The sequence below is a fragment of the Qipengyuania polymorpha genome, from assembly GCF_019711435.1.
GTDB lineage: Bacteria > Pseudomonadota > Alphaproteobacteria > Sphingomonadales > Sphingomonadaceae > Qipengyuania > Qipengyuania polymorpha.
The window spans coordinates 220,933-277,829 of record NZ_JAIGNK010000002.1; the positions used below are offsets into that span (position 1 = coordinate 220,933).

Sequence of the window (56,897 nt, forward strand, 5' to 3'; positions counted from 1 at the left end):
GACAGCGCCGAAGGCCCGATGCCGCAGACCAAGTTCGTCACCGGCAAGGCGCTGGGCCTCGGCCTGCGCCCCATCGTGGTCGTCAACAAGATCGACCGCGGCGACGCGCGTCCGCAGGAAGTGCTCGACGAAGTCTTCGACCTCTTCGCTTCGCTCGATGCAAACGACGACCAGCTGGACTTTCCTTCGCTGTGGGCCTCGGGCCGCGACGGCTATGCCAGCGATGACGAAACCGCGCGTGACGGCAACCTCGAGCCGCTGTTCAAGCTGATCGTCGACCATGTCCCCGCTCCGGGTCTCGACACCGAAGCGCCGTTCAGCTTCCTCGCCACCCTGCTCGACCGCGACAATTTCATGGGTCGCGTGCTCACGGGCCGCGTCCAGTCGGGCAAGATCAACCTCAATGATCCGATCCACGCGCTCGATGCCGAGGGCAGTGTCATCGAAGTAGGCCGTGCGACAAAGCTGCTGTCGTTCGACGGCCTCGACCGCGTGCCGGTCGACAGCGCACAGGCAGGCGACATCATCGCGCTCGCCGGCCTTGAAAAGGCAACCGTGTCGAACACCATCGCCGATCCGAGCGTGAAGACGCCGATCGAAGCGCAGCCGATCGATCCGCCGACGCTCGCCATGCAGTTCTCCGTCAACGACAGCCCGCTGGCCGGCCGCGAAGGCAGCAAGGTCACGAGCCGCATGATCCGCGACCGTCTCTACCGCGAAGCCGAGACCAACGTCGCCATCCGCATCACCGAAAGCGCCGACAAGGACAGCTTCGAGGTCGCAGGCCGCGGCGAACTGCAGCTCGGCGTGCTCATCGAAACGATGCGCCGCGAAGGCTTCGAGCTCGGCATCAGCCGCCCGCGCGTGCTGTTCCGGGAAGAAAACGGCCAGCGCATGGAGCCGTTCGAGACCGTCGTCATCGATGTCGACGACGAGCATTCGGGCACGGTCGTCGAGAAGATGCAGCGCCGCAAGGCAGAGCTGACCGAAATGCGCCCCTCGGGCCAGGGCAAGACCCGTATCACCTTCTCCGCCCCTAGCCGCGGCCTTATCGGTTACCACGGCGAATTCCTGTCCGACACGCGCGGCACGGGCATCATGAATCGCCTGTTCGAGAAGTACGACACCTATCGCGGCCCCATCGAAGGCCGCCAGAACGGCGTCCTCATCTCGATGGTCCCGGGTGAAGCCGTTCCTTATGCGCTCAACGCGCTCGAAGACCGCGGCGAGCTTTTCATCGGCGGCGGCGCGAAGATCTACGAAGGCATGATCATCGGCGAAAACGCCAAGCCCGACGATCTCGAAGTGAACCCGATGAAGTCGAAGCAGCTGACGAACTTCCGTTCGACCGGCAAGGACGACGCCATCCGCCTCACCCCGCCGCGTGTGATGACGCTGGAACAGGCCATCGCTTATATCGACGACGATGAAATGGTCGAAGTGACACCGGAGAACATCCGCCTGCGCAAGGCCATCCTCGACCCGCACGAGCGCAAGCGCGCCAAGCGCGCCGCACAGGGCTAAGACGGCTGCAACCCGCTATGCTGCGGCGAGATACGTCTCGCCCAGCACCAGCGCGGCATAAAGCAAGGCACCCCCGAGGAATGGCAGGAAGAAGCTCTTGCGATCCTCGGGCAGCTCCTCCTTCAGAACCAGCAGGACGATGCCTCCGCCGACAAAGGCAAACAGGCAACCGATCGCCAGCTCTGGCAGTTCGACCAGCAGGCCGAGCGCCCAGCCGCCCAGTGTCGCTGCGGCCAGCACCCAGCGACCGCGGGCATCGTAGATTTCGGGATGGTCGGCCCTGGTGCCGAAGTCCGCGGTCACGAAATGCAGCACCATCGCCGCGAAATAGAGCGCCAGCCCCGCAGCGCTGGGATCTTCGCGGTGGTTGAGGAGGTAGGCGATCAGCGCCACCAGCAGCGCGCTCGCGGCGATATGCAGCCAGAACACCGGGTGATGCGGGCGATCCCTGCCCTCGCGCGCCATGCGTTCGCCGCGCGATAGGGCAAGCGCACGCTCGAGCCCGTAGAACAGCGCAAGACCGACCAGGGACAGCGTGTAGACGAGACCCTCCGCCAGCGGTGCATCGAGACCGGTGGCATCCTCGAAAGTGCTGGCGTGGGCGCCCAGTTCGGGCAGGATGTGCAGGAAGACATAGCCGACGGCGACCCCGCCCGCGAAGGATAACCAGCGACTTCGGGGCGTGCGATCAAGCCAGCGCAACCGGCCCACGAACAGGTGCACCGCACAAAATGCGAGCGCCATGCCGAAAGTGATGATCGGTAATCGCACCCGCATCTAGTGGGCCATCGGGACGCGCCCCGCAAGTTTGGCCCCGTCCTGAAACATTTTTGAAATGAAAAAGGGAACCGGACTCCAATCGGAAAGTTAACCAGCGACAGGAGGGCGTTGCATGCAGAGTATCATGATTGTCGATGACGAGGCGCTGGTCCTCTTCGACATGGTCATGACCGTCGAAGACCTTGGTTACGAGGTTTTCTGCGACAGCATCAGCGTGCCCGACGCTCTCGACTGCCTCGGGGATGGTTGCCCCGATGCAGCCCTGCTCGACATCGACGTCGGGGGCACCCTCGTCTGGCCGCTTGCCCGCGTGCTGGCCGAACGCGGTTGCCCGATCATCTTCGTGAGCGCCAACCGCGCGCATGAGGAACTGCAGAATGAATTCGCAGAATGCGGTTTCATCGACAAGCCGGCCTCGACCAGTCAGATCCAGCGTGCGCTTGCCAAGGCGGTGAGCTCTGATCCAGAACAGCCCAGAATGGTCGCCGGCGGCTAATCCAGGTCGAACACGAGCTTGCGGCGATAACCTTCATCGCTCGGGCCGCCCTCGATCTCGCCTTTCAGCTGGCGCGCAGCAGTATTCACCAGCCTGGTACCGAAACCCACCTTTTTGCCCGCATCCGAAGAGCCCTGACCGCCAAACTCGCGCCATTCGATTACAAGCTTCCGGCCAGCAACAGTCCACTCGACTTCCAGACATCCGTCGTCGAGCGATAGCGCGCCATATTTGGCGGCATTGGTGGCCCATTCATGAAGGATGAGCGCAACCGAGGTAATCTGGCTGTTGGGCACTTCGACATCCTCGCCCTCCAGATTGACATCCTGCCCGGCCCGGCTGGGATCGACCACGGTGTTGACCAGGCTGCGCAGGGCGACAGCGCCGGCTCCGCCCACGGCAGGCTCGTTGGTCAGGGCATGCGAACGGCCAAGTGCATGGATGCGGTCGCGCAGTTCGCCGGCAAAATCCTCGACCTCGTCGGCCTCGCGCGCCGCGATCGAAACCATCGCGCTGATGATCGAGAACAGGTTTTTCACCCTGTGGTTCATCTCGCGGATCATCAGCTCGCGCTGTTCGAGCAGGCTGCGTTCGGCGGTGATGTCGATGGTCACGCCGATGAACTTGTTGGTCCGGCCATTGTCGATGCGCCGGCCGAGGCCATGGAGCCAGCGGTACCGGCCATCGACGAGGGGGATGCGGAAGCGTTCGTCGAAAGGTCTCGTGCCGTCCATCGCCTGCCGCAGCGACTGGTTGACGCGGTCTCGGTCTTCTTCGGGCAGGCTGTCGAGGATAGGCTGCATCTGGTCACCGGCATCATCGTCCTCGATGCCGAGCAATTGCCGCTCGGTCTCGTCGAGGATCGTCTTGTCGGTGGATGGTTCGTATTCCCACACCCCGATGCGCGCCACCTGCAGCGCAAGCCGCAACCGCTCGCGCTCTTCGCGCAGGTCGCGTTCGAGCGACAGCGCTTCGGTGACGTCGGTAAAGACCAGCGTGGCCCCGTCGAGCTCGCCATCGAGACGGCGATAGGGGAAGGCCCGGATGATATATTGGGCTTCCAGCTTGTCGGAATGCATGCGGGCTTCTTGAGGCTCCCCGCCTCTCGAAGCCTTGCGCGCGAGATCGACATATTCCTCGCTGCGGAAATTGCTGGGCAGCAAGGCAAGCTGGGTTCCGATCTGCTTCTTGTCGACGGGGAAGAGCGCTTCGGCCGCATCGGTATAGCTGCGCAGCTGCAAGTCGCTGTCCACCACCAGCACGGGCAATTGCGTGCTGTCGAAGAAGTTCTTCAAATCGGAGTTGGCGACAGTGAGCTGGTCGACCTTGTTCTTCAGCTCGTCATTGACCGTGGTCAGCTCCTCGTTGGTGGACTGGAGCTCCTCGTTCATCGACATCATTTCTTCGTTGGAGCTCTTCAGCTCCTCGTTCGTCGTCTCCAGTTCCTCTACCGTCGAGCGCAGCCGGTGCCGCGTCGCCTGCAGTTCTTCCTCGAGGAATTGCTGCTGGCCGTGCTCGGTGTCGAACTCGACCAGTTCTTCCTCGTCCACCGGTTCGAGCGCGCCCGTTTCCTCGATCACGAAAAGGAAGGAGGTTTCGTCCACCTTCTCGCAGATGATGCGCGTCTCGACCTTGCCGAATTCGGTGCGGACTTCGACGTTCCTCGCCCCGACACGGCGGCCGCGTGCCTCGTCCATGACCTGCCGGATCATCGGCCCGATCAGCTCGCGCAAGCCCGGACGCGCGAGCGAGGAGACCACGACGTTGCGCTCGAGCCGGTCGGGGAAGTCGAGGTAGCGGCCCGCCGCGCCCCAGCTTTCGAGCAACATGCCTTCGCCATCCACCAGCAGGCAGACGGGTGCGTAACGGCGAGCGATGGTCTTGAGCGCAGCCACCTCGCTTCCGTCGGTCCGCTGCGGGTCCTGCGAGAATTCCGGATTGCGCCGGCGCCGCGGGCTGATCGGGCCCTCGTTGCCGATCTGGAGGGTGTATTTCCCCTTCACCTCGCGGCGGCGGAAGATGCGCGCGTTCTGGTCGACCACCTCGAAGAGGTCGTCATAGCGGCCGATGGTCTCCGACGAACCGAGGAACAGGTGCCCCCTCGACGCCAGGGCGAAATGAAACAGCGGAATGACCGAACGCTGCAGGCTTTCATCGAAATAGATGAGAAGGTTGCGACACGAAATCATGTCGATTTTCGAGAATGGCGGATCGCGCACGACATTGTGCAGGCTGAACCGCACCATGTCGCGAATCTGCGCACCGACATGGAACTTGTCCGAGCCGCCGATGGTGTAGCGTTCCTGGAAATCGACCGGAATGTCGGACAGGGCGGAGAGCGGATAGGCGCCGCCCCGCGCGATATCGAGCATGCCGTCGTCGATGTCGGTGGCGAATATCTGGATATAGGGGCGCTTGCCGTAGCGCCGCGCGGCTTCGGCAAACAGCATGGCTATCGAATAGGCTTCTTCGCCGCTCGAGCAGCCGGGCACCCAGACGCGCAGTTCCTCGTCATCGCGCGCGTCCTTGACCAGCGGGTCGATGACCAGCGCGGTCATGCTTTCGAACAGCTGCGGATCGCGGAAGAAACGGGTCACGTTGATCAGCAGGTCGCGGAACAGCGCGTTGCACTCGTCCTCGTCGCCCTTGAGCCGGTCGAGATAATCGCCCGCCTCATCGATGCCCAGCAACTGCATGCGGCGGGCGATACGCCTCGTCAGGGTGGAGCGTTTGTAGCGCGAGAAGTCATGTCCGACGACATTGCGCAGCACTTCGCACAAATCGTCGATGTGGTCGGTGACCTCGCTTGCCTCATCGACCATCGATTCGGCACCGCCCGAACGGTCGAAGAAGTTGTTCAGCGCTTCGATGATTTCCCGCGGCGGCGCGACGATGTCGACGAGGCCGGTCGCGATCGCCGAAGACGGCATGCCGTCATAGCTCGCGCTGCCCGGCTCCTGCGCCACGCAAAGCCCGCCATGTTCCTTGATGGCGCGCAGCCCCCGGCTTCCGTCTGCACCGGTGCCCGAGAGGATGACGCAGGCGGACAGGGTCTCGCGATCCTGCGCGAGGCTTTCGAAGAAATCGTCGATCGGACGGCGCATGCCGCGCGGATCCTTGAATTCGGTCAACTCGAGCACGCCGTCATTCAGGGCAAGGCCGTGACCCGGGGGTATGACGTAGATATGGTCGGGTTCGACTTCTTCGCCGCCCGAGGCCTGCGATACCACCATGTCGGTATAGCGCTCGATCAGCTGTGCCATCAGCGACTCATGCGTGGGGTCGAGATGCTGGACAACCACGAAGGCCATCCCCGTTTTCTCGCTGGCCCCGCCGAACAGCGCGCGCAGGGCCTCCAGCCCGCCCGCCGATGCTCCGATACCGATTACCGGGAAATCCCCGTCCGCCAACCTGCGTCCCCTATTCGTATTGTATGCGTGCGATAATCGAATGACTCGACGCGAGCGCATCGAGGCTGCCCAGAACAACCCAATTGTTTTCGCTAGTCAACAGATTGAGTTGGCGCAAATCTTCGTGGAGCGCGCGGTCGTAAAGGTCGCTCTCGTTCTCGATCTGCCTGCCGACGCGAAACTGCGACCCCAGCACCAGCCTCGTCTCGCCGTGACGCTGCAACTTGGCCATGTAGACGAGGTTGAGGAAAGGCTCGCCGCCTTTCGTCACATTGGGAATGAGGAACTTGCCGTCGAGCGCATCGGGTTGCTTGAGGAAACGCCGCATGCGCGCCCGCACGGGCCCCGCGCCCCCTTCGGGCTGGAGGAAGCGGCAGTTGTGGCCGATGACCTCGTCCGCGCCATAGCCCGACATCTCGAAGAAAGCTGCGTTCGCCCCGACCAGCGGGCAGTCCGGCCGAGTGAAATCGGCAATCGTGAGCGAGACATTGCTCCGTTCGAACAGTCCGGTCAGGCCTTGCGGCAGGCTGGCGGAGGGGTCGAAGGCCGAACGCATGTATGGGGCCTAGGCTTATCGCGCACGACTTCAAGCAATTCCTGCGCTCAACGGGCCTGCAGGGACGAAGGTGGCCAAGACTGGTTTCGTTTGTTACCTGCCCGCGCCATGGAAACCGGAACACTGATTTCACTCGCCCTGTATTTCATCGCCATGATCGGCATCGGCCTGTGGGCGTGGAAACGCTCGACCGATACGTCGGAAGGTTATCTCCTCGCCGGACGCAACCTGCATCCCGCCGTCGCCGCGCTTTCTGCAGGAGCATCGGACATGAGCGGCTGGTTGCTGCTCGGCCTGCCGGGTGCGCTCTACGCCGCCGGTCTCGTCGAGGCGTGGATCGGCATCGGCCTGTTCATCGGCGCGCTGGTCAACTGGGTTGTCGTCGCCCCGCGCCTGCGCAAGCAGACCGAGGATTATGGCAATGCGCTGACCATCCCCGAATTCCTCGCCAACCGCTTCCCTGACAAGGCCGTGGCGCTGCGCGTCATCTCCGCACTTATCGTGGTGGTGTTCTTCGCGGTTTACACCGCAGCGGGGCTCGTCGGTGGCGGCAAGCTGTTCGAGACCAGCTTTGCCGGCCTGCTGCCCGATGTGGGGATGAGCGACTACATGCTCGGCATCTGGATCACCTGCCTCGTCGTGCTCGCCTACACCATGGTCGGCGGCTTCCTCGCGGTCAGCCTGACCGACTTCGTGCAGGGCTGCATCATGGTCGTGGCATTGGTGCTGATGCCGCTGGTGGTCATGTTCGGCGCTGGCGGCGAAGGCGGGGGGTCGCTGACCGACGTACCCGTGGACGGCTTCCTCAGCCTGACGCAGGGCCTGACCCTGCTCGGCTTCATCAGCGCGGTCACATGGGGCCTCGGCTATTTCGGCCAGCCGCACATCATTGTGCGCTTCATGGCGATCGACACGGTCGAGAAGGTCAAGACCGCACGCAATATCGGCATGAGCTGGATGGGCGTGGCGCTGCTGGGTTCGATCGGCATCGGCATCGCGGGCCGCGCCTATGTCGAGCGCAACGGGCTGGTGGTCGAAGACCCCGAAACCATCTTCATCGTGCTGGCGAACCTGCTGTTCCACCCGCTCATCACCGGCTTCCTGCTGGCAGCGCTCCTGGCCGCCATCATGTCGACGATCTCCTCGCAGTTGCTGGTGGCGTCTTCGTCGCTCACCGAAGACTTCTACAAATTGTTCTTCCGCAAGCAGGCGAGCGAGCGCGAAAGCGTGAATGTTGGCCGTGTCTGCGTGGCGCTGGTGGCTCTGGCGGCCATCTGGATTTCGAGCGACCCCGAAAGCAAGGTTCTCGGCCTCGTTTCCAACGCCTGGGCCGGCTTCGGCGCGGCCTTCGGCCCGCTCGTCATCCTGTCGCTGACGTGGAAGAAGATGACCGGCGCGGGCGCAGTTGCAGGCCTCGTGACGGGCGCTGGAACGGTCGCAGCATGGATTGCGCTGGGCTGGAACAGCGCGCTTCCGGGAATGGACGCAGGCCTCTACGAAATCGTCCCCGGCTTCATCGCCGCGTGGCTGGCCATCGTTCTGGTGAGCAAGGCGACAGCGAAAGCGCCGGCCCCGCAAACGGCCTAATCAATCGCCGAAATCGACCGTGGTGACATGGCCGGGCCGGCGCGCATCCTCGGGCGGGGGTTCGCGCCAGTCGGCGTTGTAATGCAGTTCGAAGAACCGCTCGGCATTGGCCGGGACATGGCCTTCGAGCGTGCCGAGCCTTGCTGGGCGCGGCGGCAAGAGGTCGGTCTTGGCCAGCGTGGTTTTGCGCCATTTGCTCACGCCAAGCATCGGGAAGCTGTCGATGACCCCGCTCCCGCTGCCCTCGCCCCAGCGGCTGACCTTTTCGCGCATCCGAATGGCGAGAGGTGCGAACCCCGCCCGACGCAGCGCGAGACCGATACGGCGGGCCAGCCCCCGCGACTGCCCTCGCGCAGCCAGCTTGGCATCCACGGCAGGGGGCATGATGACGAGGTTCGCGAGACCGAGCAGGAAGCGCTGGAGGCTGCGGATGGCCTCCGAACGTGGCAGCTCGTCATAGATGAAAAGGTCGATAAAAATGCCCTCGTGCATTCCCGTGCCTTCGAAATCGGGCTCGTCTATGCGCGTGCCCTCCAGCCTGAGCCGACCGAAGGCATGGTGATAGGCCGGGTCGCTATCCCAGTCCTGCAGGACCAGCCCCTCGATGCCATGCTCGCGAAAGGCGGCGGCGAAGCACCGGTAGTCTTCGCGCATCAGGGCGAGGTCGATGTCGTCGTCCCACGGAATGAAAGCCCCATCGCGCACCGCGCCGAGAGCCGTGCCGCCGATGAAGACAATCGGGATGTCGTGCGTCCGGCAGAAGGCCAGCACTCGCTCCGCCATGCCGGACAAGGTCGTTTGCAGGCGCAAAAGGTCGGCACTCGCCTTGCCGTCGAGATATTCGATCATGCGTCGGGCAGTTCGGTGCTGCGGGGGACGAGCTGGCCCTTGATGGTGGTGGTGCTCACGCCCTCGGTGCGCGGCAGGTAGACCACTTCGCACAGGTGCGAGAGGTGGTCGAATTTGCCCTGCCAGTCGTCGCCCATCGCCAGCACGTGGGCACCCACGGCTCGCACGTCACGCTCCTTCTGGTCCCAGCTTTTCTCAGGAATGACTTCGTCGACGCAAGCGAGCGCGCCGACGATGGCCGCGCGGTCCTCATACGGGATGAGCGAGGACTTGCCCTTCTCGGCGTTGAAAGCGTCGGTCGATACCGCGACCACCAGCCTGTCACCCATGGCTGCCAGCCGTTCGAGCAGGCGCAGGTGCCCGACGTGGAACAGGTCGAATGTGCCATAGGTGAGGATGGTGCGCGCCGAAGTCATCTCTGCCCTCAATACAGGCTTTTGCGCCGAGGGAAATCCTGTGGCACGCTCGCGCCAATCAAGGGAGAGTGGCGAGATGGCGAAAATCACCGGACTGGGCGGCGTTTTCTACGTGGTGAACGACCCCGAGGCGACGCGGGCCTGGTATCGCGACACACTAGGTATCGACGGACCTTACGGGCCGCAGCTCGACTGGGCGGAGGAGACCGGCGACAAGCCCTACTCGCTCATCAGCCATTTCAAGGACGCCGAATACATCAAGCCGGGCCAAGGCGGCTTCATGATCAACCTGCGCGTCGACGACCTCGACACCTTCGTGGCACAACTGAAGGACAAGGGTGTCGATGTGCTCGATAGCGTCGATGAAGGCTATGGCAAGTTCGCTTGGCTGCTCGACCCAGACGGGGTGAAAATCGAGCTATGGGAGCAGGTGCTCGCACCCGAATAGTCTGGGCTCAGGCTTTGCCCGCCTTGCCGCTCTGCCACAGCCACCAGCTATAGCCGAAGGGTATCAGCGCTGCGCTGAATACCGACACAAGCACAATGATGCCGATGGTCTGTGGACTGAGCGGCAGGACGCTGGCGATGATTATCGCGAGGCCTGCGAGCATCATCAGCTTGCCGCCAAGGCGATGGGTGGCAATCCAGTTGTCGGCGTCGAGGATGGCCCATGGCGTGCGGATGCCGACGAAAAAACCCGGGCGGCTCTTGGGCAGCGCATTGCCCAGCATCACCAGCATCAGCCCGACGCCAATCATGATGGCATTCACCGGCACCTCGATACCGTAGGCGGGCAGGCCGATGGTGCCCTGGATGATGAGAAACAGCAGCATGATGCCAATCCAGCTGGCCCGCAACAAAGGGGCCGACCCTTCGAGCTTTTCCTGCAGCGGCTCGATGCGCGGGATGAGCGCAAAGCCGAGTGAAGTCCCCGCCGCAAGCATGGCGGGGAAGAGCAGCGCCCAGAGCGCCGGGCTGAAGGCATCAGGCTCACCTCGCGCGTTCCAATGGGTCGGCAGCACCGCATCGGCGGGCAGGCGCGCAGCCGTCACGAAGGCGAAAATGACCATGGCAGCAGCCACGGCGAGGCTGGCAAAAAGCGGACGCTTCACATTCACGGGGTCTCTCCTTTGCTACTGCCGCGGGCTTCTTCACGCGAGATGTCCATGCGTGCCATGAAGCCGTGCAACGCTTCTTCCAGCGTCGACATGTTGAGCGTGTAGACAATGTTGCCCGCCCGGTTTTCGCCGAGGATTAGGCCGGCGGCCTTCAGCTTGGCGAAATGGCCCGACATGGTGGGCTTGGAGACCGGGAAATGGTCCGCCAGCTCGCCGGCCGTTCGACCGCCGTGTTTCAGCAGCTCCAGCACCTCGCGCCGGATGGGATGGGACAGGGCATCGAACACGCTCGTCATAGCTATTTAGCTAATAGGCTAAATAGCACAAGTCAATGTCGTGGAATTGCTGCATACCGTTAGGTCGGTGTTAACCATACCCGGCCTAGGGAGATATTCATGCGCCGCATCCTTGCCATAGCGTTCCTTCCTCTTGCGCTGGCCGGATGCGGCGTCTCTCCAGAGACACGCGAACCGGTTTCCCGCGCGCCCACCTCGGGCGTTGGCTCGGTGAACTGGGAAAAGCCCGCAGCACGGCAATGCGTGCGCGAGCTGAGCGCGAGCGGCGCGCAATTCGCCCCCCTTTCCGACCGTTATTATGGCGCAGGATGCCAGGCGCTCGACAGCGTCCAGCTCGACCGCGTCGGCGGCGACCTCGGCCCGCTTGTCGTAACCAATCTCGGCCCTCTCGCCTGCCCGATGGCCAATACTTTCGCCGCATGGGCGCGTTACGGCGTCGATCGCGCAGCGCGGCAAATCCTCGGCAGCCCGCTTGCGCGTATCGAGACCATGGGCAGCTATTCCTGTCGCAATGTCGCAGGCACCTCGCGTCGCTCAGCCCATTCGCGCGCGGAGGCGGTCGACATCGGCGCATTCGTCCTCGAGGACGGCAGGCGCATCAGCGTGAAATCGGGCTGGAACTCGGGCGAGAAGGAGCGCGAGTTCCTGCGCACTGTCCATCGCAGCGCCTGCAAGCGGTTCGGCACCGTGCTCGGCCCCGATTACAACGCAGCCCACGCCGACCATCTCCATCTGGAGCATGGCAACGGCAGCTTCTGCCGCTGATCTCTATCCCGACGACCTGAGAATTGGTGCGAACCGAAGGGCGGGCAGGTCTTCAGCCTGCCTGCATTCTCTGTCCGCCGTCGAGATGGGCCTCTATCCGCAACCGAACCGCTTCAGCCGCATGGTGGGCGCCAAGCTTGTTCATCATGTTGGCGCGGTGGATTTCCACCGTGCGCGGGCTGATGTGGAGTTCGCGGGCAATCATCTTGTTGCTGCGGCCCTCGGCCAGCCAGTCGAGCACTTCGCGTTCACGCGGGGACAGGCTGGCGATGCGGTTGCGTGCCTCGATCATCTTGCGCCGCGCCTCGCCATAGGCGACCGCCTCGCGCTCTATGCGATTGACCGCTTCCTGCAGCCGCTCGGGCCGCAGGGGCAGGCGTAGATAGTCGAGCGCTCCCGCCTTGATGGCGGCAACCACCTGTCCGGGCCGCGGGTCTTGCGAGGTCGCCACCACCGGCACCCACACCCCGGCGCGAGAGAGGTGGCTGAGCACCTCGTCCACGCGCCCCCCGCCCTCGTCATCGCGAGCAAGGATGATGCCGCGGTCCGGAGGACTGAGCATGAGCTCCGCCAGATCCGAATAAATTTCACAGTGATAGCCATTTTCGAACCCGAGCCGGGCCTGTTCGGCGCGGGAGCGGCAGGAGCCATCGACGATGTGGAGAGTGCTTCGCTGGGTCATGCGAAAGACGCTACGGCACTGCGTAGTTCTGCGCATTCCGTATCATTACGCATATGGTTGTAAACATGGCGGTATATCCCAGTTCGCCATGATTTACGGATGGGGCAATTACCTCCGCTCCGGACCAATTAGCTTTTGATGTATCCGGTCGGGCAATCCGTCAGTCGTCGCCGCGATAGAAACTGTAGTCGGGCAGCGAGTGGAAAGCGTTTTTCAGGGCATCGCCCCAGCCAGCCGAAATGGCGGAAAAGTAGCTGTCGTCATGGCTGATGCGGTGCTCGTGGCTGGCCTCGTATTCGTCGCGGCCGATGACCTGCACATCGATCGGCAGGCCCACCGACAGATTGGCCTTCAGCGTGGAATCGAAGCTGACCATCAGCAGCTTTACCCCATCCTCGAGGCTCATCTGCTTGTCATAGCCGCGAATGATGATGGGGCGGCCATACTTGGTCTCGCCTATCTGGAAGAAGGGCGTGTCGAGGCTGGCCTCGATGAAATTGCCTTCCGGGTAGACCATGAACAGGCGCGGCTCCATGCCCTTGATCTGCCCTGCCACGATAATGGAAGCTGTAAAGCGCCCCCTGCCCTTCACGCCGTTGGCCTCCTGTCGCTCGCCGATGATGTTGCGCATGAGATTGCCGATTTCGGTGGCGACCTGGAACATGGTCGGTGTCTTCAGCAGGATATTGTCGCGCTCGTCGGGTTCCTTGGTGCGCTCTTCGAGCTGGCTGATAACCGCCTGCGTGGTGGCAAGGTTGCCCGCCGTCATCAGCGTGATGATGCGCTCGCCCGGAACCTGCCAGGTGAACATCTTGCGGAAGACCGAGATGTTGTCGACGCCCGAATTGGTGCGCGTGTCGCTCATCAGCACGAGGCCCTTGTCGAGCTTCATTCCCACGCAATAGGTCATTCTTTTTCTTCCGTTACTGCTGCTGTACTTGCTGCTGCTCGACCTCGACATCGACCTCGAGCATCTGGCTGGTGTTGCCGAAACTGATGCCGGTGACGGGCGAAGCATCGCGATAATCGCGGCCCGTGGCGACGCGAACATAGCGTTCGTCGGGGCTGATGCCGTTGGAAATATCGAAGCCGACCCAGCCGAGCCCCTCGACATAGGCTTCCGCCCAGGCGTGGGTCGCCTCCTGCTCGATGCGATCGTTCATCATGAGGTAGCCCGAGACATAACGCGCCGGCACGTCGAGCGCGCGGGCCGCGCCGATGAAGATATGTGCATGGTCCTGGCATACGCCGTTCTTGGCGGCGTAGGCCTCTTCGGCGGTGGTCTTCCAGTTAGTCTTGCCGACCTGGTAATCGACGCGGTCGAGCGTGCTGCGCGACAATTCATGCAGCATGTCGAGCCGTTCGCCTTCGTGTTTCTCGAGGTCGGCGATGAGCTTTTTCATGCCCGGACCGGGACGGGTCAGTCGCGTCTGCGACAGGAAACTCCACAAGGGCAGATGTCCGGCATGGCGGCCGATGACACCTGCTTGGTCGCTGGTGTCGACCTTGCCGCGGCAGGTGATGGTGACTTCGGTCGTCTCCGGCTCCACGCCAACCAGCGTGGTCGTGTTGTGGTGCTGGTCCTCGTAGGTCAGCTCCTCATGCGCGTTCTCGTATTCCATTTCCCATTCGAGGATTTCTTGCCCCTGCGTCTCTTTGGGCGTCAGGCGCAGGCGCTGGAGCGCGTGCACGACCGGATTGTCGAAACGATAGCGGGTGGTGTGGCGGATCGAGAGGCGCATCAGCTGAGGAACCTGTAGTCTGCGGCAATCGCGTCGCCGATGGCGGCGTTGCAGGAGGTGAAGTCGACGAGAAATTCGTGCAGGCCCTGGTCGAAAATCTCGTCGATGCTGAGATTTGTCAGCCGCGTGTCGGCGTCGCGCATCAAGGTATTGCTCTCGCCCTCGGCCCCGTGAATGCGGGCCAGCGCGGCGAGGTTGGCGCGCAATTCCGAATGGCAGAATGCAAGGCTCCGCGGAAAGCGGTCGTCGAGGATGAGGAACTCGCAAATGCTGCGCGCGTCGACCTGCGCCGCATTGAGCCAGCGATAGGCACGGTCGCCCGAGACCGAGCGCAGAACCGTGTCCCACTGCCCTGTATCGAGGCTTGACCCGACATAGGACAACGAAGGCAGCAACAGGTAATATTTGATGTCGAGGATACGCGCGATGGCATCGGCGCGCTCGATGAACATGCCCGAAAGCGCGAAGTGGTAGCCTTCCTCGCGCAGCATCGATCCTTGCAGCGCGCCGCGCGCCATCGTGCCCGCGCGCCGGATGGTCTTGACCGTATCGAGTACGCGATTCTCGCCGACCGGCTTTGCCAATTGCTCGTCGATGATGAGCCAGTTCTCGTTTACGGCTTCCCACAACTCGCCGCTGATGGCGTTTCGTGCCAGCCGCGCGTTCTGGCGCACGAGGCCGAACATCGAGTGGATGCTCGCGGGGTTGCTTTTCTCGCGCAGCAGGAAGTTCCAGGCCTGCATGCCGGTGTAGCTGCCGTGCTTGGCCTCGTAGGCCTCGCGCTGGCCCGAGGTGGCGATGACCGAGCGCCATTCCTCCTCCGCCGTCACGAGGTCGCGAGTGAGCGCCATGCGCAAGCCAGCATCGAGCAAGCGCGCAGTATTCTCGGCCCGCTCGAGATAGCGGAACATCCAGAAGAGGCCGTTTGCGGTTCTGCCCAGCATCAGTCTTTAAGCACCCATGTATCTTTCGTGCCGCCGCCCTGGCTCGAATTCACCACCAGCGACCCTTCCTTCAGCGCCACGCGGGTGAGGCCGCCGGGCGTAATGTCGATCTTGTCGGGGGAGACGAGTACGTAGGGCCGCAAATCTACGTGACGCGGCGCGAGGCCCTTCTTGGTGAAGATGGGGCAGGTCGAGAGCGAAAGCGTCGGCTGGGCGATGTAATTGTCGGGCTTGGCGACAATCTTGGCGCGGAATTCCTCCACCTCCTTCTTCGACGCGGCGGGTCCGACGAGCATGCCGTAGCCGCCCGAACCATGGACTTCCTTGACCACCAGTTCCTCAAGATTGTCGAGCACGTATTTGAGGCTCTCGTCATCCGCGCAGCGCCATGTCTCGACATTGGGCAGCAGCGGCTTCTCGCCGGTGTAGAACTCGACGATTTCGGGCATGAAGGAGTAGATGGCCTTGTCGTCGCACACCCCTGTTCCGGGCGCATTCGCGATGGTCACGCCGCCCGCGCGATAGACATCCATGATGCCCGGCACACCGAGCACGCTGTCGGGATTGAACGTAAGCGGGTCGAGGAATTCGTCGTCCACGCGCCGATAGATGACGTCGACCGCCTTGTAGCCGCTGGTGGTGCGCATCGCGACGCGGCCATCGACCACGCGCAAATCGCTGCCTTCGACCAATTCCGCGCCCATCTGGTCGGCAAGGAAGGCGTGCTCGAAATAGGCTGAATTGTAGATGCCCGGGGTAAGTACCGCGACTACAGGCCGCTCTCCGGCGCATTCGGGCGCACACGCCGCGAGGCTCTTGGCGAGGCGGCGGGGATAGTCGGAAACCTGCTCGACAGGGCAGCGCAGGAACAACTCGGGGAACATCGCCATCATCGTTTCGCGGTTCTCGAGCATGTAGCTGACACCCGAAGGCGTGCGGGCATTGTCTTCGAGCACGAAGAACTCGTCCGGTCCCGTGCGCACCAAGTCGATGCCCACGATATGCGTGTAGACCCCGCCCGGTGGGGTGAAGCCGACCATGTTGGCCAGCCACGCCTCGTTGTGGCGCAGAAGCCGCTCGGGCAGGCGACCGGCGCGCACGATTTCCTGCCGGTGATAGAGGTCGTGCATGAAGGCGTTGAGCGCGGACACGCGCTGCTCGATGCCGCGGCTCAACCGCCGCCATTCGGCCGCATCGATGATGCGTGGGACCATGTCGAAGGGGATGAGGCGCTCTTCGGCCTCGTCCTCGCCGTAGACGTTGAAGGTGATGCCGGTCTTGCGGAAATTCGTTTCCGCCTCGTCATGCTTGCGGCGCAGCAGCTTGGGGTCCTGCCCGTCGTACCACTTGCAATAATCGGCATAGGCGGAGCGCACACTGCCATCGGGCTCGCGCATCTCGTTGAAGAATTCGGCAGAGCCGCTCATGTGTCCCCTGGAAAATCGGTCCCGCACGGCAGGACGCCGCGCTCTCTTACCCAATTAAAGGGTTCAGCCGCGGTCCAGTTCCGAAAGAAGCGCCGACATGGACTCGTTCGAGAGGACGAAGCCCATATGCGTGCAGCGCAATGCCACGGCGCGGTCGCGCTCGCCCGGCTTTCCGCAAGCACATTTGGGCGCAACGATACCGTCGCGCGGGCTCCAGAAAGCCACGGTTTCGACGGGCGGCTTTTCAGCAACCACAGTGTCGATTTCCGGCTCGTCCACGCGGTGGCCTGCAATCGCCTGATAGGCACGCCAGCCATTGTTTGCGCGCGGACTGCCCGAGAAGGGCGAGCCCATGGTCACGACTTTCTCGACCTTGTCGGGATGCTTCTTGGCAAGTTCGCGCGCCATCGTCCCGCCGAGGCTCCAGCCGACGAGCACGATAGGCTCGCCCTTGGCCTCAAAGAGCGTGAGCAGGCGCTTTTCAACCTTGGCAAAGCGGTCGGCCGTGGCGCCGAGATTGTATCCCAGCCCCCACTTCTTCGCCGTGTGCCCTGCCTTTTCGAGCACTCGCGCCATCCAGCGCATCCGGATGGGATGCGCGCCGAAGCCGGGCAGCAGCATGATGTTCTTGGGGTTGCGCGCAGGCGCAATTTCGAGCGTCGTGAAACGGCGTTTGAGCGGCTCCAGCGGCCAGAGGAATTCGCCGAGCAGCAGCAGCGCCCTCGGACCGCGCGCATCGTCGGGACAGGGCTCTGCGGCAAGCGCCAGCCGGCGGCCCCATTCGGCACGTGCTTCGGTGAAAGGTAAACTCGCCATCGTCCCGCAATAATGCGCGGGCGCGATGGCGGGTTCCTGAACGGGCTCAGGCGTCGGGGTTGCAGTCGCCCGTGCGGGTCATGGTGACCTTCATCGCCACGGTCTTGTCGCCGCCGCTGCCATTGGGCTCGACCACGCGCATGGTCATTTCCGATTCAGTGCCGGTCGAGGTCGTGTCCATCGTCACCTTGGCAGGACCGTTCTGGCCCTTGCAGGTCATCGCGCCCTTCATGCCGTCCTCGTTCGAGGTCAGACTTTCCATGGTGCAATCGCCTTCCTGCATGCCCTCGGCCACGCCGACGAGACCTTCGTTGGCTTCTTCCTCGCTCATGCACTTGGCAGGTGCCATGCCGCCCATCGCCGAGAAGAACGTCTTCGCCTGCTCGATTTCCTCCGGTTTCATCGAAGGGTCTTCAAGTTCGAGCAATTCCATGCTCATCTTGTATTCGCCAGCTTCAAGGCGGCGCACCTTGGATGCAGCCGTCTGCGCTTCCTCGTTCGAAATCTTGCCGTCGCCGTCAGCGTCGACATCGTCGCTACCAGAGGAGCAAGCAGCAAGGACAAGAGCGGCGCAGGAAGCAAGTGCGATACGAAACATGGATAATCCCTTCAGAAAGTTGCGCGCGACGCTAGCAGCCTGACGCGCCTGCGCAACACGAGTTGCACCTCACGTCCATGTTCCCCATATGTGCGCGCATGGCAGAACTCGTTATTCGCAGAGGACTTGAGGAACCGGACACCACCGGAGATTTCACCCCGCACAAACCGCTGCGCCCCGAAAAGTCGATGCCGGGCAAGAAATTCAAGCTGGTGAGCGATTATACGCCCAGCGGCGACCAGCCGACCGCCATTGCCGAGCTGACCGCCTCCGCGCGCGACGACGAGCAGACGCAGGTGCTGCTGGGTGTCACCGGTTCGGGCAAGACCTTCACCATGGCCAAGGTGATCGAGGAATTGCAGCGCCCTGCCCTCATCCTCGCGCCGAACAAGATCCTCGCCGCGCAGCTCTATGGCGAATTCAAGAGCTTCTTCCCCGAAAACGCGGTGGAGTATTTCGTCAGCTATTACGATTACTACCAGCCTGAAGCCTACGTGCCGCGCTCGGACACCTACATCGAGAAGGAAAGCTCGGTGAACGAGGCGATCGACCGGATGCGCCACTCGGCCACGCGCGCGCTACTCGAACGCGACGATGTCATCATCGTTGCCTCGGTCTCTTGTCTCTACGGTATCGGCTCGGTCGAAACCTATTCGGCGATGATCTTCGACATCAAGAAGGACGAGACGGTCGACCAGCGCGAGCTCATCCGCAAGCTCGTCGCCCTGCAATACAAGCGGAATGACGCAGCCTTCGCGCGCGGCAACTTCCGCGTGCGAGGCGACAGTCTCGAAATTTTCCCCTCGCATTACGAAGACATGGCCTGGCGCGTCAGCTTCTTCGGCGACGAGATCGAGGAAATCAGCGAGTTCGACCCGCTCACCGGCAAGAAGGGCGCGAGCCTCGACAAGGTGCGCATTTACGCCAATTCGCACTACGTCACGCCGGGTCCGACGATGAAACAGGCCAGCGAAGCCATCAAGTTCGAGCTGACCGAACGGCTGAAGGAGTTGCACGAGGAAGGACGCCTGCTCGAAGCCCAGAGGCTCGAACAGCGCACCAATTTCGACCTCGAAATGATTGCCGCGACAGGTTCATGTGCGGGCATCGAGAACTACAGCCGCTTCCTCACCGGCCGCCTGCCGGGCGAACCGCCGCCGACGCTGTTCGAGTATTTGCCCGAGAACGCCCTCCTGTTCGTCGATGAGAGCCACCAGACCGTGCCGCAGATCGGCGCGATGTCGAAGGGTGACCATCGCCGCAAGATCACGCTGGCCGAGCATGGCTTCCGCCTGCCGTCCTGCATCGACAACCGCCCCCTTCGCTTCAACGAATGGGACGCGATGCGCCCGCAGACCTTCTGCGTCTCGGCCACGCCAGGCACGTGGGAGATGGAGCAGACCGGCGGCGTATTCGCCGAACAGGTCATTCGCCCCACCGGCCTCATCGACCCGCCGGTCGAAATCAAGCCGGTCGAGGACCAGGTCCAGGACTGCATCGAGGAGTGTAAGAAGACCGCCAAGATGGGCTACCGGACGCTCGTCACCACGCTGACCAAGCGGATGGCGGAAGACCTCACCGAATTCATGCACGAGGCGGGCGTGAAGGTGCGCTACATGCACTCCGACGTGGAGACGCTGGAGCGTATCGAGCTCATCCGCGACCTGCGCCTCGGGGTGTACGACGTGCTGGTGGGCATCAACCTGCTGCGCGAAGGCCTCGACATTCCCGAATGCGGGCTCGTCTGCATCCTCGACGCCGACAAGGAAGGCTTCCTGCGTTCGGAAACCAGCCTCGTCCAGACCATCGGCCGCGCGGCGCGTAACGTCGAGGGCCGCGTCATTCTCTATGCCGACCGCGTGACAGGTTCGATGGAGCGCGCGATCGCGGAGACCGACCGCCGCCGCGAAAAGCAGAAGGCCTATAACGAAGAACACGGCATCACGCCAAAGACCATCAAGCGCAACATCGCCGACATTGTCGCGCATACCGCGTCGCAGGACGGTGTCACCGTCGACACGGGCGACGACGAACGCAACAACCTCGTCGGCCATAACCTTCGCGCCTATATCGAGGATCTAGAAAAACGCATGCGCAAGGCCGCAGCAGACCTCGAATTCGAAGAAGCCGGCCGCCTGCGCGACGAAATCCGGCGCTTGGAAAACGACGAACTCGGCCTCGGCGACGACGAGAAGAAGGCTCCCCGCGTCGGTCGCAGCGATGCCGGGAGACCGGGTACGCGCAAGACCCGCTACGGCAAGACGCGCTACAAACGGATGGGTGGCAAGCCCTGACGGTTGAAACGAGCGATCGCCCTCTTGCCGTGATTGCACGAGGTGGCATAGCTGCGCGCATGCTTCGCATCAGCGTCCTTTCTTCCATCTTACTCCTTGCCGCCTGCAAGCCTCCTGCTTCGGACGAATATCTCGCCCGGATGGAGGTCTCGGACGAGCGCACGCGCCCATCCGAGCCGGTGGATTCTCCCGATACCGAAGGCGCGGCATGGGCCTTGGGTCAGTCGGGCAGGCTGCTTTACGGCAAGCCCGGCGAGGAGCCGCTGCTTTCTCTGGCCTGCGAGGACGGAACGCTGGCTTTCACGCGCTACGAACGCGCCGACGCGAATTCCAAGGCGGTGTTGGCGCTTATCGGCAACGGCCATGTCGAGCGGCTCTGGATCGATGCCGAACAAGAGGGAGAAGCATGGCTGTGGCGCGGCCGCCTGCCCGCCGACGACCCGCGGCTGGAAGTGCTGACCGGGCGCAACCGTGTCGAGGCTACAGTGCCGGGAGCAGGCTCGCTCGTGCTGAATGCCAGCCAGCGTCCGGGCGAATTCATCACGCGGTGCGCGGGGACTATGGCTGCTCCGCCAGAGCCGGAAGAGTCTCCGGCGTAAGCACCTGCGGCAATTGCTGGGCCTCGCCGCCAGCCGGATACCAGAGGTAGAGCGGCACGCCCGCAGCCCCTTGGCTGGCGAGGAAAGCGGCAATCTCCTCGTCGCGCCGCGTCCAGTCGCCGCGCAGGGTGATGACGCCCGCTTTCTCGAACGCGTTGCGAGTGTCTTCACGCTCAATGGCGACACCCTCGTTGACCTTGCAGGTGACGCACCAGTCGGCGGTGAACCAAACGAATACTGGCTGGCCTGAAGCGCGTGCCTCGGCAAGTCTCGTTTCGGAGAAAGGCTGCGGACCCAGCAGGCTGCTTTCGCTCTGCGCGCGCGGCTCCGGCTCGGGGAATGTCGAGAGCGCGAAAATCGCCAACGCCACGATGGCGGCGAGGAAAATCCTCTCGCCACCCTGCCCGCGCTTCTGGCGTTGCCCCAAGGATGCGAGGACCATCAGCAAGACCAATGTCACCGCCCCCAGCATGGCCAGCCAGAAATTGTCCGCAATGCGCCACAAGAGCCATGCGAGTGCGAGCACGGTCAGACCCATCGGCAAGGCCATCCAGCGGCGGAAGCGCTCCATCCATGGTCCGGGCTTGGGCAGGCGTCGACGCCACGCGGGGATGAAACCGATGAGCAGGAACGGGAGCGCAAGGCCTAGTCCAAGCGCGGTGAATATTGCGAAGCCCTCGACGGGCCGCAGGACAAGCGCCGCGCCCAATGCAAGCGCCATGAAAGGCCCGGTGCAAGGCGTCGCAACGAAGGCTGCCAGCAAGCCGGTCCCAAAAGACCCGCGCATTGAGGGTTTGCCTCCCGCAATCGCCATGCCCGGCACCTGGAAAAGGCCGAGGAAATTAGCAGTGATGGCGACTGCAAGCAGGAATAGCGCGCCCACGACTCGCGGCTCCTGCAACTGGAACGCCCAGCCCACCTGTTCTCCGGCCGAGCGCAGCAGGATGATGAGCGCGCCCAGCCCTGCGCAGGCCAACACGACACCCGCCGTATAAGCCAGCGCATCGCGGCGCGCGGACAGCTCGTCGCCGCCTGCCTTGGCGAGAGCGAGGGCTTTCAGGCTGAGGATGGGAAAGACACAGGGCATGATGTTGAGCAGCAACCCGCCCGCCAGTGCTGCCAGCAACAGCACCCAGAGCTCAGGCACATCGACCGGCCCGCGCAAGGCTTTGACGCCTTCGAGTGGCACGTCGCGCTGTTCTGCAGTGAACCGCACACCCTGCCCCTCGCCAAGCGCGAGGATGCCCTCGATACGCTCTGGCAGTGGCGAAGCCTCGAACCCATCGCGGCGTTTCAGCGGCATTTCGACGACCAGCAAATCGCCCTCGCGGATGAAGGTCTGCGTGGCAGCATAATCAGGAGCGAGGCCGCTACCGAAATCGCTCGTGCCCATGAACAGGTGCAAATCGCCAAGGTCCATGTCGGCAGGAAGCGGGATGCCCACCCGCAGCCGGTCACGCGTCACTTCGTAGCCCGCCACGCTGTCGAGCGCGGGAGCCACTGCCGCCTGCCATTTACGAAAATCTCCACCCTCGCGGACACTGAGGCGTGCATCCTGCGGAACGCAAACCCTGTCGGTACAGGCGAGATAGGACACGAAACCGCTAACCGGCACGATATTCTGCACCGCCGCCTGCGCGGGCACTTCGACCGGCACGAGCACGGCGTAATCGCCCTCGTAAATGTGGTTCATCAGGCCGGAAATCACGAGCACCTGCGGCACGGGGTAAAGCGGCTCGCCAGCCTCCCAGCCATCGGGCAGGTTCAGCTCCAATTCCATGCCCTGCCCTGCATCGCCGGGATTGGACCAGTAACCGTGCCATTCGCTGCTACTGGGCGTGAAATGCAGCGCCAGCATCCATGTCTCGCCCGGCACGGGAGGGCCGTCGCTGCGCAGTTCGACAGCGATATTGTCGTCGCCGAAGCGCGCCTCCTGCGCCGACAGCGAGGCGGGCAGCAGCAAGGCCGCAGCCAGCACCAGAGCCAGCCAAAAACCGCGCAGCGCTTCCATTGTCCTTGCTTCCGTCACGCTTCGCGCATTAGGGACTGGCCCCATGACAGACAAGCGCGACCTGCTCATCCTTGGCGGCGGCCTCGTCGGGACCACGCTGGCCCTAGCGGCGGCGAAGAAGGGCCTTTCCAGCCACCTCGTCGATCGGGCCGACCCAGCCGATCTTACCGCAGAAGGCTTCGACGGGCGCGCCTCGGCAATCTCGACCGCCAGCTGGCGCCTGTTCCGAAATATCGGTCTTGCCGAGGCGCTGGCGGAGCATGGCTCACCGATCGAGGCCATCGCCGTGCTTGACCAGATGAAGCCCGGCCGCATCGATTTCCGGCCCGAGCCGCACGAAGGCACGCTCGGACGCATGTTCGCCAACCGCCAGCTGCGCATCGCGCTGTTCGAGGCGGCCAAGGCCGAGCCGTTCATCACCATGCACGCGCCGGTCGATGTCGTCAGCCGCCACCGCGATGCCTTCTCGGTCAATGCAACGCTGGGCGACGGCACCGTGCTCGAAGCCGATTTGCTCGTGGGCGCAGAAGGCCGCGGCTCTCCGACGCGCGAGGAAGAAGGGCTCAAGATGGCGAGCTGGGACTATTCGCACCGCGCCATCATCACCGGCCTCAACCACTCCAAACCTCACGAGGGCGTGGCGTGGGAAATTTTCTACGAGGACGGGCCCTTCGCGCTGCTCCCCATGCTCGACGGGCCCGACGGCAAGCATCGCAGCGCGCTGGTCTGGACGGTCGACGAGAAGGATGCCGCCGGCGTGCTCAAGATGGGCGACCGTGCCTTCCTTGCCGAAGTCGAAAAGCGCATGGGCGACATCCTCGGCACGCTCGAACTCAATAGCGGGCGCTCGTCCTATCCCTTGAGCTTCCAGCACACCGCGCGCATCGTGGGCGAGCGGATGGCGCTCATCGGGGACAGCGCGCACGGGATGCACCCGATTGCCGGACAGGGCCTCAATCTCGGCCTGCGCGATGTCGGCGCATTGGTGGAGGTGCTGGAAGAAGCCCGCCGCCTCGGCCTCGACATCGGCGATGCGCAGGTGCTGGAGCGTTACGAAAAGTGGCGCGCGCTCGATTCCATCATGGTCATGGGCGCGACCGATACGCTGACCCGCATCTTCGGCGTGCCCGGCAAGACCGCCAGCGCCGTGCGCCGCCTCGGCATGGCAGGTGTCCAGCGCTCGGGCTGGCTCAAGAAGTTCTTCATGGACGAAGCGCGCGGCGTCTCGGGCGATGTTCCCGAACTGATGAAAGCCTGAGAGTCAGGTCCTAATCGTCGGAAGCTGCCTCGGCCGGATTGTCCGCCGGGCTGGGCTGCGAAATCCGGTTGCCCGCACCATCACGCAGGCGGCGCGGTTCGAGCACGGCTGCGGTCTCGATGAGGTCGAGCGAACGCTGCGTGGCCTCGTAGCGCTCGGCATCGCGCAGCCAGCCTTGCGCATTTGCGGCACCGGGCATGTTGCGCACCTCGGCAATCGCATCCCCGGTCCGTCCCGACAGCAGGAACAACCGCGCCCGCTCGATGCGCATTTCCGGCTGCGGCGACGGTGCGCTTTCGCGGCGAATGGTGAAGAGCGCGCCCAGCTCGTCGGTAAAGCGCTCGAACCCGCCACGCTGGTCGCCCGACTGCAATTGCGGCGAAAGGCCATCGAGCCGCGCCGTGAGCTGGTCCAGCGTCACCGGATCGCGCGAGAAGGTGAGAATGGTGTTCACCGCATTGGGCAGCGCATCGCCGAAACGCAGCCTTAGCTGGTCGGCAAGGTAGCCCAATTGCGCGCCCTTATCGATGGCGCGGCGGATGGCGAAGGCAATCAGCAGGCCCTCGGCGCGCGCGGCATTACCGGCGGCGGCCTGCGCCTGGAGGTCGAGGCGCGAGAGGCGCTGTTCTGCGGCGGCAAGGCGCTGGTCGATGCCGCCCTGCGTTTCGGCCATCTGCTCGACGGCTTCGGCAGAACGTCTTGCCGCCGAACTGGTAGGTGTTGGGAGCGGGCTAGCGCCAGCTTCGGGCTGAGTGGCAATGGCCGTTTGCGGCGCAGCGTTCTCGGTCTCTTCCCCGGTGGAATTCATCCGGTAGGCGATATAGCCGACGAGTGCCGCGCCCAGCGCAAACGAGCCTGCAACGGCCAGCAGCATCGGCCGCATGGTCTTGCGGCTCCGCCGATTGCTCGAAATATCGTCCATCCTACTCCGTTCTGCGACCCGTTTGCGGCGTCCGTCGCGCCGCAGCTATCCCCTGCCTCAGCCTTGGCACAAAGCCTGCGCCAAGGCCAGTAGCTCGACGTCGAGCGGCTGGGCTGCGGTGTGGACAGATTCCCATCCCTCGCCTGCGATTTCGGCGATGCGCGGGCCGAGGGCGGCGATGGTGATGGGCTTGCGGTCGATGCCGAGCCGCTCGCATTCTTCGCGCAGGCGGCGCGCAGCCTCACCCGAATGGAGGACTGCCACGCCGCCTTCCTCGCGCATGGCCTTGCTGACACTGGGCGAGATTTCCAGAGGCACGGTGCGGTAGACTACGCGTGTCTCGATCGTGATGCCCACGGGCGGCGAGAGTTCGACCATCTTTTCCCCCGCGAGGCGGAGGAATTTGAGTTCGCGGCCAGCAATCTCGTCGAGCAGGTTCTGCAAGCCGCCCTTGCCGGTCATAGTGACGAGAAAACCCTTCTCGCGCGCGCCCTCGGCGGTGGCTTCGCCGACAGCATAGACGGGCAGGCCTTCGAGCTTGGCCAGCGCGCGGCCGCCGTGGCGGAACACATTCGAGCTACCGACCAGCAATGCGTCGAAATCGCTGCGGGGAGGCGCGGACCATTCGACGGGCTTCACCTCGAACAGCGGGCACCCGAGCGCTTCGAGGCCAGACGATGCAGCGGTTTCGAGTGTCACGCCCAGACCGGGTTCGGGACGGAATACGAACAGCGGGCGCGTCATGCCACGCCGCCGAAATGCGCCGCGACATGCTCGGGCGCTTCGGCGAGCAGTTCGCGTGCGAGGTTGCGCGCTGCGTCGCAATCGCCCGGCGCGAATGTCGCCTCGCGGGCAATCCGGATCGCACCGTCGGGGCTGTAGATGGCGGCGGTCATGTGGAGCCGGTCGCCATCGCGGCGGGTCAGCGCGGCGATGGGACTGTGGCAGGTTCCGCCCAACCCTTCGAGCAATGCGCGTTCGGCCAGCACCTCTTCCGCGCTGGGCCGGTGATTGATGGCCGAGAGGAGTTCCTTCGCGCCCTCGTCATTGGCGCGGCATTCGATGCCGATGGCTGCCTGTGCAGGAGCGGGAAGCCACTCCTCCGGATCGAGACGCGTACCGATGCTGTCTTCTCCGAGCCGCGCGAGCCCTGCGGCAGCGAGGAAAGTCGCATCCGCCTCGCCTGCCTGGAGCTTGGCCATGCGGGTTGCCACATTGCCCCTGATGCCGACCACTTCGAGGTCTGGCCTCGCATTCAGCAATTGCGCAGCACGGCGCGGTGCGCTTGTCCCGACCCGCGCGCCCTGCGGGATGGCGCTGAGCGAGGTTGCACCGAGCAAAACGTCCGCCTTGTCGGCACGCGGCAGGATGGCAGCGATGACGATTTCGGCGGGACGGATGGTCTCGACATCCTTCATCGAGTGCACCGCCGCGTCGATCTTGCCCTCGGCCAGCCAGATATCCAGCTCGCGCGTCCACAGCGCCTTGCCGCCTATATCGGCGAGCGGGCGGTCCTGGATCTTGTCGCCGCTGGCGACCACGGGGACCAGCTCCACCTGCGCTTCATCCCAGCCAAGCGCTGCGCAAAGCCGCGCACGCGCCTCGTGGGCCTGCGCCATGGCGAGCGGAGAACGGCGGGTTCCGAGGCGAAAGGGAGGTGTCTCAGGCATGGGCGCGCTTGCCCTAGCGAGGGATATGACTAAGGGGAAGCGCACAATGGTTCTGGTACTCGGCATCGAAAGTTCCTGCGACGAAACCGCCGCCGCCATCGTGGACGGCGAGCGGCGCATCGTGGCGCAGCGCATAGCCTCGCAGGACGCGGAACACGCGCCCTTCGGCGGTGTCGTGCCCGAGATTGCCGCGCGCGCCCATGCCGAGCGGCTCGCCCCCATGGTGGAAGCGGTGCTGGCGGACGCGGATGTGGCGCTCAACGACCTTGATGCGATTGCCGCGACGGCAGGCCCCGGCCTCATCGGCGGCGTGATGGTCGGCCTCGTCAGCGCCAAGGCGCTCGCCATGGCCAGCGATGTGCCGCTGGTTGCCGTGAACCACCTCGAGGGGCATGCCCTTAGCCCCCGCCTCGCCGACGAAAGCCTTGCGTTTCCCTATGCGCTGCTGCTGGTGTCGGGGGGGCACTGCCAGATATTGCGCGTCGACGATGTCGGCCAGTACCGCCGCCTTGCGACAACTATCGACGATGCGCTGGGCGAGGCGTTCGACAAGACTGCCAAGATCCTCGGCCTCGGCTTTCCCGGCGGCCCGGCGGTGGAGCGCAAGGCAAAGGAAGGCGATGCCCAGGCCGTCCCCCTGCCCCGCCCCATGGTCGGCAGCGGCGAGCCGCATTTCAGCTTTGCTGGTCTAAAAAGCGCCGTCCTGCGCGCGCACGAAAGCGGCAAATACGAAGTCGCCGATATCGCTGCGAGCTTCCAGCAGGCCGCCATCGATTGCGTCATCGACCGCCTGCGCATTGCGCTGGACGAGATGCGCGATTGCAAGACGCTGGTCGTCGCAGGCGGGGTCGCAGCCAACGCCTCGGTGCGCGCGGCGCTTGAAGAGCTGGCGGCGAAACACGACATGCAATTCATTGCACCGCCGCCAAAGCTGTGCACCGACAACGCCGCAATGATAGCCTGGGCGGGTATCGAGCGGCTGGGAATGAAGGATTTCAGCCCCGACCCGCTCGACATCTCGGCGCGGCCACGCTGGCCGCTCGACCCGGATGCGGAGCCGGTCAGGGGAGCGGGGGTCAAGGCATGACTATCGGAGTATTGGGAGCAGGCGCATGGGGCACCGCGCTGGCGCAGATGGTTGCCAGCGACGGCACCGAGGTGCTGCTGTGGGCGCGCGAGGCGGACCTCGTCGACGAAATCAACACGCGCCACAGCAACGACACCTACCTGCCGACCGCATCGCTCGCGCCCAACATCCGCGCGACCGACGACCTTGCCGATATGGCGAAGCTCGACGTGCTGCTGGTGGTTACGCCGGCGCAGCACATGGGCACGGTGCTGAAAGCCATGCCTTCGCACCCGCGCGACCTCATCCTGTGCTCCAAGGGTATCGAGGCAGGCAGTGGGCGGCTGATGAACCACGTCGCCAAGGATGTTGCGCCCGGCAGCGAGATTGCAGTCCTCTCCGGCCCCACTTTCGCGCATGAAGTCGTCGCAGGCCTTCCCGCAGCCGTCACTTTGGCCTGCGGAGGCGGCGAGACGCAGTGGGACCGTATCGCGCCCCACATCGCCCGCCCGACCTTCAGACCCTATTATTCGGACGATGTCACCGGCGCGGAAATCGGCGGCGCGGTAAAGAACGTCCTCGCGATTGCCTGCGGCGTGGTCGATGGGCTCAACCTCGGCCAAAACGCACGCGCGGCGCTGATTGCGCGCGGTTACGCCGAGATGCTTCGCTTCGGCGAGGCCAAGGGAGCCAAGCCCGAAACGCTGACCGGCCTGTGCGGTCTGGGCGACCTCGTGCTGACCTGCTCCTCCACCTCCAGCCGCAATTTCTCGCTCGGCAAGGCGCTAGGCGAAGGACAGGATGCCAAGGTGCTGATGTCCGACCGCAAGACCGTAGCCGAAGGCGCACACACCGCGCCCGTGCTGGTCGAACTCGCCGCACGGCACGGCATCGCCATGCCCATCGTTACCGCGGTCTACGACCTCCTCAAGGGCGATGACCCGGGCAAGGTTGTGAAGGGCATCCTCGCGCGCCCGCTCAAGGCCGAACAGGAAGCCGCCGGGTGACCGATACCGCAGCGCAGGATGACATGTCCGCCATCGCCAAAGGCGGAAAGCAGAACGTGGCCGGGTTCCTGCTGCGCCTGCTGGCGCGCATCCCCTTCCTGTTCATTGCCGGCCGCCTTTACGGGGTGGACGCGGTGGGCCGTTTCGCTTCCGCTCTCGTGGTGGTCGAACTGGTCGCGCTGGTGTGCGCGATGGGCGAGAAGCGGGGGCTGGCCCAGCGCCTCACCGATGGCGAGGAGCACCATCCGGCCAATCTCGTCTACGACGGGATGCTGCTGGCGCTGATATTCTCTTCGCTGGCGGCCGCCTTCTTCTATTTCGTGCCCGCCCCGCTCTTCCCGAGCGGCGAATTCACCGAGATCGACCGCTTCATCGTGCTCGCCATTCCCGGCTATGCGCTGACCGAAATCGTGCTCGCCGCGCAGGCCTACAAATACGACATCGCCACCACCGTGCGCGCCCGCGCCGTGGTCGAGCCGTGGACGATTTCCATCATGGCGGGTGCGTTCTATTTCGTGCCGGGCGTTTCGGACTCGGGCCTGTCTATGGCCTATCTCGTGTCGATCTACGCCGGGCTTGCCGTCGGACTTTGGGCCTTCTTCCGCGCTTATGGCCGACCCGTCGGCTGGCGTCCCAGCCCGGTCTACATGGGCAGGATCACCCTGCGCGCGCTTCCCCTTGCGACGGCCGACGCGATCGAATGGGGCACCCGCCGCGTCGACATTTTCATTCTCGGCCTCTTCGCCGCTCCGTCGGCAGTCGGGGTCTACTACATGGCGCAGCAGCTTGCTTCGCTGCCGCAGAAACTGAAGACCAGTTTCGAGCCCATCCTCGGCCCCGTCATCACCAAGAACCTGAAGACCAAGAACTACGCCGCGATTGCCAAGCAGGTGTGCCAGGTCGGCTTCTGGATCATCGCCGCGCAGGCGGGCATTGCGCTTGCCCTGGGCGTACCGGGCGAGGCCATCATGGGCCTGTTCGGGCCGGAGTATGTCGGCGGCACGGGCGCGCTGGCTTTCCTGCTCACGGCAGAGGTCGTGGCGGCGACGGCCGTCGTCTCCGAAGCGGTGCTGGTTTATGTGGCGCGCGTTCGCAATCTCTGGATATCCATCACAACGATTGCGGTACAGGCGGGTCTCACCATCATCCTCATCAAACTGGCGGTGGCCTATGGCTATGGCGAACCCTTCAAGGCGGCAGCGGCGGCGATTGCGCTGATGATTGCGCTCGGTGTGGCAAGCCTGGTGAAGGCCTACCTGCTCTCGCGCATTATCGGTCAGCCCATCAATCCGTTCCGCTGGCCGTTGGTTTGGGCTGTCGCACCTGCCGTTCTGGTCGGCTGGCTGGCGACCTTCCTGCCCGAATGGGCGGAGCTGGCGCTGGGCGTCCCCGCCATCCTCGCGACCTATGGCTTCGTCATCTGGAAGCGTGGCTTCGGCCCCGAGGACCGGCTGCTATTCGGCAAGAATAAGGCGAAAAAGGCAGACTGAGGCCTTATTTGCGGCGCTCCGCATGCGCCCACGAAAATTCATAGATTTCAATGAAATGGCCTCAATCGCGGGACATCTGCCCGCGCCATAACTCCTGCGCAATTTGACTTTTGCCTCATTTTAGCCATATTTTTGCCATGATGTCGCCCTTATTTATGAGATAACATCACACAAGGAGAAGCGAATCATGGAGAGGAAGAACATGGACAATCGCACACGCATTGGCGGAGGCGCGTTGTCGCTCCTCGCCACCGGTTCGATAATCGTGGGTCTGGTTGGCTGCTCGCAGGAGAACGGCGGCGAGCAGGTCGAGAATGTCACCACGCACGACATCTCATACGGCGCGCCAGTTCCCGAAATGGCGACCGAAGCCGAAATGGCCGACATGGCCATGGCCCCGCCCCCCTCGCGCTTCGCCTCGCCGACCTCGATCATGATGCCCCCGCACCCGGATCTCATGGTCGCGCCAGAAGACCGCGAGCGTTACGCAGGCGAGGAAGTCTCGCCCATCAAGATTGCCGCTGCCGAGCCGGTTTCCACCTTCTCGGTCGATGTCGACACCGGTGCCTATGCCAACACGCGGCGCTTCCTCACCATGGGGCAATTGCCGCCCGAGGCTGCGGTGCGCACCGAGGAGATGATCAACTACTTCCGCTACGATTATGCGCGCCCGCAAGACCGCAGCAAGCCGTTCTCGGTGACGCTCGATGCGGCGGCCAGCCCGTGGAATTCCGAGGCCCGCCTCATCCGCGTGGGCCTTCGCGGTTACGACCTGCCGAGCGAGGAGCGCCCTGCTGCCAACCTCGTCTTCCTCGTCGATGTGTCAGGTTCGATGAGCTCGCCCGACAAACTGCCGCTGGTCAAACGGGCGTTGTCAGGCCTCGCAGGCGAGATGTCGCGCAAGGACAAGGTTTCCATCGTCGTCTATGCAGGACGCACCGCCGTGGTGCTCGAACCCACCAGCAATCCGGCAAAGGTGCGCGCGGCGCTTTCGCGGCTGGAATCGGGCGGCTCGACTGCGGGCGCAGACGGCCTGCGCCTCGCATACGACATGGCACGCCAGGGCTATATCAAGGGCGGCGTCAACCGCGTCATCCTTGCCACCGATGGCGACTTCAACGTCGGCATCTCGGACACCGACCGCCTCATCGAGATGATCGAAAAACAGCGCGACAGCGGCGTCACCCTCACCACGCTCGGCTTCGGCACGGGCAATTACAATGAGGCGATGATGGAGCAGATCGCCAACCACGGGAACGGCAATTACGCCTATATCGACACGGCGCTGGAAGCGAAGAAGGTGCTGCGCGACGAGATGAGCTCGACACTCTTCACCATCGCCAAGGACGTGAAGATACAGGTCGAATTCAACCCCGCCGTGGTCAACCAGTACCGCCTCATCGGCTACGAGAACCGCGCGCTTCGCGAAGAGGATTTCGACAATGACGCGGTCGATGCGGGCGACATCGGTGCAGGCCACCAGGTTACCGCGATTTACGAGGTCATCCCGGCAGGCAACAAGGGCTGGATTGGCGAACGCCGCTACCAGATAGCCAAGGATAGCAAGGCGGCAGGGCGCAGCGACGAGGCAGCTTTCGTCCAGCTGCGCTACAAGCTACCGGATGGCGAGAAATCGCGCCTGCTGCAATACCGCCTCCCGAGCGCCGCACTTTATACCAAGCGCCTGCCGCAGGGCGACTTCGCCTTCGCCGCATCGGTAGCCGCCTATGGCCAGAAGCTGCGCGGTGACAGCCTGCTCGCCGGATATAGCTGGGACAAGGTCGGCCAGCTTGCCGGCCAGCAGGACGATTACTGGCGCAAGGAGTATATCGCGCTGGTCGATACGGCCGGTTCGCTCAATTAAGGAGAACTGGCGCTTGGCAGGGGCGGCGCGGCTTGGCTAAAGGCTGGAGCCATGCTGCGTCGCCTCGCCATCCCTGCCGGAGCCCTGCTCGTCATCGCCATCGGGTCCTTCTCGAGCTTTTCGGGTCAGGCCGAGGCCATGGCCGAACGGCTGAAGGTTGAGGCGGAGGCCGCGCTGGCGGCCGAAGGGCTCTCGATGGTCGAAACCGACTTCGGCCTCGCCGACGGAGCGCCTTCCCGCCATCCGCTGTTGTCGGGAGGCGAAGGACTCGATGACGAGCGCCGCACCCGCGCCGCGCAACTCGTGAAATCCATCCCCGGAGTCGGCGGGGTGAGCTGGATCGACGGTTCGGTCGCAGCCGAAAGCGGCGAGCGAACCTTCGAGCCGCTCCACTGCCAGGAAGACGTCGACGGGTTGCTGCGCACCCGGACCATACGCTTTGAAGAAGGCAGCGCCGCACTGCTGTCCGCCAGCCGCATGCTGCTCGACGAAGTGGCCGGAGCGCTGGAGCCGTGCTCGGGCGCGATCATCGCGATTACCGGCCACACCGACAAATCGGGCAATGAAAACGCCAATGTCGCGCTGTCGATGGACCGCGCGCGGGTGGTCCGCGAGGCGCTGGTGCGCCGCGGCATTCCGCGCGACAGCCTGCGCGCCCGCGGCATGGGGTCGAGCGAGCCGGCCGAACGCCTGACTCCCGAAGACCCGGCCAACCGCCGCATCGAATTCTCCGTCATCCGGATGGAACCGCTCACCCCCACCCCCGTCGACACCCCCGGCCCGAGGTAATCATGCCCATCTGGTTCGAAGTCATAGCTCTGATGCTGGTCGCATACCTACTTGGCCTGACCATCGGCTGGGCGTTATGGGGCCGCGCGGCGCCGGTCCAAACCGAAGAAACCAAGGACATCACATGAGCCAACTCCTCGCCGAAAACTGGATCCTGCTGGCCATTGCGCTGGTCGTGGGCCTGCTGGTCGCATGGTTCCTCTTCCGCAGCAGTCGCCGCACACGGGTGACCGGAACGAAGCAGGACGTGCTTGACGAAGGGGCCGCGCGCGCCCAGCGCAACAACGCACTGGTCGATGCCCCGCCCGCTGCGACCGCCGACCCGCAGCCGGTCGTTACCAAGGTCAGCGACGGCAATGGCGACGATCTCACCCGCATCAAGGGCGTAGGGCCCAAGCTGGCGGCCACCCTCGAAAGTCTCGGCGTCACCAGCTTCGCGCAAATCGCGGCCTGGGACGAGGCGGAAATCGACCGCATCGACGCGCAGCTCGGCCGCTTCGAAGGCCGCATTCGCCGCGACGACTGGACCGGCCAGGCCCGCCTTCTTGCAGACGGGAAAGCGGCCGATTTCAACGCGAAATACGGGGCCGGTGCCTGACGTGGGAACCTTATCAGAATCTCCTCATTAAGATTACTTGGGTCGCGCGAATGATGGAGAGCCTGGATGGGACAGCAGCAGCCGCTACGCGTGCTCGTCGCCGAAGATGAAATGATCATCGGCCATGACCTTTGCGATACCGTTTCCGAAGCCGGATATATCGTGGAAGGTCCTTTCGACGACCTGTCCAGCGCCATGCTTGCCTACCAGAAAACCAAACCCGACATCGCCATCCTCGATGTGCAGCTGGGCGATGGCATCGTCTATCCGCTCGCCGAACAGATGATGGCCGAAGATGTGCCCGTGATTTTCCATTCCGGCCAGCTGACACCTGAAGAGGTCGGCCGCCGTTTCCCCAAGGCGCAGGCCCTGTCCAAGCCCTGCCCGCCGGCCGAGGTCATCCACTCGGTCCAGCGCGCCGCTGCCCACAACTGAACGCCAAAACCGAGAAATCTCGGAACGCCCTTAGGGCTCGCAGCCTTTCCTTGGGTAGGTAACCCCTATCAAGGAAAGGCTTTTTCATGTCGCTTCAAAAAATGGTCGATGCCCACCCGCAGGTCGAGGACAAGACCGAAGAACTCGTCCTCGCCGCGCGTCACGCAATGCTCTGCTCGCTCTTCTGCACTAGCTGCGCCGATGCCTGCGTGGCCGAGGACATGGATATGGCGCAGTGCATCCGGAACTGCCTCGACTGTGCGGATGTCTGCGCCGCCACCGCGCGCCTTGCCACCCGCCGCACCGCACAGAATATCGACGTCCTGCGCGCCCAGCTCGAAACCTGCATCAAAGCCTGCGAGACCTGCGCTGCCGAATGCGAAGGCCACGACAATCCCCATTGCCAGCTCTGCGCCGAGATGTGCCGCGAGTGCGCCGAGGATTGCCGCAAGGCGCTGCCCAAAGTGAACTGAGGCAAATTCGCGGGGGCGTGATATACTCGCCCCCGCCATGCCCAAGCTGCGCACCTTCCTCGCGCTCGACAGCGCCGACAAGATTGCCTCGCTCGAGGCTATCGTGCTGGTGCTCTATGCCAAGGCGCTCATTGCCAGCGTACCTCCGCGCCGCTGGCGATCACGCTTCGGCGCGGTGGCGAACAAAACCGGTCTTGCCGGCGATATTGCGACCATTCGCCGCGTCCGCCTCGCGATGCAGCGCGCACTTAACAACGTGCCGGGCGCACCCAATTGCCTGCCGCAGGCCCTCGCCGCCCGCTGGATGCTGCAGCGGCGTGGTATCGCCTCCAGCCTGTTCATCGGGATCCAGCGCGACGACGCCGGAATTGCGCGCTTCCATGCATGGCTGAAGGTGGGCGACGAATGGGTCACGGGCCTCTGTGACGAAAGCGTTTACACCATTCTGACCCCCGGCGATGCGGACCCCGCCTGAAGCCCCCTTGCAAGGGCCTCGTACCTCTGCCATCGGCGAATAAAGTTACAAAGGAGACCACATGGCTGGTATGGTGCCGTTCGACTGGACTGATCCCTTCAACCTCGATGAGCAGCTGACCGAGGAAGAGCGGATGATCCGCGACGCCGCGCATGCATTCGCGCAAGGCGAACTCCAGCCGCGCGTGATCGAAGCCTTCTCGGCCGAAAAGGATGCGCCCGAGCTCTTCCCGCTGATGGGCGAAGCCGGCCTGCTCGGCGCGACCATTCCCGAAGAGTTCGGCGGCGCGGGCGCGGGCTATGTCGCCTATGGCCTGATCGCGCGCGAAATCGAGCGCGTCGATTCCGGCTACCGCTCGATGGCCTCGGTCCAGTCCAGCCTCGTCATGTATCCCATCCACGCCTACGGCTCGGAAGAGCAGAAGAAGAAGTACCTGCCCGGCCTCGCCAGCGGCCAGCTCATCGGCTGCTTCGGCCTGACAGAACCCGATGCAGGCTCCGACCCGGCAGGCATGAAGACCACCGCCAAGAAGGTCGACGGCGGCTATGTCCTCAACGGCTCGAAGACGTGGATTTCGAATTCGCCCTTCGCCGATGTGTTCGTCGTCTGGGCGAAGAGCGAGGCTCATGGCGGCGGCATTCGTGGCTTCGTGCTCGAAAAGGGCATGAAAGGCCTGTCCGCGCCCAAGATCGAAGGCAAGATTTCTCTGCGCGCCAGCACCACCGGCATGATCGTCATGGACGAGGTCGAAGTGGGCGAAGACGCGCTGCTGCCCGAAGTTCAGGGCCTCAAGGGTCCCTTCGGCTGTCTCAACCGCGCGCGTTACGGGATCAGCTGGGGCGCGCTGGGTGCGGCCGAATTCTGCATGCACGCCGCGCGCCAGTATGGCCTCGACCGCCAGCAGTTCGGCGTGCCGCTTGCTTCCAAGCAGCTCTACCAATTGAAGCTCGCCGACATGATGACCGAAATCTCGCTCGGTCTGCAGGGCTCGCTTCGCGTCGGCCGCCTGATGGACGAAGGCAAGTTTGCGCCCGACATGATTTCCATCGTGAAGCGCAACAATGTCGGCAAGGCCTTGGATATCGCCCGCAAGTCGCGCGACATGCACGGCGGCAACGGCATTTCGGAAGAGTACCAGGTCATCCGCCACATGGTGAACCTCGAGACGGTCAACACCTACGAGGGCACGCATGACGTTCATGCGCTGATCCTCGGCCGCGCCATCACGGGGATCGCTGCATTCTGATCCTCTTCCCTACATCGAGGGAAGGTGGCATCAGGTGCGCATGAGCAACCACAAAACCGCCCGGACCCGTGATTTTCTTCCGGTTCGCGCGGGGTCGGGATTTCCGCCCCAGACCGTGTTCCATGTGTTCCATCCTGTAGGAGAGACAACATGATCCGCCTGCACGGATACTATCGCAGTTCGACCAGCTACCGCCTGCGCATCGCGCTGGAGCTGAAGGGGCTGGAATACGAATATGTCCCGGTAAACCTGCTCACCAGCGAACAGAAGGGTGAGGCTTTCACCAGCCGCAACCCCTTCGGTTCGGTGCCGCTGCTTGAAGCGGACGGGAAAGACCGCGTGCAGTCGATGGCGCAGATCGAATGGCTCGACGAGGCTTATCCTGACAAGCCGCTGCTGCCTTCGGAAATCGAAGACCGCTATGTTGCGCGCGAGCTGGCCTATGCCATCGCGACCGAACTGCACGCGCCGCTCAACCTGCCGGTCCTGAAGTATCTCGCCAATGAGTACGGCAAGTCGCAGGACGATATTGCGGTCTGGTATCGCCACTGGCTTGCCCGCACCCTCGATCCACTGGAGCAGCGCCTCGCGCAGCTCGGCACCGGCGACTTCCTGTTCGACAAGCCCGGCTTCTTCGAGGTCTGCCTGCTCCCGCAGGTCTATAACGCGCGGCGGTTCGAGTTCGATTTCAGCGACAAGCCGCATATCGAGCGAATAGAGGCTGCCTGCCTTGCCCTGCCCACCTTCCAGCGCGCCCATCCGGACGCGCAGCCCGACAATCCCGAAAACCAATAAGAGAGAGGACCTTCCATGAAACTCGCCACGCTGAAAGACGGAACCCGCGACGGCAAGCTGGTAGTCGTCTCCAAGGACCTCACCCGCTACTGCGCCGCAGACAACATCGCCCCGACCATGCAGGCCGCGCTCGACAATTGGGACGAAGTCGCGCCGAAGCTCGAAGCGCTCTACACCGATGTCGAACACCAGGCCGTGCCCTGCGAGCGCTTCCATGAGCGCGAGGCGCATTCGCCGCTGCCGCGCGCCTATCAGTGGGCGGACGGCTCGGCCTATATCAACCACGTCGAACTGGTGCGTAAGGCGCGCGGCGCCGAAGTGCCCGAGAGCTTTTACCACGACCCGCTGATGTACCAGGGCGGCAGTGACAACTTCCTCGCCCCGCGCGACGATATCCCCCTGAAGGACACCAAGTGGGGCTGCGACATGGAAGGCGAGATCGCGGTCATCACCGACGATGTGCCGATGGGCGTGTCGAGCGATGAGGCGGCTGGCCACATCAAGCTGGTCATGCTGGTGAACGATGTGAGCCTTCGCGGCCTCATCCCCGGCGAACTCGCCAAGGGCTTCGGCTTCTTCCAGTCCAAACCTGCCAGCGCTTTCAGCCCCGTCGCGGTCACGCCCGACGAACTGGGCGATGCATGGCAGGGCAGCGTCATTCACCTGCCGCTGATGGTCGACTACAACGGCGAGCCTTTCGGCCGCGCCAATGCCGGTGTCGATGCGACCTTCAGCCTCGCCGACCTTGTCGCCCATGCCGCCAAGACGCGCGACCTGGGCGCAGGCACCATCATCGGCTCTGGGACGGTGTCGAACCAGGGCCCCGATGGCGACCCGGGCAAGCCGGTTTCCGAAGGCGGTCTCGGCTATAGCTGCATCGCCGAAATCCGCATGATCGAGACCATCGCCGACGGCGAGGCCAAGACGCGCTTCATGGCGCCGGGCGACACCGTCCGCGTCGAGATGAAGGATGCCGAGGGCCACTCCATCTTCGGTGCCATCGAACAGAAGGTCGTCGAGGCCTGAGTTCGCCCGCATCCCTTGCAGGAAAACGGATAGGCCTGCTTTCCTCTTGGGTCTCGCGCCGCAATGGCGGCGTGTTCGAGGCGGTCGTCGCGCAGGCTGAAATGCTGCGCGCACTCGGTGCCGTGCCGGTCGTGCTGGGTCTGCGTGAAGAGGACAGCGAGGCCGATGCATGGCGGCTCGAGGGCGTGGAGACGCATCTCGTGGACCAGTTCGGACCAGCCTTTCTCGGCTACGCGCCGGACCTTTCGAAGTCGCTGGAAGCCGCGGGGCTGGACCTCCTCCATCTCCACGGCATCTGGCAATATCCCAGCCACGCTGCAGGCCAGTGGGCGAAGCAGTCGGGCAAGCCGCTCGTAATCAGCCCGCATGGCATGCTCGACCCGTGGATTACCCGCCGCAACGCGTGGAAGAAGCACCTAGCGAGGGCAGCGTGGGAGCGAAGCGCATGGCGGGGAGCCAGCGCCTTCCATGCCCTCACCGAGGCCGAGGCGCAGGACATTGCACATGAGACGCGGGGGACCAAAGTTGCGACCATTCCCAACCCCGCCCCGCCCCTATCCTCGCCAAGCGACCTGCCGCGTGGCCCGAATGCTCTCTACCTCGGGCGCATCCATGAGAAAAAGAACATCGCCGCCCTTATCGCGGCATGGGCACAGGTCCGCGACCAGCTTCCTCAAGATGCCACGCTGACCATCGCCGGTTGGGGTGACGATGTAGGCATCGAGATGCTCGAACATGCCATGCAGGACCATCGCGGTTTGGGTGTTGAATTTGTCGGCACGGCATTCGGCTCGCAGAAAGCCGCGCTTTTCGACCTCTCGCGCTTCTTCGTGCTGCCCTCCTTCAGCGAAGGGTTACCGATGGCGATACTCGAGAGCTGGGCCGCGGGTGTGCCGACCATCATGACCAGCCACTGCCACCTGCCGGAGGGCTTTGCGAATGGCGCTGCTCTGCAATGTGGGACCGACAGGGCCTCCATCTCGCAAACCCTCGTGAAAGGCATGACGATGCCGGAGGCGGAATGGCAGGGCATGTCGAAATCTGCCCGCCACCTCGCCGGTGGGCCCTTCTCACCTGCCAATATCGCAGAGAAGTGGGAGCTATTCTATTCCAAGCTGTTGGAAGCCTAGCCGACCGGCGAAATCCGCAAATCATCCAGCCGCAAGGTCCCTGACCCAGGCTTGACCCAAATACCAAGGGTAAGGTCGTCGCAATCCGGTACCGTGACCAGCTGTCCGCGCCCGAGCGAACCGCCCCTCCCCGAAGGCCGCGAGGGTGACCCGCAATCGAGCGATGCAATCACAGCATCGCGCGGACCGCCCGCAACGCTGGCGAAAAGGCGATACTCCCCCGGCACCAGCGCTAACGCCTGCGACAGGACCAAGCGAGTGGTCGCCGAGCGGTTCTCCACCTCGACCATTTTCTCTTTCCTGCCGACGGTAGAAATGCGCAAATCCCCGCTCCCATGCCGCCGCCAACCGAATGCACTGTCCTCTCCCACGGCCTCGAAGCCCGGGTCCATCACCGCTTGCGCAAGTGCCCGCTCGGGACATTGTCCTCGCGCCAGCCGCATCGCCTCCCCGCGCATATTCCGACGGGCCAGTTCGCGCAGCATCGGCTCGATGGGCCCGCAGCCCAGCGGAACATCACGAGAATGTGCAGCGAGGAAGGCGGCGCGCGCTGCAAGCGTGTCGTTATCGGCGCGGAAAGCCGTGAGATAGGCCTCCGCCCAATCAGGGCGCGCCAGCAAACGGCGAGCCAGTTCGCTGCGCCCGCTTTCGCCCCGTTCGAGCGCGGAAAAGAAGTAGCCATTGGCTGCCATCGACGGTTGCACCGCCAGCAGGACATCGAGCCGGTCGGCAGCATCCTTCGCCTTGCCCGATACGATGGCGATATCGAAGAAATAGGCCTGCACCAGCGGCGTGCGCAAACCGAGCAGCGAAGCCACCTCGAAGGCGCGACCCGCTTCTATCCGCTCGCCCGCAGCAAGGCGGGATGTGGCGAGGAGGCTGACGGCCCCGGTGTCGAGCGGATTGGCAGAGACAGCCTCGGCAGCATGCTCGACGGCGCGGGCAGAGTCCCCCTTCGACACAGCCTGAGCGGCTGTCACCTCCCAAGCAGAGGCTCGCAAGCTTTCCGGCACCAACCGGACCGCGCCCGGCTCTTGCACACTATAGCGGTCGAGTCCCGAAAACAGCGCAAGGCCTGCAAACAGCAGTGCCGCGAGCGACAGCGCGAGCCGCCCGCCCTTCGTCACGTGCGCGCTTCGGAGTAGCTGTAATAATCGTTGCCGTAATAGGCCGAATAGCGGTTGCCTGCCTTGTCGGGGTCGAACTTCGCAAGGACGGCGCCGAGCAGGTGCGGCTCCATCGACCGCAAGCGGCGCAGCGCGGCTTTAAGCGAGCCGCTGCGCCCGCGGTCGGCCTCGACCACGAACACCGTGCCATCCGAAATCGCCGCCAGCATCGGCGCATCGGCCAGACCGAGCACCGGGGGGCCGTCGATGATGACGACATCATATTTCGCTGCATAGGCCTCGAGCACCTGAGCCATGCGCGGCGAGGCGATGAGTTCGGACGGGCTCGGCGGTGGCGGACCGGCGGGCAGGAGGTCATAGCTGGCATCGCCGTGCTTGACCTTCTGCGGAACGTTGGCCGGGTCCATCTGTCCGGTGAGGAGGTCAGTCAAACCCTTGTCGCCCTTCACACCCAGCAGGCGCTGGAGCGACGGGCGGCGCAAATCGGCATCGATGAGCAGCGACGAAATGCCGATACGCGCGAAGCCTTCTGCCATGGCGAGGCTGGTGGTGCTCTTGCCTTCCGAAGCCTGAGCACTGGTCACCACGACCACCTTGGGCAGGCCTTCGGGAGTCGAATAGAGCATCGACCCGCGCATAGAATTGTAAGCTTCGGCCAGCGGTGATTTCGGGTCCGCGAGCGCTTCGAGCGGGTTTCCGCCCTCGGCGCGCGGCACCACGCCGAGCAGCGGCAGGCCGAGCTTGTCCTCGACATCCTCTGGCGTGTGGATGACGTCGTCGAGCTGGTCGCGGAGGAAAATGGCAAGACCTGCCAGCGCCAGACCGATGAGAAGCCCGATGGCAAGGTTGCGCGTGAGGCTGGGCGAGGACTTCGTGCTGGGCGCTTCGGCGCGGTCGATGATGGCGATGTTGCTCGACGAAATGCCTGCCGATGCGTTGAGTTCGCGATAGCGCTGAAGCAGACCGTCGTAGATGGAACGCGCGGTGTCCGCCTCGCGCGCCAGCACGTTGTAGCGCACCGACTGGTCCTGCTCGGCGAGCGTCGCTCCGCGCGCCTGGCCGAGCTGGCGCTGGAGACGGTTCTCGGCTGCGGCTGCCGCGCGGTATTCTGCACGGATGGACTGGCGCACATTGTTGGCTGTGCGGTTGAGTTGCTGCGTGACACCCGAGATGTCGGCCTCGAGCCGCGAGATAGCGGGGTGGTTCGGCAGGTAACGGTCACGCGCCGACTGAAGTTCGCTTTCCAGTTCCGCGCGGCGCGTCATCAAATTCTGCACCGTGGGGTGCGAGAGCTCTGGCTGCGACGATAGCAGCGGCGATGCATTGACCGCGTCCCAGCGCGACTGCGCGGCGATACGCGCTTCCCGCGCACGGATGGCCGCTTCGTTATACTGGAGCAGGCTGGAAGACGTGATGGTGCCTGCAGCCAATTGCTGGCCAGTGGGTGCAATCGCATCGCGGGTGCGCAAGAGGCCGGTCTGGCGCGCATAATCGTTCAGCGCCTCTTCCGATTCCTCGAGGTTCTTTCGCGCTTCGTCGAGCTGCTCGGCCACGAAATTGCGCGCATAGGATGAGCTATCGAACCGGCGCTGCAAGTTCTGCTGGATGAATTCCTCGGCAAAGGCATTGGCGATGCGCGCCGAGATTTCGGGATCGGTGCTGGTGAAGGTGATGATACCGATGCGGGTCGAGCGGCGAAGGTCCGCTTCGAGATTGCCCTGCAACAGGCTGATCGCCCAGCTGCGACGCTCGGTTTCGGGAATATCGACCTGGCCCGGCGGGACTTCCATGGCGGCGAAGAACCGTTCGTCATTGGCGAGGTCGAGCGCATCGGCCACCCGTACAGCCAACGCGCGGCTGCGCATCACGTCGAGCTGCGTGTTGAGGAAACGATCGGTATCCCAGTCGGACGGCGGCGCAATCTGGGTCTCGAACTCGGCGCCCAGCACCTCGTCGCTGGTGTCGTTGATCTGCACCGTCGAGGTCGCGGAGAAACGCGGCGTGTCGAGCATGGTCGCCACAATCGCCAGCGCCACGCAGGCCCCGATGATGGCTAGCGCCAGCCAGAGATTACGGCGGATGGCGGACAGCACGTGGCGAATGGCCGAGCTGAGCGGGCTCTCGCCTGCAAGCGACGGCATGGCAGCGCCGCGCATCGTGTTAGGAGTTGAGGCCTGATCCATCAGTTCACCGGCCTGAAATAGCCGACGACCGGCAGCGCGCGCAGCGCGTCGAGCCAGGCTCCGCGTACCGAGCTGTAGCCGACCACGACTACGTCACCCGGCACCAGTGCCACATCGGGCATGCGTCCGCCGCGAATGGCGCGGATGTCGAAGCGTCCGGCGCTTTTCTGGCCGTCGATGGTGCGGAAAATCATGATCTCGTCGAGCTTGGCCGTCTCGGTCGGGCTGCGCGCCAGTGCGAGAGCCGACAGGAGCGTCTGGCCATCGGCATAGGGAAAAACGCCCGGCTGCTTGACCTCGCCTTCGACGGCAATGGTTCTCTGGTAGGCGGTGAGGATAAAGACCGTCACCTGCGGGTCGCGCAGGAATTCGGCAGCATAGGCGGCTTCGATGAGGTCGCCGAGTTCGGTCGCCGTACTGCCCATGGCGCGCACATCGCCGATAAGCGGGAGGCTGACGACACCGGCATTATCGATGATGATTTCGGAGACAGAAAGCTCGCTCTCGCCATAGACGCGCACGGCAATCTTGTCGCCGGGTCGCAGCGTATAGCGTTCGGGCGTGGCAGCAACCGGATCGACGACGACCGCGTCATATCCGGCCTGTCCTGCCGGGACGACAGGATTGGTCGGTCGTTGGCACGCGGCCAGCAGCGCCAGCATGCCGAGCGCCGCAAGCCGGCTTGTCGCCGCCAGGGTTGGCATGGTCGTCATTTCGTGTCTTCCCGTCCCTCGTTACGGCCAGGCGCATTACCCGAACGCGGCGCCACCGTGAGCAGACCTGCCGCGACCCCCGCAAGACAGGCTATTGCCATGTTGCGCAGGGGATAATCCACGATGGAATGAAGCGCAACGATAGCCAGCGTGCCGAGCGCAAACAGTTGCGAAGCGTGGTCTTGCGGCGACAGCTTCCAGGCACGCCGTGCGAGCATGAACAGCGCGATGGCACCGAAGGCGAGAATGGCGGGGGCTAGTAGGCCTGCTTCGAGCAGGAATTCGAGATAATCGTTATGCGCCCGATTGGGAAAAAACTGGTCGAGGTGTTCGAGGCTTTCGAACGGCTGGAATGCGTGGGGAAAGGTCCCCACCCCGCTGCCCGCGGGCCAGAACCCGGAGATTGCATCCAGCGTGTCCTCCCACAGCGGGAAGCGGGCGTCGCCGGTGGCATCGAACCGTTCTGCCACACGGGCGAGGCGCGAGTTGCTTGCCAGCGCCAGCGGCAGTGCGACAAGCGCCGCTACGAAGGCAACGGTGGCTGCGAAGAGCGTTCGGCGTGACAAATTGGCTCCTGCGGGCCGCAGCATCATCCAGTGGAACGGCAGGCTGACGACCAGCAGCGCTATACCCGTGCGCGACCCGGTGAGGATGAGCGCAACCACGAGGATGAGTTGTGCGGCAGCGAATATCGGCAGGTATCGACGTCGAGGTTCGTCGCGGCTTGAAGCTTGGAACCGAGCACTCAGCGCCAGCGCACCGATGAGCAGCGCATCGGCTGCGGCATTGCGATTGGCATGGAAGGCGGTGAGCCAGCCGCGATGGGTCTTTTCGTAAAGCCTGAAATCGTCAGGCCCGCCCGCCATCTGGAGCGCCCCTAGCAAAGCTCCTGCGATAGTCACGATGACGATGGCGAGAAGAAGAAAGCGCCGGTCGCGCCGGTGAAGGAGGCTCGTTCCCCACATGGTGCCGACAGCGGGAAGTAGCGCAAGCAAAGCCGCCAGTGTCACCGGGGGACTGATGGAAAGCGCGCGCCAGCTTTCCCCCTCGCCGATAAGCGAAAGGGTCGCCTGCTGCAGTTCGCGCGAGGGGAGAGACTGCCAGATTGCAGGTGGCAAAGGGACGAGTTGGAGCAGCGGCAGCGCCAGCAGCGCGAGGCCGAACCAGAGCAGAAGCCGCGGAATTGCCCGCTGCCTCTCCTCGCCAAGACGCGCCCACAACAGCCACGCGACCAGCGCGACTGCAAAGCCCAGTTGCACGACCATTTCGGTCGCAGGCGATGGCGAGCCTCCACCGCCCAGCACCATCGCCAGCGCAACAAAAGCGGCGGCAATCACGCCCCGGCGAGACACGCCCCTGAAGCTGCGAGATGGCAGCATTTCTCCCCTTCGCGACAGTTACCTACGCGGCAACCTTACTTCAGGGCGCGTGCCGGACAAGCTACATGCCGCGCGCAATCACCATCTTCATGACTTCGTTCGAGCCGCCGAAGATGCGGGTGATGCGGCTGTCGCGGTACATGCGGGCAATCGGATAGTCATTGATGTAGCCGGCGCCGCCATGGAACTGGAGGCACTTGTCGACCACTTCGCCCTGAAGCTCGGTGACCCAGTATTTCGCCATGCAAGCCGTATCGACGCTGAGTTCGCGCTTTAGGTGCTTGGCGATACAATCGTTGACGAAGATCCGTGCCGCGGTGGCCCGCGCCTTCAGGTCGGCCATCACGAATTGCGTGTTCTGGAAGTCCCAGATCGTCTTTCCGAATGCCTTGCGGCTCTTGACGTATTCCATCGTGGTCTCGAGCGCCTTCTCGATGCTCGTCATCGCGCCCATGGCGATGATGAGGCGTTCCTGCGGCAGTTCGCCCATCAGCTGGTAGAAGCCCTTGCCCTCTTCGCCACCAAGCACGGCGTCGCTGGGCACGAAGACATCGTCGAAGAACAGCTCCGACGTATCGGCAGCATCCATCCCTATTTTGTCGAGCTTCTTGCCGCGCTGGAAACCTTCCGCGCCTTCGGTTTCGAGCAGCATGAGCGAAATGCCCTTGGCGCGCTCGTTCGGGTCGGTCTTGGCGACGACGATGATGAAGTCTGCGGTCTGGCCATTGGAGATATAGGTCTTGGCCCCGTTGATGCGGTAGCCGTTGCCGTCCTTCAGCGCGGTGGTGGTGATGCTCTGGAGGTCGGAGCCGACGCCCGGCTCGGTCATGGCAATCGCGCTGACCAGTTCGCCGCTGACGAGTTTGGGCAGGTATTTCTTCTTCTGCTCCTCGGTCCCGTGGCGCACGAGATAGGGCAGGATGACGGTGTTGTGCAGGCTGGCAGCAAAGCCTTCGACATTGTGCTTGGCCTGCTGGTCGATGACGACCATTTCGTGGCGGAAATCGCCGCCGTGGCCGCCATATTCCTCTGGCACGGAGGTGCCGAGCAGGCCCGCTTCGCCCGCCTCGTTCCAGAATTCGCGCTCGACCTGGCCGTCCTCGCGCCATTTCAGGACGCGCTTTTCGGGCGCGTGCTGCTGGTAGAACTTGCCCACGGCATCGGCGAAGATGGCAATCTCCTCGTCTTCCATGAACTCTGGCTGGGGTACGTTGAGAACGCTCATCTTACTTTCCCTTCCAGTTCGGCGCGCGCTTCTCGGCGAAGGCGGCAGCGCCCTCGCGCGCGTCTTCGGACACGAACACGGGGGCAATCAGCTGGGTCTGCCGGGTGTAGCGCTCCTCCATCGGCCAGCCGCGTGATTCCTTCATCACCTGCTTCGAAACGCGCACGGCAAGCGGGCCATTGGCGGCAATCTTGGCCGCCAGTTCCTTTGCCGCGTCGAGCGCCGAACCATCGCTCACGCGATTGATGAGGCCGAGTTCATAGGCGCGCTCCGCCCCGATGAAGTCGCCGGTCAGCGCCAGTTCCATCGCGATGCGCTCGGGTATCTGGTCGGGCAGCATCATCACGCCGCCGGCGGCTGCGACGAGTCCGCGCTTGGCTTCGGGGATACCGAATTTGGCATCCTTGTTCGCAACGACGAGGTCGCAGGCAATCATCAGTTCAAGACCGCCTGCAAGCGCATAGCCCTCGACCGCTGCAATCAGCGGTTTTGCAGGCGGTTTCTGCACAACGCCGCCGAAGCCGCGTCCTTCGATGCTGGGCGATTCCCCGCGCAGGAAGCCCTTCAAGTCCATGCCCGAGCAGAACGTGCCGCCCGCGCCGGTCAGGATGCCGACGCGCAAATCATCGTCCTCGTCCAGCCGGTCCATCGCCGCGGCAATGCCCTCGGCCGCAGCCTTGTTCATCGCGTTCTTGGCTTCGGGGCGGTTGATGGTGACAATCAGGACACCGTCGTCGACTTCGGTCAGGACGTCATCAGTGGCTTGGTCTGACATGGGGGGCTTCTCTCTCCATTGCGATTTGAAACTGTTCTTGCACGAGTGGTGCGGGAGGTTTACGCAAACGTCAACCAGCTTTTGCTGCAACATTCGTTCAACCGAGAGAGGAACGCGCCCATGTCCGAAGCTTACATCATCGATGCCGTCCGCACCCCGCGCGGGATTGGCAAGCAGGGCAAGGGCGCGCTGGCCGCGATGCATCCGCAGCATCTGGCGGCGACCTGCCTCAAGGCCATCAAGGACCGCAACAATCTCGACACTGCGACAGTCGACGACGTCATCTGGTCGGTCAGCACGCAGGACGGGATGCAGGCAGGCGACATGGGGCGCATGGCCGCACTCGATGCGGGCTACGACATCACTTCGTCAGGAACGACGCTCGACCGTTTCTGCGGCGGCGGGATTACCTCGGTGGCGCTGGCCGCCGCGCAGGTGATGAGCGGGATGGAGGATTGCGTCGTTGCGGGCGGCACGGAGATGATGAGCCTCACCGCGCAGATGGCGAAGGACAAGATGGCCGCAGGAATGCGCCCGCCGATGATGGGTAGCTATAACGAGCGCCTCATGCGCAGCCATCCGCAAAGCCACCAGGGTGTGTGCGGCGATGCGATTGCGACGATGGAAGGTTTCAGCCGCGAGGAACTCGACGAAGTCGGCTACCGCAGCCAGCAGCGCGCGGCGCAGGCGATTGCGGAAGGACGTTTCGACAAGTCGGTGGTCCCGGTTACCGATGACGAGGGCAATGTCGTGCTCGACAAGGAGGAGTACCCTCGCCCGCAGACGACGCGCGAAGGGCTGGCCGAACTCGAACCCACCTTCGCCAAGATTGCCAATGTCCCGCTCGACAAGAACGGCACAACCTTCGCGGGGCTGGTGAATGCGAAATATCCCGACCTCGAAATCCAGCACTTCCACCATGCGGGCAACAGTTCGGGCGTGGTCGACGGCGCGGCCGCCGTGCTGGTGACGAGTAAGGACTATGCGAAGAGCCACGGCCTCAAGCCGCGCGCCCGCGTCGTGGCGACCGCGAATATGGGCGACGACCCGACGCTGATGCTCAACGCGCCCGTCCCGGCGGCGAAGAAGGTCCTGGAAAAGGCCGGCCTGACCAAGGACGACATCGACCTCTATGAAGTCAACGAGGCCTTCGCCGTAGTCGCCGCCAAGTTCGTGCGCGACCTCGAGCTCGACTGGGACAAGGTCAACGTCAACGGCGGCTCGATTGCGCTCGGCCACCCGATTGGCGCCACCGGCTCCATCCTCATCGGCACGATGGTCGACGAGCTGGAGCGGCAGGACAAGCGCTACGGCCTGGTCACCATGTGCGCGGCGGGCGGCATGGCACCCGCAATCATCATCGAGCGGGTCGACGATTTCGTGGACTGACTGCGGTTGTCGTCAGGCGGCTTTCTCGGCCGCCTGTTCGTCTTTCTGGAAGCCCCAGGACACATTCGACCAAGCACGTTCGTGGAAGTAGTAGAGCACCATCTTGGTGAGGACTTCCGACACCGCAATGGCGCCAGCGGCCTTCGGACTGCCGGTAAAAAACCAGCTGAGGAGGAAGGTGTCGATACTGCCGAGAATACGCCAGCTCACCGCCTTGGCGAAAGAGCGGGAATGGGCCTCGCGGCCCTTGAACAAGAACATATGCCTTAAAATCCCACAGGTTGGCTGGCGACGCTGTTACCCAGCGCCGCCAGGCGACACAATCACTTGAGCGGAAGGATCTGCTTGATGATGTAATCCGCAGCTTCCTCGGGGCTCATCGCCACCGTGTTGACGCGGATTTCCGGCTCTTCGGGCTCTTCATAGGGGCTGTCGATGCCGGTGAAGTTCTTCAGTTCACCTGCACGCGCCTTCTTGTAGAGGCCCTTCACGTCACGCTGTTCCGCCACTTCGAGCGGGGTATCGACGTGGATTTCGATGAACTCGCCCTCGCCCATCATGTCGCGGACCAGCTGGCGATCTGCGCGGAAAGGGCTGATGAAGGCTGTCAGCACGATAAGACCTGCGTCGGTCATCAGCTTGGCGACTTCGCCGATGCGGCGAATGTTCTCGATGCGGTCGCTTTCGGTGAAGCCCAGGTCCTTGTTGAGGCCGTGGCGGACATTGTCGCCATCGAGCAGGAAGGTGTGGCGGTTCATGATCGCCAGCTTCTTTTCCACCTCGTTGGCGATGGTCGACTTGCCCGAGCCGGAAAGACCGGTGAACCACAGCACGCGAGGGCGCTGGTTCTTCATCGCGGCGTGGTCGTCACGCGTGATGTCGACAGCCTGCCAATGCACGTTCTGCGCGCGGCGCAGGCTGAAGTGCAGCATGCCCGCACCCACGGTGCGATTGGAAATCTTGTCGATCAGGATGAACCCGCCGAGCGCGCGGTTTTCCTCGTAGGGATCGAAGACGATTTGCTTGTCGGTGGTGATTTCGCTGACACCGATGGAATTCAGCTCGAGCGTCTTGGCCGCGAGATGCTCCATCGTATTGACGTTGATCTCGTATTTCGGCTCGGCGACGGTCACGCTGACCATCTGCGTGCCGAGCTTCATCCAGTAGGCGCGTCCGACGACGAGCGGATCCTCGTCCATCCACACGATCGTGCTTTCGAACTGGTCGGCAACTTCGGGCGGGCTGTCGGCTGCGGCCAGGACGTCACCGCGCGAGCAGTCGATTTCATCGTCGAGCGTGATGGTGACCGACTGGCCGGCAATGCTTTGTTCGAGGTCGCCGTCCATGGTGACGACCGACTTGACCGTGCTGGTCTTGCCCGAAGGCAGCGAGCGGACCTTGTCGCCCGGCTTGACGCTGCCGGTCGAGATGAGACCCGAGAAGCCACGGAAATCGAGGTTCGGGCGGTTCACCCACTGCACCGGCATGCGGAAGGGCTTGGCAAGGTTTGCATCCGAGCGGACTTCGACTGCTTCGAGATGCTCCATCAGCGTCGGGCCATTGTACCAGCCGGTGTTTTCCGAGCGCAAAGTGATGTTGTCGCCCGCAAGGCCCGAAATCGGGATGGCGGTGAAGCTTTCGATACCGATGCTTTCCGCAAACGCCTTGTAGTCGGCGATAATCGCGTCGTACTTTTCCTGGTCGTAATCGATCAGGTCCATCTTGTTGACGGCCAGCACGAGGTTCTTGATGCCGAGCTGGTGGCACAGGAAGCTGTGGCGCTTGGTCTGCACCAGCACGCCCTTACGCGCATCGATGAGGATGCAGGCGAGGTCGGCGGTCGAGGCGCCGGTGACCATGTTGCGCGTGTACTGCTCGTGACCCGGGCAGTCGGCGACGATGAACTTGCGGCTCTCGGTCGCGAAGAAGCGATAGGCGACGTCGATGGTGATGCCCTGCTCGCGCTCGGCGGCAAGACCGTCGACCAGCAGTGCGAAATCGATTTCCTGGCCCTGCGTCCCGACCTTCTTGCTGTCGTTGCTCAGCGCTTCGAGCTGGTCCTCGAAGATCATCTTGGAATCGTAGAGCAGGCGGCCGATCAGGGTCGACTTGCCGTCATCCACGCTGCCGCAAGTGATGAAGCGCAGCATGGTCTTGTGCTGGTGCTTCTCGAGGTAAGCGTCGATATCCTCGGCGATGAGGGCGTCGGTCTTGTAGATGGGATCGGTCATCAGAAGTAACCCTCCTGCTTCTTCTTCTCCATCGAGGCGTCACCCGAATCCTTGTCGATGACACGGCCCTGGCGTTCGGAGGTAGTTGTCAGCAGCATTTCCTGGATGATTTCGGGCAGCGTCGCCGCCTCGCTCTCGACAGCGCCGGTCAGCGGGAAACAGCCCAGCGTACGGAAGCGGATCGAGCGTTCGGTGATTTCGGGGCGCTTGCCCATCACCTTTTCAAGCCGCTCGATATCGTCGGCCATGAACAGACCGCCTTCATATTCGAAGGTCGGGCGTTTGGCGGAATAATAGAGCGGCACAATCTCGATGTTTTCGAGATGGATGTACTGCCAGATGTCGAGCTCGGTCCAGTTCGACAGCGGGAAGACGCGGATGCTCTCGCCCTTCTTCTTCTTGGCGTTGTAGAGGTTCCACAGCTCGGGGCGCTGGCTCTTCGGGTCCCAGCCGTGGCTGGCGGTGCGGAAGGAGAAGATGCGCTCTTTCGCGCGGCTCTTTTCTTCATCGCGGCGCGCGCCGCCGAAGGCCGCGTCGAAACCGTATTTGTCGAGCGCCTGCTTCAGCCCCTGCGTCTTCCACATGTCGGTGTGGAGCGGACCGTGGTCGAAGGGGTTGATACCCATTTCTTCGGCTTCGGGATTGTGATGCACGAGCAGTTCCATGCCCGCATCCGCCGCGCTCTTTTCGCGCAGCGCGTACATGTCCTTGAACTTCCAGGTCGTGTCGACATGGAGCAGCGGGAACGGCGGCGGCGAAGGGTAGAAAGCCTTCTTCGCCAGGTGCAGCATGACGGCGCTGTCCTTGCCGATGGAATAGAGCATCACGGGCTTTTCGGCCTCGGACACCACTTCGCGCATGATGTGGATGCTTTCGGCTTCGAGCCGCTGCAAATGTGTGAGGGACATGTGTGTCTCTTATTCGGGTTTATCTGGCGTGCCGGAGGAGGCGACCATTTGGCGCGCGCGGAATTCGCCGGCAAGCAGCGAAAGGTCGCGCGCCCGATAGGTTAATTTGGCACGCAGCACAATGGGCTGGCTCTCCGACAGAGCGGGCCAGCTAGCGCGCAATCGTATTGATATGGTTACCGGCCGCCGGAACTCAGCAGGCGATAGCCCCATGCAGGCAATTCGACCGTGTGACCGGCCTCGATGCTCACCGCATTGCCGGTTGCGAAATCGGTGTAGCGGCCCTGCGGCAATCCGTCGAAGAAGGTCGCGGCGAGCGGCCTGTCGCTCATGTTGAAGAGCCCAAGCACCTTGTTGCCGTCTTCCTGCCGCACCCATGCGAGCAATTGCTCTGGCGCGGAGTTTTCGACCTTGTGCATCACCGCGCCCCACTGGCCGTTCTCCAGCGCTGGATTGGCCTTGCGGAAAGTGATGAGGCGGGCGAGCAAATCGCCGTACTGGCAATCCGGGTCCTGGTTCCAGTCGATGGGGTCGCGCTCGAAGAATTCGAGCCGTTTGGCGTTACAGGCCTCCATCCCGTTGTGGATCAGCGGCAGGCCCTCGCCGGTGAAGGATAGCGCGGTCATCGCTTCGAGCGCGGCGCCGTAATTCTCCTCCATCGTGCCTTCCCACGCATTGCTGTCGTGGTTCTCGATATAGGTCATGCGCATGGCCTGCCGCGGCCAGAGGCTCTCGTTCTCGGCATAATAGCCATAGAAGCTGGTGGCGTTGCCCTTGCCCTGCGCGACGTTCTTGGTGGTGTTGTGCCAGTCCCACGCATAGGTCGCGTCGAAGGCCTTGTGGTGCCACGCGGTCTGCTGGACTTCACCGAGCATGAAGACCGGGCGGACGGCGTCGAGCCGCGCGCGGGCGGTTTCCCAGAAATCGAGCGGGACATAGCCCGCCACATCGGCGCGATAGCCGTCGACGCCGAACTCGCGCACCCAATATTCCATCGCCCCGCCGACATGCTCGCGCACGCCCGGCTTGGACCAGTCGAGGTCGATGATGTCGGACCAGTCCCACCAGGGCGTGGGGCGGAAGCTGCCGTCCCAGCTTTTCTCGTACCAGTCGGGATGTTCGCTGCGCAGGCGGTTGTCCCAAGCGGTGTGGTTGGCGACGAGGTCGAGGATGACCTTGAAGCCTTGCGCATGAGCGGCATCGACGAAGGCGCGGAAGTCCTCGCGCGTTCCGAATTCTGGGTTCACGTCGTAATAGTCGCGCACCGAATAGGGACTGCCGAGCGTACCCTTGCGGTTCTCCTCGCCGATGGGATGGATGGGCATTAGCCAGAGGATGTCGACGCCCAGCTCCTTCAACCGCGGGAGCTGCTCTTGCGCGGCGCGGAAGGTCCCTTCCTCGGTAAAGTGGCGGGTGTTTATCTGGTAGAGCACCGCATCGCGCGACCACTCGGGATGCTCGATTGTGACAACGTCCCGAGGTTCCCACACGGATGTAGCCGAATTGACTTCGGGCCGATCTACCGGGGCGCAGGCTACGAGGAGGCCGAGGGCCGAAGTGGCGGCAATCAGCTTACGCATGAGCACTCTCCTGCGGGATGGCCGCGCTGACCCGCTGCATGGCAATGGCCGCGACAATCCACGAACCGGCGGCGAAGAGCATCGTCCAGATGGGTTCGCCCGGGAACAGCCACAACATGATCTGCCCCATCACGGTCGCCACCAGCAGCTGCGGCACGACGATGAAGATGTTGAAAAGCCCCATATAGATGCCGAGCTTGGCCTGCGGCAGGTTCGAGGCGAGGATGGCATAGGGCATGGCAAGGATGCTCGCCCATGCGATGCCGATGCCGACCTCTGCCAGCAGCAGCGCAGTGGCATCGCGGACGAAGAAGAACATCAGGAAGCCAGCCGCGCCCAGCATGAGGCAAATACTGTGGGTCATCACCTGCCCGAATTTCCGGCTCAGCGCTGGCAACAGCGCGAGCGCGGCGACCGCCGCCACGCCGTTGTAGACGGTGAAGAGCACGTTCACCCAGTTCGCGCCTTCGTTATAGGCGGCGCTGGTAGTGTCGGTGCTGCCAAAGACATATTGGGTGACCACGGGCGTGGTGTTGATCCACATGATGAACAGCGCCGACCAGCTGAAGAACTGCACCAGTGCGAGGCGCTTCATCACCTCGGGCATGCCGGAAAAATCACCGACGATGCTGGAGAGCATGTTGGTCGTCTTACCCTGTTTCGCCATCGAAATGGCCAGCGCGCTCAGCAGGCCATATACCGCCAGCAGCGCGCCGAGGAGCAGCATTTCCTTCTGCAAATCGAGCGACTGCACCAGCAGCACGACCACGAGGCCAGCCGCCATCCACACGGCACTCGACAAATAGGACTTGGCCGCCAGCGCGCGGACGGGTTGCGCCGTATCCGCCTCCGCCTCACCACCGAATGCTGCCATCTCTTCAGGCGAGTATTCCTTCGTCGTGAGGATGGTCCACATCACCGCAGTGAACAAAGCAATGGCCCCGCCCCAGAAGCTCCACTTGACCGTGTCCGGGATGCCGCCATCGGCAGCGACATTGCTGACGCCCATCTGCTCGAGGAAATAGGGGAAGATCGACCCGACAACCGCGCCTGCCCCGATGAAGGCCGTTTGCACCGCATAGCCGGCGCTGTGCTGGTCCGTGTTGAGCATATCGCCCACGAAGGCCCGGAAAGGCTCCATCGACACGTTGAGCGAGGCGTCGAGCACCCACAGCATCGCCGCGGCAAACAGCAGCGGCGCACCGAATGCCGGGCTCAGCGGCATCAGGAAGAGCGATAGCGCGGCAAAAATCGCGCCCACAAGGAAATAGGGACGACGTCGGCCCAGCCGGTTCCAGGTCTTGTCAGACAAGTGCCCGATAATCGGCTGCACGATGAGGCCGGTCAGCGGTGCGGCCACCCAGAGCGCGGGCAGATCGTCGATGCTGGAACCCAGGGTCTGGAAGACGCGGCTCATGTTCGCGTTCTGCAGCGCGAAGCCAATCTGGATACCGAAGAAGCCGAAGCTGATATTCCACAGCCCGGCAAATCCCTGCCGGGGTTTCTCGCGAGCAGTCGCGTCCATAGTCATGCAATCCTCATCCCGGCCGGGTCTGCTGCCCGGTCCTGTCAATTCGTCGAAGCTGGCATGAAGCTCGGCCCCGCGCCACTACGTATACGAATACGCTGTCAGCTGACGCTGCTGCCGCGCACGATGAGCTTGCCGGGCAATTTACGCGGCGGGAGGTCACGACCTTCGACCTGTGCGAGCAGCGTTTCGACGAGGATCTTTCCCGCCCCCGTAATATCCTGCATCACCGTGGTGAGCGGCGGAGTGGTCATGCTGGCGGCCGGGATGTCGTCGAAGCCAACCACTGCCACGTCGCCGGGCACATTGCGTCCCGCCTCCGCAAGCGCGCGCATCGCGCCAATCGCAATAAGGTCACTGGCAGCAAAGATCGCGTCGAATTCCTGCTCGCTTTCGATGAGGGCTTTCGCCGCCGCCCAGCCTTCTTCCTCGGTCGTGAGTGCATCGAATTGAAGGCGGCGGTCAGGTTCGAGCCCCGCGGCGACCATCGCCGAGCACAGCCCCGAATAGCGCCCCGCAAACTCGGGATAATGATCGTCCGCATGGCCGAGGAAGGCAATCTTCCGACGCCCCTGCTCGAGCAGATGCTCGCCAGCCAGCCGCCCGGCCCCGACATTGTCCGTACCCACCGTTACGCCACTGCTGTCGCTCGACACAGAACCCCAGCGCGCGAAATGCGTGCCCTGCCGCGCAAGCTGGTCCATCCGCTCGCGGTACTTGGTGTAATCGCCATATCCCAAGAGGATGAGACCGTCGGCGCGGTGGCTGTCCTGGTATTGGACGTGCCAGTCATCCTCCATCCGCTGGAAGGAAATCAGGAGGTCCAGCCCCTCGTCCGCAGTCGCCCGCGTAATGGAGCCGAGCATGGCGAGGAAGAAGGGGTTTATCCTGCTCTGGTCAGGCGTGGGGTCCTCGAAGAACAGCAGCGCGATCGTGTTCGAGCGCTGCGAGCGCAACGAGGACGCATTCTTGTCGACCGTATAATTCAGGTCGCGCGCAATTTGCTGGATCTTCGCACGGGTCTTCTCGCTCACCGAGCGGTCGCCGCGCAGCGCACGGCTGACGGTGGGCTGGGACACCCCGGCCGCGTAGGCAATGTCGAAACTGGTTGGCCGTCCTGTCGGCTTGCGTCCCATATCTCTCCCCGCAAGGGACATGTCCCCGCCCCTTGCGACGACCTTAGGCAGCGCGCCCGCGAAAAGGCAAATCGCGACCCCGTTTTTGCGGGAATTTCCTGCATAGGTTTGCAGGTTTTCCGACTATTTCAGATTGTGAACGTTCACTGTTGTTTTTGTGCACCTGTGCCGCCCGGCGCATAGGCTGCGTATACGTATGCCGTCTTCCGCGCAGGCCGGAAGCGCACGTATCACGTGTGACAAGCAGGTTGCACGCCTGCTGGGATTTGCATGGTTCGATTCCGCGCCAACAGGGGGACGGACCAATCGGGAGAAGAACTGGATATGGCTATTCGTAGCAAGCTTGTCGCCACGGCCAGCACGTCGGCATTTGCCATCGCGCTCGGCACCCTCGCCGCACCTGCCTATGCGCAGGACAATGGCGAAGGCGAAGAAAACAATCCGACTTCGGTCGGACAGGAAGACGAAGTCATCGTCGTCACCGGCATTCGCGCCTCGATCGACAGCTCGGTTGCCAAGAAGCGCGCCAGCACCTCGATCGTCGAGGTCGTGACGGCAGAAGACATCGGCAAGCTGCCCGATTCCTCGATTGCCGAAACCCTGTCGCGCCTGCCGGGTCTTGCCACCCAGCGTTTCGACGGCCGCGCCAGCAAGCTGTCGGTCCGTGGCCTTTCGCCCGACTTCACCACCACCACCCTCAATGGCCGCGAAATGGTGTCCTCGGACAACAATCGCGCTGTCGAATTCGACCAGTTCCCTGCCGAACTGCTGAGCGGTGCAACCATCTACAAGACGCCGGATGCCGAGCTGACCTCGCAGGCCATCGGCGGCACGGTCGACCTCCAGACGGTCCGTCCGCTCAACTATACCGGTGACCGTTTCATCGTCGGCGTACGCGGAGAAATTAACGACAACGGCAAGCTCAATCCGGAAACGGACGACAAGGGCTATCGCGTCAATGTCGCCTATATCGACCAGAACGCAGCCGGCACGGTCGGCTGGTCGCTCGGCTATGCCCGCATGGTGCAGCCGATCCAGGAACAGTACATCCACACCTGGGGCTACAGCAATCTTGGCACCGAGGAAGACCCGGCATTCTTCATCGACGGCATCAAGCCCTACGTGAAGTCGAACGAACTCACCCGTGACGGCCTGATGGGCACGCTGCAGCTCGAACCCAAGCCCGGCTGGACCATCGCATTCGACGCCTTCTATTCGAAGTTCGCCGACGACCAGACGCTGCGCGGGCAGGAAATCGCCGGCTACACGGCTGCCAGCCGCGACATCCTTGAAGTGGAAGGCGGCGTTGTCACGCAGGGACGCTGGAACGGCATCCGCACGATGTCGCGCAACGACTTCTCGGACCGCGATTCGGACAATTTCGCAATCGGCGCCAACGGCACCTTTGAATTCGACAATGGCTGGACGCTCGAACTCGACGCGAGCCACTCTTTCGCGAACCGCACCTACCAGGCCTACGAGACCTATTCGACCTCGGGTCGCGGCCAGACCGGCCCCTCGGACGACATCACCTACACGCTGGGTGGTTCGAACGGCCTCACCATCACC

Annotated in this window: 54 protein-coding genes (2 of these 54 only partly in view); 24 read left to right on the forward strand and 30 right to left on the reverse strand. The window is 63.6% G+C overall.

Going from position 1 to position 56,897, the window contains the following annotated elements:
- Positions 1-1,524 carry the 3' portion of a translational GTPase TypA gene (typA, locus tag K3152_RS06460; RefSeq protein WP_221573299.1) on the forward strand. The gene continues 297 nt to the left of window position 1, outside the view, so only the last 1,524 of its 1,821 coding nucleotides appear in the window; its start codon lies beyond the left edge, outside the window; it ends in the stop codon at positions 1,522-1,524.
- 15 nt (positions 1,525-1,539) lie between these two features.
- Here the strand turns inward: typA and K3152_RS06465 are convergent, their stop codons facing one another.
- Positions 1,540-2,295: a hypothetical protein gene (locus K3152_RS06465; protein ID WP_221573300.1), complete on the reverse strand. Its 756-nt coding sequence runs from the start codon at positions 2,293-2,295 to the stop codon at positions 1,540-1,542.
- 121 nt (positions 2,296-2,416) lie between these two features.
- Here K3152_RS06465 and K3152_RS06470 point away from each other — a divergent pair, with 121 nt between their 5' ends.
- The gene (locus tag K3152_RS06470) at positions 2,417-2,800 is read left to right on the forward strand and encodes a response regulator (RefSeq protein WP_221573301.1); all 384 of its coding nucleotides are present in this window, start codon (positions 2,417-2,419) and stop codon (positions 2,798-2,800) included.
- On the opposite strand, the gene K3152_RS06475 is transcribed toward K3152_RS06470, so the two are convergent.
- Both K3152_RS06475 and K3152_RS06480 read right to left on the reverse strand, forming a co-directional pair.
- Positions 2,797-6,210: a chemotaxis protein CheB gene (locus K3152_RS06475; protein ID WP_247713252.1), complete on the reverse strand. Its 3,414-nt coding sequence runs from the start codon at positions 6,208-6,210 to the stop codon at positions 2,797-2,799. The two genes, K3152_RS06470 and K3152_RS06475, sit on opposite strands and share 4 nt — an antisense overlap.
- A 10-nt stretch (positions 6,211-6,220) precedes the next feature.
- Positions 6,221-6,766, reverse strand: coding sequence for a PAS domain-containing protein (locus K3152_RS06480; protein ID WP_221573303.1), 546 nt, complete (start codon positions 6,764-6,766; stop codon positions 6,221-6,223).
- A gap of 108 nt (positions 6,767-6,874) precedes the next feature.
- Between K3152_RS06480 and putP the strand changes: the two genes are divergently transcribed.
- A complete protein-coding gene (gene putP / locus K3152_RS06485) occupies positions 6,875-8,353 on the forward strand; it encodes a sodium/proline symporter PutP (protein WP_221573304.1) in 1,479 nt (492 codons plus the stop codon).
- Here putP and K3152_RS06490 read toward each other — a convergent pair whose 3' ends face one another.
- Positions 8,354-9,202 carry a LicD family protein gene (locus K3152_RS06490; protein ID WP_221573305.1) on the reverse strand — a complete coding sequence of 283 codons (849 nt, stop codon included), beginning with the start codon at positions 9,200-9,202 and terminating at the stop codon, positions 8,354-8,356. It lies immediately after the preceding gene.
- Positions 9,199-9,618 carry an adenylyltransferase/cytidyltransferase family protein gene (locus K3152_RS06495; RefSeq protein ID WP_221573306.1) on the reverse strand — a complete coding sequence of 140 codons (420 nt, stop codon included), beginning with the start codon at positions 9,616-9,618 and terminating at the stop codon, positions 9,199-9,201. Before K3152_RS06495 ends, K3152_RS06490 begins: the two co-directional genes overlap by 4 nt.
- 76 nt (positions 9,619-9,694) lie before the next feature.
- Between K3152_RS06495 and K3152_RS06500 the strand changes: the two genes are divergently transcribed.
- Positions 9,695-10,066 (forward strand): VOC family protein, encoded by a 372-nt coding sequence (locus K3152_RS06500; protein ID WP_221573307.1) that lies wholly within the window; start codon positions 9,695-9,697, stop codon positions 10,064-10,066.
- Between the two features lie 7 nt (positions 10,067-10,073).
- On the opposite strand, the gene K3152_RS06505 is transcribed toward K3152_RS06500, so the two are convergent.
- Together K3152_RS06505 and K3152_RS06510 are read right to left on the reverse strand one after the other, a co-directional pair.
- A complete protein-coding gene (locus K3152_RS06505; RefSeq protein WP_345719772.1) occupies positions 10,074-10,730 on the reverse strand; it encodes an SdpI family protein in 657 nt (218 codons plus the stop codon).
- A gap of 2 nt (positions 10,731-10,732) precedes the next feature.
- Positions 10,733-11,032 (reverse strand): metalloregulator ArsR/SmtB family transcription factor, encoded by a 300-nt coding sequence (locus K3152_RS06510; protein WP_221573309.1) that lies wholly within the window; start codon positions 11,030-11,032, stop codon positions 10,733-10,735.
- A 99-nt stretch (positions 11,033-11,131) separates the two neighbouring features.
- On the opposite strand from K3152_RS06510, the gene K3152_RS06515 reads away from it, so the two are divergent.
- Positions 11,132-11,797 (forward strand): extensin family protein, encoded by a 666-nt coding sequence (locus K3152_RS06515; RefSeq protein WP_221573310.1) that lies wholly within the window; start codon positions 11,132-11,134, stop codon positions 11,795-11,797.
- A 52-nt stretch (positions 11,798-11,849) separates the two neighbouring features.
- Here the strand turns inward: K3152_RS06515 and K3152_RS06520 are convergent, their stop codons facing one another.
- The 7 genes from K3152_RS06520 to K3152_RS06550 all read right to left on the reverse strand — a co-directional run bounded on the left by K3152_RS06520 (position 11,850) and on the right by K3152_RS06550 (position 18,006).
- Positions 11,850-12,479 (reverse strand): response regulator transcription factor, encoded by a 630-nt coding sequence (locus K3152_RS06520; protein ID WP_221573311.1) that lies wholly within the window; start codon positions 12,477-12,479, stop codon positions 11,850-11,852.
- A 160-nt stretch (positions 12,480-12,639) separates the two neighbouring features.
- On the reverse strand, positions 12,640-13,389 hold the full coding sequence (locus K3152_RS06525) for a proteasome-type protease (protein WP_221573312.1): 750 nt from the start codon (positions 13,387-13,389) through the stop codon (positions 12,640-12,642).
- Positions 13,390-13,402: 13 nt separating this feature from the next.
- Positions 13,403-14,221 (reverse strand): transglutaminase family protein, encoded by an 819-nt coding sequence (locus tag K3152_RS06530; protein ID WP_221573313.1) that lies wholly within the window; start codon positions 14,219-14,221, stop codon positions 13,403-13,405.
- A complete protein-coding gene (locus tag K3152_RS06535; RefSeq protein ID WP_221573314.1) occupies positions 14,221-15,165 on the reverse strand; it encodes an alpha-E domain-containing protein in 945 nt (314 codons plus the stop codon). Before K3152_RS06535 ends, K3152_RS06530 begins: the two co-directional genes overlap by 1 nt.
- Positions 15,165-16,592: a circularly permuted type 2 ATP-grasp protein gene (locus K3152_RS06540; RefSeq protein WP_221573315.1), complete on the reverse strand. Its 1,428-nt coding sequence runs from the start codon at positions 16,590-16,592 to the stop codon at positions 15,165-15,167. Before K3152_RS06540 ends, K3152_RS06535 begins: the two co-directional genes overlap by 1 nt.
- 63 nt (positions 16,593-16,655) lie before the next feature.
- A complete protein-coding gene (locus tag K3152_RS06545) occupies positions 16,656-17,408 on the reverse strand; it encodes an esterase/lipase family protein (RefSeq protein WP_221573316.1) in 753 nt (250 codons plus the stop codon).
- A gap of 46 nt (positions 17,409-17,454) precedes the next feature.
- A complete protein-coding gene (locus K3152_RS06550; protein WP_221573317.1) occupies positions 17,455-18,006 on the reverse strand; it encodes a DUF3617 domain-containing protein in 552 nt (183 codons plus the stop codon).
- A 98-nt stretch (positions 18,007-18,104) separates the two neighbouring features.
- On the opposite strand from K3152_RS06550, the gene uvrB reads away from it, so the two are divergent.
- Positions 18,105-20,300, forward strand: coding sequence for an excinuclease ABC subunit UvrB (gene uvrB, locus K3152_RS06555; RefSeq protein WP_221573318.1), 2,196 nt, complete (start codon positions 18,105-18,107; stop codon positions 20,298-20,300).
- Positions 20,301-20,359: 59 nt separating this feature from the next.
- Positions 20,360-20,899 (forward strand): hypothetical protein, encoded by a 540-nt coding sequence (locus tag K3152_RS06560; protein WP_221573319.1) that lies wholly within the window; start codon positions 20,360-20,362, stop codon positions 20,897-20,899.
- On the opposite strand, the gene K3152_RS06565 is transcribed toward K3152_RS06560, so the two are convergent.
- Complete coding sequence (locus K3152_RS06565) at positions 20,859-22,910, reverse strand: protein-disulfide reductase DsbD family protein (RefSeq protein WP_221573320.1); 2,052 nt, start codon at positions 22,908-22,910, stop codon at positions 20,859-20,861. The genes K3152_RS06560 and K3152_RS06565 overlap by 41 nt on opposite strands.
- Positions 22,911-22,953: 43 nt before the next feature.
- On the opposite strand from K3152_RS06565, the gene K3152_RS06570 reads away from it, so the two are divergent.
- Positions 22,954-24,168 carry an FAD-dependent monooxygenase gene (locus K3152_RS06570; RefSeq protein WP_221573321.1) on the forward strand — a complete coding sequence of 405 codons (1,215 nt, stop codon included), beginning with the start codon at positions 22,954-22,956 and terminating at the stop codon, positions 24,166-24,168.
- Between the two features lie 10 nt (positions 24,169-24,178).
- On the opposite strand, the gene K3152_RS06575 is transcribed toward K3152_RS06570, so the two are convergent.
- Genes K3152_RS06575 through hemC form a run of 3 tightly spaced genes read right to left on the reverse strand, consistent with a single transcriptional unit; the run spans position 24,179 to position 26,760 of the window.
- Positions 24,179-25,090, reverse strand: a complete 912-nt coding sequence (locus K3152_RS06575; protein ID WP_221573322.1) for a hypothetical protein — start codon at positions 25,088-25,090, stop codon at positions 24,179-24,181.
- Between the two features lie 57 nt (positions 25,091-25,147).
- Positions 25,148-25,834, reverse strand: coding sequence for a uroporphyrinogen-III synthase (locus K3152_RS06580; protein ID WP_221573323.1), 687 nt, complete (start codon positions 25,832-25,834; stop codon positions 25,148-25,150).
- Positions 25,831-26,760, reverse strand: a complete 930-nt coding sequence (gene hemC / locus K3152_RS06585) for a hydroxymethylbilane synthase (RefSeq protein ID WP_221573324.1) — start codon at positions 26,758-26,760, stop codon at positions 25,831-25,833. The genes K3152_RS06580 and hemC overlap by 4 nt, the downstream gene beginning before the upstream one ends.
- Before the next feature lie 46 nt (positions 26,761-26,806).
- Between hemC and tsaD the strand changes: the two genes are divergently transcribed.
- From tsaD to K3152_RS06650, 14 genes are all read left to right on the forward strand, one after another.
- Positions 26,807-27,847 carry a tRNA (adenosine(37)-N6)-threonylcarbamoyltransferase complex transferase subunit TsaD gene (gene tsaD, locus K3152_RS06590; protein ID WP_221573325.1) on the forward strand — a complete coding sequence of 347 codons (1,041 nt, stop codon included), beginning with the start codon at positions 26,807-26,809 and terminating at the stop codon, positions 27,845-27,847.
- Positions 27,844-28,833, forward strand: coding sequence for an NAD(P)H-dependent glycerol-3-phosphate dehydrogenase (locus K3152_RS06595; RefSeq protein ID WP_221573326.1), 990 nt, complete (start codon positions 27,844-27,846; stop codon positions 28,831-28,833). The genes tsaD and K3152_RS06595 overlap by 4 nt, the downstream gene beginning before the upstream one ends.
- Before the next feature lie 23 nt (positions 28,834-28,856).
- A complete protein-coding gene (locus tag K3152_RS06600; RefSeq protein ID WP_221573706.1) occupies positions 28,857-30,323 on the forward strand; it encodes a lipopolysaccharide biosynthesis protein in 1,467 nt (488 codons plus the stop codon).
- 187 nt (positions 30,324-30,510) lie between these two features.
- Positions 30,511-32,187 (forward strand): vWA domain-containing protein, encoded by a 1,677-nt coding sequence (locus K3152_RS06605; RefSeq protein WP_221573327.1) that lies wholly within the window; start codon positions 30,511-30,513, stop codon positions 32,185-32,187.
- A 51-nt stretch (positions 32,188-32,238) separates the two neighbouring features.
- Positions 32,239-32,976: an OmpA family protein gene (locus K3152_RS06610; RefSeq protein ID WP_221573328.1), complete on the forward strand. Its 738-nt coding sequence runs from the start codon at positions 32,239-32,241 to the stop codon at positions 32,974-32,976.
- 2 nt (positions 32,977-32,978) lie between these two features.
- The gene (locus K3152_RS14255; RefSeq protein ID WP_282098346.1) at positions 32,979-33,104 is read left to right on the forward strand and encodes a hypothetical protein; all 126 of its coding nucleotides are present in this window, start codon (positions 32,979-32,981) and stop codon (positions 33,102-33,104) included.
- Positions 33,101-33,574: a helix-hairpin-helix domain-containing protein gene (locus K3152_RS06615; protein ID WP_221573329.1), complete on the forward strand. Its 474-nt coding sequence runs from the start codon at positions 33,101-33,103 to the stop codon at positions 33,572-33,574. Before K3152_RS14255 ends, K3152_RS06615 begins: the two co-directional genes overlap by 4 nt.
- Before the next feature lie 66 nt (positions 33,575-33,640).
- Positions 33,641-34,009 carry a response regulator gene (locus tag K3152_RS06620; protein WP_247713253.1) on the forward strand — a complete coding sequence of 123 codons (369 nt, stop codon included), beginning with the start codon at positions 33,641-33,643 and terminating at the stop codon, positions 34,007-34,009.
- Between the two features lie 86 nt (positions 34,010-34,095).
- Entirely contained in the window at positions 34,096-34,482 is a 387-nt protein-coding gene (locus K3152_RS06625) for a four-helix bundle copper-binding protein (RefSeq protein WP_221573330.1), read from the forward strand.
- A 37-nt stretch (positions 34,483-34,519) separates the two neighbouring features.
- Entirely contained in the window at positions 34,520-34,957 is a 438-nt protein-coding gene (locus K3152_RS06630; protein WP_221573331.1) for a lasso peptide biosynthesis B2 protein, read from the forward strand.
- A 61-nt stretch (positions 34,958-35,018) separates the two neighbouring features.
- Entirely contained in the window at positions 35,019-36,203 is a 1,185-nt protein-coding gene (locus K3152_RS06635; protein WP_221573332.1) for an acyl-CoA dehydrogenase, read from the forward strand.
- Between the two features lie 153 nt (positions 36,204-36,356).
- A complete protein-coding gene (gene maiA / locus K3152_RS06640; RefSeq protein ID WP_221573708.1) occupies positions 36,357-36,998 on the forward strand; it encodes a maleylacetoacetate isomerase in 642 nt (213 codons plus the stop codon).
- A 15-nt stretch (positions 36,999-37,013) separates the two neighbouring features.
- The gene (locus K3152_RS06645; RefSeq protein ID WP_221573333.1) at positions 37,014-38,024 is read left to right on the forward strand and encodes a fumarylacetoacetate hydrolase family protein; all 1,011 of its coding nucleotides are present in this window, start codon (positions 37,014-37,016) and stop codon (positions 38,022-38,024) included.
- A 71-nt stretch (positions 38,025-38,095) separates the two neighbouring features.
- Positions 38,096-39,154: a glycosyltransferase gene (locus K3152_RS06650; RefSeq protein WP_221573334.1), complete on the forward strand. Its 1,059-nt coding sequence runs from the start codon at positions 38,096-38,098 to the stop codon at positions 39,152-39,154.
- On the opposite strand, the gene K3152_RS06655 is transcribed toward K3152_RS06650, so the two are convergent.
- The 6 genes from K3152_RS06655 to K3152_RS06680 all read right to left on the reverse strand — a co-directional run bounded on the left by K3152_RS06655 (position 39,151) and on the right by K3152_RS06680 (position 46,556).
- A complete protein-coding gene (locus K3152_RS06655) occupies positions 39,151-40,281 on the reverse strand; it encodes a tetratricopeptide repeat protein (protein ID WP_221573335.1) in 1,131 nt (376 codons plus the stop codon). The genes K3152_RS06650 and K3152_RS06655 overlap by 4 nt on opposite strands.
- Positions 40,278-42,464: a GumC family protein gene (locus K3152_RS06660; protein WP_221573336.1), complete on the reverse strand. Its 2,187-nt coding sequence runs from the start codon at positions 42,462-42,464 to the stop codon at positions 40,278-40,280. The genes K3152_RS06655 and K3152_RS06660 overlap by 4 nt, the downstream gene beginning before the upstream one ends.
- Positions 42,464-43,177, reverse strand: a complete 714-nt coding sequence (locus K3152_RS06665; protein ID WP_221573337.1) for a polysaccharide biosynthesis/export family protein — start codon at positions 43,175-43,177, stop codon at positions 42,464-42,466. The genes K3152_RS06660 and K3152_RS06665 overlap by 1 nt, the downstream gene beginning before the upstream one ends.
- Positions 43,174-44,556: an O-antigen ligase family protein gene (locus K3152_RS06670; protein ID WP_221573338.1), complete on the reverse strand. Its 1,383-nt coding sequence runs from the start codon at positions 44,554-44,556 to the stop codon at positions 43,174-43,176. Before K3152_RS06670 ends, K3152_RS06665 begins: the two co-directional genes overlap by 4 nt.
- Positions 44,557-44,617: 61 nt before the next feature.
- A complete protein-coding gene (locus K3152_RS06675; RefSeq protein ID WP_221573339.1) occupies positions 44,618-45,781 on the reverse strand; it encodes an acyl-CoA dehydrogenase family protein in 1,164 nt (387 codons plus the stop codon).
- 1 nt (position 45,782) lies between these two features.
- Positions 45,783-46,556: a crotonase/enoyl-CoA hydratase family protein gene (locus tag K3152_RS06680; RefSeq protein WP_221573340.1), complete on the reverse strand. Its 774-nt coding sequence runs from the start codon at positions 46,554-46,556 to the stop codon at positions 45,783-45,785.
- A gap of 120 nt (positions 46,557-46,676) precedes the next feature.
- Between K3152_RS06680 and K3152_RS06685 the strand changes: the two genes are divergently transcribed.
- Entirely contained in the window at positions 46,677-47,945 is a 1,269-nt protein-coding gene (locus K3152_RS06685; RefSeq protein WP_221573341.1) for an acetyl-CoA C-acetyltransferase, read from the forward strand.
- A 12-nt stretch (positions 47,946-47,957) separates the two neighbouring features.
- On the opposite strand, the gene K3152_RS06690 is transcribed toward K3152_RS06685, so the two are convergent.
- The 6 genes from K3152_RS06690 to K3152_RS06715 all read right to left on the reverse strand — a co-directional run bounded on the left by K3152_RS06690 (position 47,958) and on the right by K3152_RS06715 (position 55,328).
- Positions 47,958-48,206 (reverse strand): DUF2061 domain-containing protein, encoded by a 249-nt coding sequence (locus tag K3152_RS06690; protein WP_221573342.1) that lies wholly within the window; start codon positions 48,204-48,206, stop codon positions 47,958-47,960.
- Between the two features lie 62 nt (positions 48,207-48,268).
- Entirely contained in the window at positions 48,269-50,176 is a 1,908-nt protein-coding gene (gene cysN / locus K3152_RS06695; RefSeq protein ID WP_221573343.1) for a sulfate adenylyltransferase subunit CysN, read from the reverse strand.
- Positions 50,176-51,084, reverse strand: coding sequence for a sulfate adenylyltransferase subunit CysD (cysD, locus tag K3152_RS06700; RefSeq protein ID WP_221573344.1), 909 nt, complete (start codon positions 51,082-51,084; stop codon positions 50,176-50,178). Before cysD ends, cysN begins: the two co-directional genes overlap by 1 nt.
- 176 nt (positions 51,085-51,260) lie before the next feature.
- Complete coding sequence (locus K3152_RS06705; RefSeq protein ID WP_221573345.1) at positions 51,261-52,664, reverse strand: alpha-amylase family glycosyl hydrolase; 1,404 nt, start codon at positions 52,662-52,664, stop codon at positions 51,261-51,263.
- Positions 52,657-54,189: an MFS transporter gene (locus tag K3152_RS06710; protein WP_425594669.1), complete on the reverse strand. Its 1,533-nt coding sequence runs from the start codon at positions 54,187-54,189 to the stop codon at positions 52,657-52,659. Before K3152_RS06710 ends, K3152_RS06705 begins: the two co-directional genes overlap by 8 nt.
- A gap of 104 nt (positions 54,190-54,293) precedes the next feature.
- Positions 54,294-55,328 carry a LacI family DNA-binding transcriptional regulator gene (locus K3152_RS06715; RefSeq protein ID WP_221573347.1) on the reverse strand — a complete coding sequence of 345 codons (1,035 nt, stop codon included), beginning with the start codon at positions 55,326-55,328 and terminating at the stop codon, positions 54,294-54,296.
- Between the two features lie 324 nt (positions 55,329-55,652).
- On the opposite strand from K3152_RS06715, the gene K3152_RS06720 reads away from it, so the two are divergent.
- Positions 55,653-56,897: the 5' portion of a TonB-dependent receptor gene (locus K3152_RS06720; protein ID WP_221573348.1), read on the forward strand. It continues 1,515 nt past the right edge of the window; 1,245 of the gene's 2,760 nt are visible here — the first part of the coding sequence; the start codon lies at positions 55,653-55,655; the stop codon falls past the right edge of the window.

Coding starts and splice junctions, on each gene's coding strand:
- K3152_RS06565 (WP_221573320.1), bottom strand. CDS start 22,910: ATGGAAGCGCTGCGCGGTTTTTGGCTGGCTCTGGTGCTGGCTGCGGCC.
- K3152_RS06620 (WP_247713253.1), top strand. CDS start 33,641: ATGGGACAGCAGCAGCCGCTACGCGTGCTCGTCGCCGAAGATGAAATG.
- K3152_RS06645 (WP_221573333.1), top strand. CDS start 37,014: ATGAAACTCGCCACGCTGAAAGACGGAACCCGCGACGGCAAGCTGGTA.
- K3152_RS06675 (WP_221573339.1), bottom strand. CDS start 45,781: ATGAGCGTTCTCAACGTACCCCAGCCAGAGTTCATGGAAGACGAGGAG.
- K3152_RS06665 (WP_221573337.1), bottom strand. CDS start 43,177: ATGACGACCATGCCAACCCTGGCGGCGACAAGCCGGCTTGCGGCGCTC.
- K3152_RS06670 (WP_221573338.1), bottom strand. CDS start 44,556: ATGCTGCCATCTCGCAGCTTCAGGGGCGTGTCTCGCCGGGGCGTGATT.
- K3152_RS06615 (WP_221573329.1), top strand. CDS start 33,101: ATGAGCCAACTCCTCGCCGAAAACTGGATCCTGCTGGCCATTGCGCTG.
- putP (WP_221573304.1), top strand. CDS start 6,875: ATGGAAACCGGAACACTGATTTCACTCGCCCTGTATTTCATCGCCATG.
- K3152_RS06540 (WP_221573315.1), bottom strand. CDS start 16,592: ATGAGCGGCTCTGCCGAATTCTTCAACGAGATGCGCGAGCCCGATGGC.
- K3152_RS06680 (WP_221573340.1), bottom strand. CDS start 46,556: ATGTCAGACCAAGCCACTGATGACGTCCTGACCGAAGTCGACGACGGT.
- K3152_RS06495 (WP_221573306.1), bottom strand. CDS start 9,618: ATGACTTCGGCGCGCACCATCCTCACCTATGGCACATTCGACCTGTTC.
- K3152_RS06490 (WP_221573305.1), bottom strand. CDS start 9,202: ATGATCGAATATCTCGACGGCAAGGCGAGTGCCGACCTTTTGCGCCTG.
- K3152_RS06625 (WP_221573330.1), top strand. CDS start 34,096: ATGTCGCTTCAAAAAATGGTCGATGCCCACCCGCAGGTCGAGGACAAG.
- K3152_RS06560 (WP_221573319.1), top strand. CDS start 20,360: ATGCTTCGCATCAGCGTCCTTTCTTCCATCTTACTCCTTGCCGCCTGC.
- cysN (WP_221573343.1), bottom strand. CDS start 50,176: ATGACCGATCCCATCTACAAGACCGACGCCCTCATCGCCGAGGATATC.
- K3152_RS06715 (WP_221573347.1), bottom strand. CDS start 55,328: ATGGGACGCAAGCCGACAGGACGGCCAACCAGTTTCGACATTGCCTAC.
- K3152_RS06550 (WP_221573317.1), bottom strand. CDS start 18,006: ATGTTTCGTATCGCACTTGCTTCCTGCGCCGCTCTTGTCCTTGCTGCT.
- K3152_RS06600 (WP_221573706.1), top strand. CDS start 28,857: ATGTCCGCCATCGCCAAAGGCGGAAAGCAGAACGTGGCCGGGTTCCTG.
- K3152_RS06520 (WP_221573311.1), bottom strand. CDS start 12,479: ATGACCCAGCGAAGCACTCTCCACATCGTCGATGGCTCCTGCCGCTCC.
- K3152_RS06630 (WP_221573331.1), top strand. CDS start 34,520: ATGCCCAAGCTGCGCACCTTCCTCGCGCTCGACAGCGCCGACAAGATT.
- K3152_RS06525 (WP_221573312.1), bottom strand. CDS start 13,389: ATGACCTATTGCGTGGGAATGAAGCTCGACAAGGGCCTCGTGCTGATG.
- K3152_RS06635 (WP_221573332.1), top strand. CDS start 35,019: ATGGCTGGTATGGTGCCGTTCGACTGGACTGATCCCTTCAACCTCGAT.
- K3152_RS06510 (WP_221573309.1), bottom strand. CDS start 11,032: ATGACGAGCGTGTTCGATGCCCTGTCCCATCCCATCCGGCGCGAGGTG.
- K3152_RS06610 (WP_221573328.1), top strand. CDS start 32,239: ATGCTGCGTCGCCTCGCCATCCCTGCCGGAGCCCTGCTCGTCATCGCC.
- tsaD (WP_221573325.1), top strand. CDS start 26,807: ATGGTTCTGGTACTCGGCATCGAAAGTTCCTGCGACGAAACCGCCGCC.
- K3152_RS06605 (WP_221573327.1), top strand. CDS start 30,511: ATGGAGAGGAAGAACATGGACAATCGCACACGCATTGGCGGAGGCGCG.
- K3152_RS06705 (WP_221573345.1), bottom strand. CDS start 52,664: ATGCGTAAGCTGATTGCCGCCACTTCGGCCCTCGGCCTCCTCGTAGCC.
- K3152_RS06580 (WP_221573323.1), bottom strand. CDS start 25,834: ATGACGCGCCCGCTGTTCGTATTCCGTCCCGAACCCGGTCTGGGCGTG.
- K3152_RS06575 (WP_221573322.1), bottom strand. CDS start 25,090: ATGGACGATATTTCGAGCAATCGGCGGAGCCGCAAGACCATGCGGCCG.
- K3152_RS06480 (WP_221573303.1), bottom strand. CDS start 6,766: ATGCGTTCGGCCTTCGACCCCTCCGCCAGCCTGCCGCAAGGCCTGACC.
- hemC (WP_221573324.1), bottom strand. CDS start 26,760: ATGCCTGAGACACCTCCCTTTCGCCTCGGAACCCGCCGTTCTCCGCTC.
- K3152_RS06660 (WP_221573336.1), bottom strand. CDS start 42,464: ATGGATCAGGCCTCAACTCCTAACACGATGCGCGGCGCTGCCATGCCG.
- K3152_RS14255 (WP_282098346.1), top strand. CDS start 32,979: ATGCCCATCTGGTTCGAAGTCATAGCTCTGATGCTGGTCGCATACCTA.
- K3152_RS06500 (WP_221573307.1), top strand. CDS start 9,695: ATGGCGAAAATCACCGGACTGGGCGGCGTTTTCTACGTGGTGAACGAC.
- K3152_RS06570 (WP_221573321.1), top strand. CDS start 22,954: ATGACAGACAAGCGCGACCTGCTCATCCTTGGCGGCGGCCTCGTCGGG.
- K3152_RS06685 (WP_221573341.1), top strand. CDS start 46,677: ATGTCCGAAGCTTACATCATCGATGCCGTCCGCACCCCGCGCGGGATT.
- K3152_RS06545 (WP_221573316.1), bottom strand. CDS start 17,408: ATGGCGAGTTTACCTTTCACCGAAGCACGTGCCGAATGGGGCCGCCGG.
- K3152_RS06690 (WP_221573342.1), bottom strand. CDS start 48,206: ATGTTCTTGTTCAAGGGCCGCGAGGCCCATTCCCGCTCTTTCGCCAAG.
- uvrB (WP_221573318.1), top strand. CDS start 18,105: ATGGCAGAACTCGTTATTCGCAGAGGACTTGAGGAACCGGACACCACC.
- K3152_RS06710 (WP_425594669.1), bottom strand. CDS start 54,189: ATGGACGCGACTGCTCGCGAGAAACCCCGGCAGGGATTTGCCGGGCTG.
- K3152_RS06535 (WP_221573314.1), bottom strand. CDS start 15,165: ATGCTGGGCAGAACCGCAAACGGCCTCTTCTGGATGTTCCGCTATCTC.
- K3152_RS06595 (WP_221573326.1), top strand. CDS start 27,844: ATGACTATCGGAGTATTGGGAGCAGGCGCATGGGGCACCGCGCTGGCG.
- K3152_RS06530 (WP_221573313.1), bottom strand. CDS start 14,221: ATGCGCCTCTCGATCCGCCACACCACCCGCTATCGTTTCGACAATCCG.
- K3152_RS06515 (WP_221573310.1), top strand. CDS start 11,132: ATGCGCCGCATCCTTGCCATAGCGTTCCTTCCTCTTGCGCTGGCCGGA.
- K3152_RS06470 (WP_221573301.1), top strand. CDS start 2,417: ATGCAGAGTATCATGATTGTCGATGACGAGGCGCTGGTCCTCTTCGAC.
- cysD (WP_221573344.1), bottom strand. CDS start 51,084: ATGTCCCTCACACATTTGCAGCGGCTCGAAGCCGAAAGCATCCACATC.